Raw genomic sequence first — 55,677 nt, forward strand, 5'->3', positions numbered from 1 at the left:
GGCCGACATCAGCCCCATGACAAGGCCGCGATTGGTCTTGAACCAGCGGTTGACGATGGTGGCACCCAGCACGCTGGCGACGGCGCCGGATCCGATGCCGGAAAAAACGCCCCAGGTGATGAACAGATGCCAGGGCTTGGTCATCAGCAGGCTGAGCCCGGTCGAAGCCGACATCACCACCAGCGACGCAAGCAGCGTGCGGCGCAGCCCGATGCGTTCCATCAGCGCCGCGGCGAACGGACCGGTCAGCCCATAGAGCAGGATGCCTACGCCTGCGGCCAATGAAATGACGTCGCGCCGCCAGCCGAAGCTGTTTTCCAGCGGCAGCATCATGACGGACGGCGCGGAGCGCAGGCCGGCCGCGATCAGCAGGCAGAGGAAGATGACGCCAACCACGACGAAAGCGTAGCGCTGGCCAAACGGACGGGATTGAGCTATCATGTTACTGACCGGTACGTTGCAAGGTGGGAGTATGTATACGTACCGATCGGTAACATTGTCAATCGAGTCCCATGATGCCAAGCGACAAAAATATTGAACTGACCATCAGCGACGGTCATGCGTCGGCGCCACCCAAGGCCGCCAAGAAGATCCTCGACGTGGCCTATGACCTGTTCTACCGGCGAGGTATCAGGGCGATCGGTGTCGACGAGATCGTCAAGCGCGCCGGCGTCACCAAGCCGAGCCTCTATCGCAGCTTTCCCTCCAAGGACGAACTGGCCGCCTCCTACCTCAGGCAATACGATCTTGAATACTGGGAGCGTTTCGATGAGGCGGTTGCCGCCAATCCCGGGGACCCTCGTGCGCAGATCAAGGCTTTCCTGACCCGCATCGGCAAGCGAACGCAGGTGGCGGACTATCGCGGCTGCGGCATGACCAATGCGGCGGTCGAATATCCCGACCACAGCCATCCGGCCCGCGTCGTCAGCGAGGCCAACAAGCAGGAATTGCGCCGCCGCCTGCGCGCCATGGCGGCTGCGATGGGCGCGCATGATCCTGACACGCTGGGCGACGGGCTGCTGCTGCTCATCGAAGGCGCCTATATCAGCGGCCAGCTGTTCGGCCTCGGCGGACCGGCACAGTCGGTCGCCCGCAACGCCGACCTGCTGATCGAGGCGAGCTTGAAGAAATAGCGATTGGCGATACGCTGGGACGACCGCCAACGGAGATCCCCGCGATGCGCAGCCTGTTGATCCCGCTCATCCTCGCCGGCCTCTGCCAGGCGGCACAAGCCGGCGAGATATCCAGCGCCTACACCGACCTCGACTGGAAGAAGGACTGCGTGACCTATGCGCAGGCCGAGCAGGGCGACGGCGATTGGGCCGACCTCGCCTGCTCCGGCTATCGCGGCTATTCCGTGCTGATCGGATATGACGACGCCCGCGAATCGCTGTTCTACGGTTTTCCGCCCGGCGGCGACATGACGTCCGCCTGGGAAAGTTTTTCGGCCTTCAATTCGTCCGGGGCCAAGGTCGAGTGGCGCATCGAAACCAATGGCGACAAGGCGGTGCCATTCGCGGTCATCCACCGCCGCTCGATCAGCAATCCCGAGGACGAGACCAGGAAGACCGAGGTGCTGCTCGTCGCCAAGGTCGCCCAGATGGACGCCCGTGACGGCTGCACCGTCGGCCTGGTGCTGGCCACCGGCAACCCTACCGCCAACGACCAGGCGCGCAAGATCGCCGACGAGAAGGCGAAAGGCTTCGCCTGCGGCAAGGACAAGCGCGTGGTGATCGGCGACGTGCCGGCTTTCGGCCGGGTTGATAACTGACCGCTCGAGCTACTTGCTCGCCTTTGCCCGTGCAACCGCGTCGATGATCATCCTCTTGGCGTATTTGGAATCGTGCCAGCCTTCGATCTTGACCCATTTGCCGGGCTCGAGATCCTTGTAGTGCTCGAAGAAGTGTTGCACCTGCTGGCGCGTGATGTCGGGCAGCTGCGTGTATTCGGTGATGTTCTCGTAGCGCAGTGTGAGCTTCGGTGACGGCACCGCGATGATCTTCTCGTCCTGGCCGGCATTGTCTTCCATGATCAGCACGCCGATCGGCCGCACATTGATGACGCAGCCCGGCACCAGCGCACGCGTGTTGCAAACCAGCACGTCGATCGGGTCGCCGTCGCCCGACAGCGTGTGCGGCACGAAGCCGTAATTGCCGGGGTAGCGCATCGAGGTGTGCAGGAAGCGGTCGACGAACAGCGTGCCGGCCTCCTTGTCCATCTCGTACTTGATCGGCTCGCCGCCGATCGGCACCTCGATGATGACGTTGACGTCCTCAGGCGGATTCTTTCCAGTGGCTATGGCTTCGATGCGCATGGCTTTTGTCCCTCTCTCGATTGGCAGGAGATAGCGGGCGGCGCAAAATGGTGCAATGCGGCGAATGGTGCTTACATGCATCCGGCGGGACGCGATGGCGTTCGGCGCGTTCAATCATCGGCACAAGATGTTTCAGCGTCGTGATTTACGTGAGCCCGGGACTTCGCCTTCCGCGATCGTGCCCGGCAGTCACTCCCAGACGAAGGCGACCTTCTTCAGCGCCTTCTGCTCGAAAATCTCGACCCCTTCGGCGATGTCGCGTCCGCCGGCACCTGCGTAGAAGGCGAGTGCGTTCTGGTTGTCTTCCAGCGCCCACACCACCATGCCCTTCAGCCCATGGTCGGCAAGCCGCGCCCTGGCCGCTGAAAACAGCCGCCTGCCCAGCCCGATGCCCTGATATTCCGGGCGCAGGTACAATTCGTAGATCTCGCCTTGCTGCTTGAGCTCCTTGGCGCGGTTCTTGCCGATCGTCGCATAGCCGGCAATCGTGCCGCCGATCTCGACGACCAGCACGGTCGCCGCGCGGCGGATGGCATTCGCCCACCAGTCGGTTCCCCGGCGGTTGATCATCGACGTCAGCGTGCGGTGCGGGATGATGCCGCTATAGGCGCCGCGCCAGGCTTCCAGGTGCACCTCGGCAATGGCGCCGGCATCGCGCGGGTCTGCCTTCCGAATATCGATCGTCAGCGTATTCATGATTTGTTAACCATAAACCCGCATCGGCCGATTGCAAGAGTCCGGGGCGGCCCGCCAACCGCTTTCTACATCCGATCCTGACATTGCCGAAATTGGATAAGCCCCGTCCCGAAATGGGCCGGATCGGCAGGGTGGCGTCTGCCGGCAGACTCAGATTTCGACCAGATGGTCGTCCAGTTCGTTGGTATCGCCCGGCGTAACAGGGAAATGCTCGGCCAGCACCGCCCCCACCTGCTCGATCGCCTTGACGAAGCCGTCGGCGAGCCGGTCGTCCCCGGCATGGGCGGTCAGGTCACGCACCACTCCGTCCCAGACTTGTTGGCCGACCTTGGCGTCGATGCCTGAATCGGCCACCACCTCGGCGTAGCGCTCGGCGATCGAGACGAAGATCAGCACGCCGGTGCGCGCCGTGGTGCGGTGAACGTTGCGGGCGAGAAACTGTTTGACCGCATTGGCGTGCGCTGCCTGATAGCGCAGCCGGCGTGGCACCATGTGGATGCGCAGGCCGGGCAGCGTCCACAGCAGGGCCAGCACGCAGGCCAGCGCCAGCAACTCGGCAATGACGAAATGCGGCAGGCGGATGGTGAGCCACCAGGCTTCCAGCCCATAGGCGACGGCAAGGCTGACGATCAGCATGCCGAGGGTCGCCATCAGCGCGGCGGGGGCGAAATAACCGTCGCTGGCATGCGCCACGACGCAATAGATCTCGCCATCGGTTTGCGCTTCGGCGGCACGGATCGCAGCGGCGATGCGCTCATGATCCTGCGGGCTGATCGGTCGTGTTGCCATGATCTTGTCTCACCAGCTTCCTGAAGAACCGCCACCGCCGGACGAGCCGCCGCCGCCCGAAAACCCGCCGCCGCCGCTGCTTGACCCCGAGGACCACCCGCCGCCGGAACTGCCCGAGGACCAGCCGCCGCCCGACGACCCCGTCGTCCAGCCGCTGCTGCCCGTGGATCCGCCCGCTCCCTGGCCATAGCGAAACGTCATCCCCAGCCATCTATACACGCCCGGCGACAGCTTCGTGCCGAACATCGGCGGCAGGAATGCCATTGCCAGGCCACCGAAGAACATCGTCGCCCACAGGATCAGGAACACGGCGACGATCGGGTCCATGGAAGTGCTGCTGTCGGCGGGATTGCGGCGGCCGCGCGCCTCCAGTTCCTCGGGATTGCCTTCCAGCACCATGACCATGTCGTCGACGGCCTTGGAGATGCCGCCGGAGAAATCGCCGGCACGGAACGCCGGCACCATGTCGTTCTCGATGATCAGCCTGGTATGCAGATCGGTCAGCGTGCCTTCCAGCCCATAGCCGACCTCGATGCGCATCTTGCGGTCGTTTGGCGCGACCAGGAGCAGGACGCCGTTGTTCTCCTTGGCCTGGCCGAGCTTCCAGAAACGGAACAGCCGGTTGGCGTAGGGTTCGATCTCCTCGCCGTCGAGGCTGGGGATGGTGGCGACGACGATCTGATCCGAGCCCTTGGTTTCGAAGTCCGCGAGTTTTTGGGTCAGCGCCGCACGTGTGCCGGCATCGATGATGCCGGCATTGTCGACCACGCGGCCGGTGAGCGCCGGCAGATCGGCGGCGAAGGCGCTTAGGGGTAGGAGAAGGAACCCGAGAAGAAACCCAAGAAGAGTGAGGTACGCGCGAGGCGCCCCTCTCTGTCCTGCCGGACATCTCCCCCACGAGGGGGGAGATTGGCGGCTTGACCGCCGGCTCTCCCTTTTAGGCGTTGGAGATTGGCGAAAGCCAACGCGACATGTGATCTCCCCCCTCGTGGGGGAGATGTCCGGCAGGACAGAGGGGGGCGCCACGGAACGCAATGCTTTCAGGCCCCGCGAAACAATGGCCCGTTCACCCGCCCTGCTTCGTGCCGAAGTCGACCTTCGGCGGCTGCATCTTGTCTTCGTCGACGGTGAAGTTGGCGAACGGCTCGTTGCCACGGAACCAGAAGGTCGCCCACAGCACCGACGGGAAGGTCTTCAGCGTCAGATTGTAGTCCCTGACGGCCTGGATGTAGTCGCGCCGCGCCACCGCGATGCGGTTCTCGGTGCCTTCGAGCTGTGCCTGCAGCGCCAGGAAATTCTGGTTGGCCTTGAGGTCGGGATAGGCCTCCGACACCGCGATCAGCCGCGACAGCGCGCTGGTCAGCCCTGCCTGGGCATCCTGGAACTTCTTGAGCGCTTCCGGATCCTTCAGCGTTTCCGGCGTCACCGTGATCTGCGTCGCCTTGGCGCGCGCCTCGACCACCGCGTCGAGCGTGTCCTTTTCATGCGAAGCATAGCCTTTGACCGTCTCGACCAGATTGGGAATGAGATCGGCGCGGCGTTGATACTGATTCAACACCTCGCTCCATGCCGCCCTGGCGTTTTCTTCCGCTGTCGGGATGGTGTTGTAGCCACAGCCAGCAAGCAGCGGCAGCACGATTGCCATCATCAGGAAGGCGGGCAGCGTGCGGAATGTCGATGGTCGAGCAAGGCGCTGGGCAAGCATGATGGGGTTCCCTCGATAGAAGTTGCAGGCGAAGCATTACCACAATCGGCGCGCAAGAAAACGGCCTCGACCTCTGGAACAGGCTCTGCGTGAATCGGGCCCGCGCAAGGCCCTGTGATTGGGTCCGCGAACGCGATAAGGTCCGATCAGAACGGGACATCAACATGGCGCAACGCCAGAACAGCGACAGCGAATCGCGCCGTATCCTCCAGCGCGTCGCGCAGGAGACCGATCCGGCCGGCAACTCTTTCGTGGCACGGACGACGAAAGGCATGCGCGACCACGTCTCCGCGGCCGACGCCGATCGCACGGATCCGATCGAAGTCTGGGGCACGCGCGTTGGCCGGATACTCGGACTGCTTCTGGCGCTGGGCCTGATGGTCTGGCTCGTGCTTTTCCTCACCCGGGGCAGCTAGGAATCAAGAAACAATGAGCGCCGAAAAAGCCGACGCGCCGCGCGCGGTCATCGTCATTTCCAGCCATGTCGCCCGTGGCTCCGTCGGCAACCGCGCCGCCGTCTTCGCGCTGGAGACCTTGGGCTTTCCGGTGTGGGCGGTGCCGACAATCATCCTGCCCTGGCATCCCGGACATGGCCGCGCCACCCGCATCGTGCCGCCGCTCGACCAGTTCAAGGCGCTGATGGCCGATCTGGAGCGCGCGCCGTGGCTGGGTGAAGTCGGCGCCGTGCTCTCCGGTTACCTCGGCGAGGCCGGCCAGGCCGAGGCGGTCGCCTCGCTGGTCGCCGCGGTCAAGGCCAGGACGCCTGACGCCGTCTATATCTGCGATCCGGTGATGGGTGATTCCGGCGGCCTCTATGTGCCCGAGCCCACCGCCGCCGCCATGCGCGACCGCCTGATGCCGATCGCCGACATCGCCACCCCCAACCGCTATGAGCTGGAATGGATGGCCGGCGCGCCGCTACCCGACCTGAAATCGGTGATCTCGGCGGCGCTCCATGCCGGACCGCCGACCATGCTGGTCACCTCGGCACCGTCGATGATTTCAGGCGGCACCGGCAATTTGCTGCTCGACGGCACCCAGGCGCTGCTCGCCGAACACCGCCTGATCGACAAGCCGCCGAATGGGCTGGGCGACCTGACGGCCGCCGTCTACCTGGCGCGCATCCTGTCCGGCCAGCCGGCGATCAAGGCGCTGCAGTCGACCACGGCGGCGGTCTACGAGATCCTGGCGCGCACGGCCAAGCGCGGCGGCGACGAATTGCAGCTCGAAACCGATGCGCAGAGCCTGTCGCACCCGATGGCCATGGTCCAGCTTCGCCACCTGACGCATCCGGGGCGGGACCGCCGGGCGTGACCCCCGAAATCGTGCTCGTCGGCGCCGATGGCTGCAAGGCCGGCTGGATCGCCGTGCTGCACGAACCCGGTTCGACACCTCGTGACGCCAGCCCCGCGCCTTCGGTCGATGTCTTCCCCACCTTCGCCGCCCTGCTGGCGGCGATCCCCGATGACGCGATCGTCGCCGTCGACATGCCGATCGGCTTGCCGGAATTTTCGCAAAAGGGCGGGCGCGGACCGGAAGCGCTGGTGCGGCCGCTGCTCGGCGCGCGCCAGTCCAGCGTCTTCTCGATCCCGTCCCGCGCCGCGCTCTATGCCGACACCTGCGGCTTCACCACGATCGAAGCCTGGTACGCCGCGCATCGCAGCGCAAGCGAGGTGGCCAGGACCACATCCGATCCACCGCGCGGCGTTTCCATCCAGACCTTCGGCATCTTCTCCAAGATCCGTGAAATAGACGCGTTGCTGATCGCGCAGCCCGAACTGCGCGGCCGCGTCTTCGAATCGCATCCGGAAGTCGCCTTCTGCCGCCTGAATGGCGACCAGGCCATGCTGTTGCCGAAGAAGATCAAGGGCAGTGTCAACCCGGCCGGCATGGCGGAGCGCAAGGCACTGCTTTGCCGGCATGGCTATGAAATGGATTTCCTCGACCAGCCGCCGCCACGTGGTGCGGCCGCCGACGATTTCCTCGATGCGGCGGCGATGGCGCTGATCGCCGGCCGCATCGCCAGCGGCAAAGCAAAACCGTTTCCCGACCCGCCGCTCGCTGACGGTTTTGGCATACCGGTCGCCATCTGGGCATGACAATGTCGGCGGGCGTCACGCTTTTGGCGCATGGCATTTATGGCCAGCCCCTACAATTCTGCATTGCTCGTAGCGGGCTTTTGCCGTTAGAGCCTTTCCTCGACCGCAACGTATCGGCCCGAAAGCCGGAATCGGCTTTCGGAAAGCACGATGCGTAAACAAAATAGCAGAGCTGCCGCCTCCAACCCGGAAAGGCCTTAGCCGCCCATGCCTCATCTTCCCGAACACCTCCTCGCCGGCTACCGCAATTTCATGAACGGCCGCTACCTCACCGAGAGCGGCCGCTATCGCGAGCTCGCCCGCGAAGGCCAGGCGCCCGAGACCATGATCGTCGCCTGTTGTGACTCGCGATCCGCGCCCGAGGCGATCTTCGACGCCGGCCCCGGCGAGCTCTTCGTGCTGCGCAATGTCGGCAACCTGGTGCCGCCTTACGAGCCGGACGGCGAGTTCCATTCGACTTCGGCGGCGCTCGAATTCGCGGTGCAGAGTCTCAAGGTCAAGAACATCGTCGTCATGGGCCACGGCCGCTGCGGCGGTATCCGCGCCGCGCTCGACAGCAACGCCGCGCCGCTGTCTCCCGGCGACTTCATCGGCAAGTGGATGAGCCTGATCGCGCCCGCCGCCGAGACGGTGTCGGCCAGCACCTTCATGACGGCGACGGAGCGCCAGACGGCACTCGAGCGCATCTCGATTCGCTATTCCCTCGCCAACCTCAGGACCTTTCCCTGCGTCTCGATCCTCGAGGGCAAGGGGCGGCTGTCGCTGCACGGAGCCTGGTTCGACATTTCGACCGGCGAGCTCTGGGTGATGAACAAGGAAACCGGCGATTTCGAGCGCCCGGTGCTGGAATGACCGGTACGGCGCGGCAGGCGATGAGCGTCCGGCCGGTCGTTTTCGCGGCGGCCGCGCTGCTGATAGCGATCGTTGCCGCTCGCGCCGATGACCGCGCCATCATCAGCCGCTGGTATTCGGCGCTGCTGGTCGCCGATCGCACCGAGCTGTCAGACCTGCTCGCCGACGACGTCCGCATCAAGCTCGACGACCTCGGCGTCGTCCAGAGCAAGCAGGAATTCATCGCTTCGCTCGACGAATGGAAAGGCGCGGTTGCCGGTGCTGCTATCCGGCACCGCATCGAGAAGAGCGAGGGCGGGGTCACCACCGTGATCGCCTGCTACGATTTCCCCGACAATGACATGCTGATGCAGGAAACCTTCGCGGTGAACAACAACCGCATCACCGCCAGCTCGCAAGCCGCGATCGCCGAAAACTGCGAGGGCTACTGAGGCGGATCGGCCAACTGGCATATTGCGGGCCCGCGGGCCACGCCCTACATCGGTGACACCCTCCTTCTGATGCCAGCGAAAGACCCTCCATGCCCTCTCCGAAAGCCGTCGATCTCGCCGCCCATCCGTTGACCGCGTGGCGAGGACCGCTCGGCCTGCCCGATTTTGCCCATATTGGCGACGGTGATTTCTCCCCTGTCTTCGACGCCGCGCTGAAGGCGCATGAGGCCGAGATCGACGCGATCGCCACCAACAAGGATGCGCCGACCATCGACAACACGCTTGCCGCGCTGGAACTGGGCGGCGAGGCGCTCGATCACGTCTCGTCGATCTTCTGGTGCCGTGCCGGCGCCTACACCAACGAGACGATCCAGGCGCTGGAGCGCGACATTTCGCCGAAGATGTCGAGGCACTTCTCGGCGATCTCGATGAACGAAAAATTGTTTGCCCGCATCGACGACCTCTACCAACGCCGCGAGAGCCTGAAGCTCGATCCCGAGACGCTGCGCGTCCTGGAGAAGACCTGGAAAGGCTTCGTCCGTTCCGGCGCCAAGCTCGATGCCGACGGCAAGAAGCGGTTGGCGAAAATCAGCGAGGAGCTGTCGTCGCTCGGCACGACTTTCGGTCAGAACGTGCTTGCCGACGAGCGCGACTGGGCGCTGTTCCTCGACGAGGCCGACCTTGCCGGCCTGCCGAACTTCGTAAAAAGCTCGATGGCCGAGGCCGCCGAGATACGTGGTCAGAAGGGCCGCTACGCCGTCACACTGTCGCGCTCGATCTACGAGCCGTTCACCACCTTCTCCGAGCGCCGCGACCTGCGCGAGATCGTCTTTCGCGCCTTCACCATGCGCGGCCAGAACGGCGGTGCGTCCGACAACACGACCGTGGTGCGCGACATGCTGAAGCTGCGGGCCGAGAAGGCGAAGCTGCTCGGCTATGCCTCCTTCGCCGCGCTCAAGCTCGACGACACCATGGCCAAGACACCGAAGGCGGTGCATGCGCTGCTCGACCCGGTCTGGGAAAAGGCGGTGGAAAGGGCCGCCGCCGACCAGAAAGAACTGGAGCGGCTGGCGGCCGAAGCCGGCAGCAACGAAAAATTCGCCGCCTGGGACTGGCGCTTCTACCAGGAGAAGCTGCGCGCGGAAAAGTTCGCCTTCGATGAGGCCGAACTCAAACCCTACCTGCAGCTCGACCGCGTCATCGACGCCTGCTTCGACGTGGCGACGCGGCTGTTCGGCATCACTTTCGAGGAGAAGAAGGGTATTGCCGCCTGGCACCCGGACGCGCGTGTCTTCGTGGTGAAAAACGCCGACGGGAGCGAGCGCGGCCTGTTCCTGGCCGACTATTTCGCGCGGCCCTCGAAACGCTCCGGCGCCTGGATGAGCGCGCTGAAGTCCGGATATAAGCTCGGTCACGGCGCGAAGCCGGTGATCTACAACGTCATGAACTTCGCCAAGCCGCCCGCGGGCGAGCCGGCCCTGCTGTCGGTCGACGAGGCGAAGACCTTGTTCCACGAATTCGGCCATGCGCTGCATGGCATGCTGACCGACGTCACCTGGCCATCGGTTTCCGGAACTTCGGTCAGCCGCGACTTCGTCGAACTGCCCTCGCAGCTCTACGAGCACTGGTTGACGGTGCCGGCGGTGCTGGAAAAGCACGCGCTTCATGTCAAGACCGGCAAGCCGATGCCCAAGGCGCTGCTCGACAAGATGCTGGCCGCGCGCACTTTCGGCGCCGGCTTCGCCACGGTCGAGTTCACCGCCTCCGCCTTGATCGACATGGCCTACCATGCACGGCCCGACGCGCCGGAACAGCCGCTTCGTTTCGAGGGCGAAACATTGGAAAAGCTCGACATGCCCGACACGATCGCGATGCGCCATCGCACCCCGCATTTCGGCCATGTCTTCTCGGGCGACGGTTACTCGGCCGGCTATTATTCCTACATGTGGTCGGAGGTGCTCGACGCCGATGCCTTCGCCGCCTTCGAGGAGACCGGAGACCCCTTCAACCCGGCGCTTGCCGAGCGGCTGAGGAAGAACATCTACGCCGCCGGCGGCTCGAAGGATCCCGAAGAGCTCTACACGGCGTTTCGCGGCAAGATGCCTTCGGCAGACGCGATGATGGTGAAGCGGGGGTTGGTTTAGACAATCGCCGAGGTCGGCGCTGCCCCTCATCGCCCTGCCGGGCACTTCTCCCCGTATAGCGACGGGGAGAAGGAGGCTGGCCGCAACGTTGGCGCCTTTCTTGTAACGATGGAGATTAGCGAAGCGGTCGATAACAGCTCCCTCTCCCCGTCACTATACGGGGAGAGGATGCCGGCAGGCAGGTGAGGGGCGGCGCAGACGTCCCCTCGTTATCCCTTACTGCTGACCTTCCACGGATCCTTCACCCTCGGCCACACCGGCCGTGTCAGCTTCCTGTAATCGGTCACCGCAGGATTGCTCGGATACGAACTCGGCGCCGAGACATAGATGATCTCGGCGCCGATCGGTTCGAAGCCGGCATAAAAGTGGTTGGTCGACTTGATCAGCAGCATGTCCTTGGCCAGCGGATCGACGCCGATGTTGGAGAAAATGTCCGGCTCGAAAGTCTGCGTGCGATTGGTGTTGAGGATGATGTCGACCTCGGTGCCTTCGATGCGGACCAACGCGGCCGGCCCGAGCGTCACCCGGCTTGGCCCGAAACTTTGCCACCCCTCGTTAACGGCCTTCAGCACCTTGACGCGCGCGTCGATCGGCTCACCCGCTTGAGGCCCGGCCTTGCCGCCGAAACGCAGGTCTATGACAGCGCCCTCGCCGGCCGCCAGGCAGAAGGTCACCGCTATCGGATCCCAGATCGTCGCCACGCCAAGCTTGTCCAGGCCGCGCGCCAGCATCTGGCGCAGCACGAAGGTGCCGTCGCCGGGAACGCCGCCGCCGGGATTGTCCCAGACGTCGGCGATGACCACGGGCTTGCCGGGATTCCCGGCACGTACGGCCAGCGCCCGGTCGATGCCGTCGGCGGCATCAAGCATCGTCATCGCTGTCTTTTCGCGCATGGAATAGAGCTCGCGTCCGAGTTGTTCCGCCAGCGCGTCGCCCCTGGCCTTGTCATTGTCGGTGACGACGAGGATGCGCGTGCCCATTTCCGGCACGTCGGCGGCCATGAAGCCGTGGATGACGGAGACCGACAGAACGCCGTCCTTGCCGTGCAGCGCCTTGATGCGGTCGACGAAGGAGCGCATCGGCTCGCGGCTGGTCGGCAGCACCTGGATCATGCGGCAGTCGAAGGTCGAGATGACAGGCTTGATCTCGCCACGCGCCGCGGCAAGCCCGAGTTCGACGACGTGTTCGCCGCGCTCGTAGAAATCGGTGTGCGGGAATTCGAGGAAATAGGCCATGATGTCGGACGCCGCCACGCGCTTGGGCGTCAGATGGCTGTGCGGATCGAACTCGCAGGCGATCACCACGCCAGGCCCGACGATGCCGCGCACGCGCTCCAGCAGATCGCCCTCGCAGTCGTCATAGCCTTGCGCCACCATGGCGCCATGCAGGCCCAGCATGACGGCATCGACCGGCAAGGCGGCCTTGAGCTGGCCAAGTATTTCGTCGCGCAGCGCCTCATAGGTCTGCCGCTGCACGAGACCGCCGGGCTCGGCCCAGGTCGCGGTGCCTTCGATCACGGTGAGACCTTCCGCGGCCGCGCGGCGGCGCAGCGCCACGATCGGCGAAGAGCACAGCGTCGGCGTTTCCGGATGCTTGCCCGGACCGGCATAGAAAGCCATCTCGAACGAGGCCCGGTCTGTCGGCACCGGCGAGAAGGTGTTGGTTTCCGTCGCCAGCGAGGCGGTGAAGATACGCATGAAAGCTCCGTGGACTTCTTGTTTTTTCGCAATTCCGCGCGGAAAACCGCTGGGAACTTTTCCTGAATTGCTGGAATGCTATTTGACCGCCCCGAGCGCCAGCCCCCGGACGAGATAACGCTGCAGCCAAATGAACAGAATCGCCACCGGCAAGGTGGCCAACAGCGTCGCCGCCATGACGTGATGCCATTCGATCGTGTAGCGGCCAGCGACCAGCGAGAACACCTGGATCGGCAGCGTGTAGCTCTCCTGGCTGCGCAGCATGGTCAGCGCCACGACGAACTCGTTCCAGGCGTTGATGAAGGTGAAGATCGCCGTCACCGCGATCGCCGGCAGGCAAAGCGGCAGGAACACTTTTCGCAAGGTCAGCCAGCGCCCGGCCCCTTCCATCCAGGCCGCCTCCTCGAGGTCACGCGGAATGGTGTCGAAATAGCTCTGCAGCATCCACACGGTGAAGGCGACGTTGAAGGCCATGTAGATGAAGCCGAGCGCCGTGGTGCTCTCGACCAGCCCCCAGGCGGCCATCAGCCGGAACAGGCCGAGCACCAGCACGATCGGTGAGATCATCTGCGAGATCAGCAGGAACTGGCGGAAGGCGCCGTAGCCGGCGAAGCGGAAGCGCGACATCGCGTAAGCCGCGGGCACCGAGATCAAGATGGCGCCGACGGTAGCGATCACCGAGACGTAGAGCGAATTGGCCAGCGCCTGGCCGAAGCCGGTCGCCACCCACATGTCGGAAAAATTCGACCAGCGGAACTCGCTCGGCCACCAGGTGGGTGTCAGCACTTCGGTCCGTGGCTTCACCGCGGTCAGGAACATCACCGCGAAGGGGAAGATCGTCACCACGATCAAAGGCGCCAGCAGCAGCCACGCGATGGCGGTACGCTTCAGTTTGCTGCTCATGCGCGCTGCTCCCGCATGGCGAGGCGCACATAGATCATGGTGAAGACCAGCAATATGGCGAACATCACCAGCGACACCGCCGACGCCTCGCCCAGCTTGCCGATGCGGAAGGCGAGCTTGTAGAGGTGGGTCACCAGGATGTCGGTCGAATTGGCCGGCCCGCCCTGCGTCATCACCCAGATGATCGGGAAGGAATTGAAGACGTAGATCGTGTTGAGCACGATGGCGATGTTGATGAACGGTTTCAGCAGCGGAAAGGTGATCTCGCGGAACTGCTGCAGCGGCGTTGCCCCCTCCAAGGCGGCCGCCTCGTAGAGATCATCCGGGATCGACGACAGGCCGCCGAGGAAGATCGTCGTGGTGAACGGCACCGTCACCAATATGCCGATCAGCACCTGCATCGGAAAGGCCGTGCCGGCCTGTGCCAGCCATTGGATGTTGTGGTCGATCAGGCCGAGCCCGATCAGCGCCGAATTCAGCATGCCGCTTTCGCCGCTCAGCGCCCAGCGCCAGACCACCGCCGTCATGGTCAACGACACCGCCCAGGGCAGCATGATGATGACGCGCGCAAGGCCACGGCCATAGAAATCGGTGTTGAGGATCATCGCCACCGGGATCGAGACCAGCAGCGCGCCGCCGACCACCAGCACCGTCCACAGCCCGGTACGCCAGAGGGCCGCGATGAAATCGGGATCGGCGGTGAGCGCGGCGAAATTGGTCAGGCCGCTGAACTCCCGCAACTGGCCAAACCGATTGACGTCGTGCGTCGCGATCTGGATCAGGTCCCAGACCGGCCAGAAAATGACCACCGCAGCCAGGAACAGGCTGGGCAGGGTCAGGAGATAGGGCAGGAAGCGATTTTGCATCGGCTGGTTTGTACCGCTTTGCGAGGCATCAGTAGCGCTGGTTGGCCAACAGACCTGTTCTTCCCAGGCGCCCGGTTTCGAACTCTTTCCCGCCGTCGGCGCCGCCCCTCACCTGCCTGCCGGCATCCTCTCCCCGTATAGTGACGGGGAGAGGGGGTGCTTTCGTCACCGCTTTCGCCAGTCACCAGCGTCCAAGAAGGGCGCCGAGATTGCGACCAGCCCTTTCTCCCCGTCACTATACGGGGAGAAATGCCCGGCAGGGCAATGAGGGGCGGCGCTGACATTGGAGAGCAGCCGAACACTTCTAGAAGTGTGGCGCGCCCCGCCTGAGTCGGGGGCGCGCCACGGGCGCAGGGAGATACGCCCTATTTCTTGAACACGGCCCTATTTCTTCAGCACCGCATTGGCCTTGACTGCCGCCTCCTTCAAGCCTGCCTCGGGGTCGCCGCCGAGATAGATCTTCTGCATGGCGTCCGAGGTGATCTGGGCGACTTCTTCCCAGCCCGGGATGATCGGCGCGAAACGGGCATCCGGCAGCAGCGCGGTAAAGGCGGCGAGATCGGCGTTGTTGACGTAATAGTCCATCTTGGCCTCTTCCTTGTTCACCGGGAGGAAGCCTTCGCCTTGCGTGAACTTGGCGCGCTGCTCCGTGGTGAACAGGAAGTCCATCAGCTTCCAGGCCTCATCCTTGTTCTTGGAGTTCTTGAACATGATCATGGAATCGGTGACGCCATAGGTGCCGCGCGCGCCGGTCGGCCCGGCCGGAATGGCGGCCACGCCGTATTTGAGGCTCGGCGCCTCATCCTTGATCTGGTTGGACAGGAAGGGCGCGGTGATCATCATGCCGACCTTGCCCTGCTTGAACAGGTTCTGCACGTCCTCACGGTTGTTGGAGGTGACGCCGGGCTCCGTCAGCCCCTCGTCGATCATCGACTTGTAGAGCTTGGCGGCTTCGAGCGCGCCCGGCGTGCCGAGGCCCGACGTGCCGTCCTTGTTGAGGATCTCGGTGCCCTGCGACCACATGGCGTAGTAGTAGTAGACGTCGGTCTCGATCTCCTTGCCCTGCAGGCCGAAACCGAAGGCACCCTGCGCCTTGATCTTGCGGGCATCCTCCTGCAGTTCGGTCCAGGTTGCCGGCGGCTTGGCGATGCCGGCCTTCTCGAACAGCTCCTTGTTGTAATACATGGCGCGCGCCGAAGCGGCGATCGGCAACCCATAGGTCTTGCCGCCCATGATCGAGGGCGACAGGAAGGTGTCGATGAAGCGGCCCTTGAATTCGGGCGTGATATAGCTGTCGAGCGGCTCGGCGACATCCTGCTGGACGAAGTCGATCAGCCAGCGCGTGCCGATGATGGAGAGATCAGCATTGGTGCCGGCGGTGATGTCGGTGGTCAGCTTCTGCAGGAGCACATCCCAGGGCACCACCTCGAACTTGACGGTGATCCCGGGATTCTTCGCCTCGAACTCTTTCTTGACCTCTTCGAAGTAGGGGCCGGTCTTGGCGCTGTATTCGGCGACGGTAACCCGCACTTCGCCAGCTTCTGCCTGCGCCGCGAAGGCCAGAATGCCCATTCCGGCCATCAGGCCGGCAGTCCATTTCGCAAGGTTCATCTGATCTCTCCCATTTGGTCCACGCTTTTGCGCTCCCTGTGCCGGTGCTGACACAAGATTTATGTGACTTTCCTACATTATCGATGAATTTGCCGCATGCAAGCGGATTATGATGTTGCTTAATTACATTCCATTCTTTAGCCTGCCGGCATCTGCCTGACCTGCCGGAGGAGCAAGCGCCGTGGTTTCGAGAGCCGAATTCGAAGGCAGGACGGTCGTCATCACCGGCGCCGGTGGCGGCCTTGGCTCCGCGATCGCCGCACTGCTGGCCGGCAGTGGCGCACGGGTGGTCGGCTGCGACCAGTCCGAGGAGGCGCTGGCGAGCCCGCACCTTGCCTCGCGTCATGTCTTCGATCTTCTCGACCGGGCCTCGGTCGAAGCCGCGGTCGCCGCAGTGCTCGAAAAGGACGGCGTCCCCGACATTGTGATCAACAATGCCGGCTGGACGCGCGCCGAGACGCTCGATGCGCTGACGGCGGACAGGATCGAGCATGAACTCGACCTCAACCTGACCGGCGTGATGATTTTCGCCGATCCCATTGCCAAGGCGATGGCCGCGCGCGGTTCGGGCAGCGTCGTCTTCATTTCGTCCGTCAACGCCATCGCGCATTTCGGCAACCCCGCCTATGCCGCTGCCAAGGCCGGCATCAACGCCTATGCCAAATCGATCGCCGTCGAGCTCGGCCGCAGCGGCGTGCGCGCCAATGTGGTCTGCCCCGGATCGATCCGCACCGCCGCCTGGGACCATCGCCTCGCCAAGAACCCCGACATAATCGGCAAGCTGCAGCGGCTCTATCCGCTCGGCCGCATCGTCAACGCCTCGGAAGTGGCCGAAGCGGTGGCTTTCCTTGCCTCCGACCGGGCCTCGGGCGTAACAGGCGTGGTGATGCCCGTGGACGCGGGATTGACCGCCGGCTGCCTGCCGTTCATCGACGACATATTGGGAGCGTGACCATGACCGACGTCGAGTTTCGCAACCTGTCGAAATCCTTCGGCCAGCACAAGATACTCGAGAACATCAGCCTCGACATCACGAGCGGCGAATTCGTGGTGCTGGTCGGTCCGTCCGGCTGCGGCAAGTCGACCTTGCTGCGCATGCTGGCGGGCCTGGAGACCATCAGTTCCGGCGACCTCTTGATCGGCGGCACACGCGCCAACGACCTGCCGCCACAGCAGCGCAACATCGCCATGGTGTTCCAGTCCTATGCGCTATTTCCTCACCTCAAGGCCTCGGACAATATCGGCTTCGGTCCGAAGATCCGGGGCGAGGACCGCACCGCCATCGACCAGAAGGTCAAGAAGGCGTCCGGCGTCCTCAACCTGTTCTCCTACCTCGACCGTTATCCCCGCCAGCTCTCCGGCGGCCAGCGCCAGCGCGTCGCCATGGGCCGCGCCATCGTGCGTGAACCCTCCGTCTTCCTGTTCGATGAGCCGCTCAGCAATCTCGACGCGCAGCTGCGCGTGCAGATGCGCACCGAGATCAAGGCACTGCACCAGCGGCTGAAATCGACCATCGTCTACGTCACCCACGACCAGATCGAGGCCATGACCATGGCCGACCGCATCGTGGTGATGGATCGCGGCAGGATCCAGCAGGTCGGAGCGCCGCTGGAGCTCTATGACAGGCCGTCCAACAAGTTCGTCGCCGGCTTCCTCGGCTCGCCGTCGATGAGCTTTGTTTCCGGGGCGCTCAAGACGACGCCCGAGAGAACCTGGTTCGAGTCGACCGGCGGCGGACGGCTTGCGCTCGCCGGCAAACCGGTGCCGGCAGGCAGTGCCGTGGAGGCCGGCATCCGGCCCGAACATTTCATCGTCGGCGAGGCCACTGATGCCATGGCGCTCAAGGTTGATGTCGTCGAGCCGACCGGTTCCGAAACCCATGTCTACGGCACCATTGGCGCCGACACTGTGCGCGCCGTGTTCCGCGACCGGGTGCCGGTCCGGCCTGGCGACCTGCTGCCGGTCTCGGTCGCCCCCGGCAACATCCATCTGTTCGACACGGCGACGGGCCTGCCGCTGAGATGACGACGGAAACTCGAATATGAAGACGCCGGCCGACATCATCACGCGGCTGCAACTGATGTCGCAGGACGGCACCAAGTCGGATCGCCGGCTGGCAAGCCTCGTTCTGTCCGATCTCGACTTCGCCTCCAAGGCAGCAATCTCGGAAATTGCCGCGCGCGTCGGCGTCAGTGAGCCGACAGTCACCCGTTTCTGCCGCAACCTCGGCTGCGAGGGCCTGCGCGACTTCAAGTTCTATCTGGCGCAGGCCATTGCCATCGGCGGCCAGTATCTGTCGCCGGAGCCGCTGAGCCGCGATGCCCGCGAACAGCGCATCGCATCGGCCATCACCGAAGCCGCGATCGCCTCCATCCAGCGCGTCAGCGAAAACCTCGACATGACGACACTGGTCGACGTCGCCGCGCGCCTCGCGGCGTCAGGCAATGTTCTGTGCATCGGTTCGGGTGGCATTTCCTCGATGATGGCGACCGAGATGCAGAACCGGCTGTTCAGGCTGGGTCTGCCGGTCCTGGCGCAGATCGACGGCCAGTTGCAGCGCATGTACGCCGCCGTTGCCACGCCGGACACCACCGTCGTCGCCTTCTCGGTCTCCGGCTATGCGCGCTCGGTCATCGAGGCGGTGCAGGTCGCCCAGCAATATGGCGCCGCCACGGTGGCCGTCACTGCGCCCGACTCCGCGCTGGCCAAGGTCGCCGACACGGTCATCCACCTGCAGCCGCTCGAGGACGGCAACATCTACAAGCCGACATCGTCGCGCTACGCGCTGCTGGCGATCGTCGACATGATCGTCACATCGGTCGCCGAGACCCGCGGCCCGAAGGTGCTGGAGAACCTGCGCCGCATCAAGCAGAGCGTGAACACGCTGAAGGTCGACGATCCGCGTTTGCCGCTGGGGGATTGAACTTCAGGTAGAGGATAGACGGCAGAGCGCATCGACACTTCTTGCCAGCGCCGCCGGTTCGCCTGAAATGCGCAGCGTCTTGAGACGGGCCGTGCCGCCGGCAACGACCGAAACCGAAGATGCCGGCACGCCCAGCGCCTTGGCGACCAGCCTCTCCAGCGCTTGATTGGCGGCGCCATTTTCCGGCACGGCGCGGACCCGCGCCTTCAAATGGCTTCGTCCGTCCGCCGATGTTTCGACGCCTTCCAGCCGGTCCACGGAAGACTTCGGCGTCAGCCGGACGAACAGATCAACGCCGTTCTCGCGAATGCGGTACGGCGCGCTCATGCGATCGTCAGGCCAGCAACAGCGGCGCCACCGTGGTGAGAATGAACTGCCTGAGGAAGAACAGGATCAAAAGCAGGATGATCGGCGAGATGTCGATGCCGCCAAGGTCGGGCATGAAGCGGCGGATCGGCCGCAGCGCCGGCTCGGTCAACCTGTAGAGCATGTTGCCGATGCTGCCGACGAACTGATTGCGCGAGTTGACGACGTTGAAGGCATAGAGCCAGGAAAAGATCGCCGAAGCGATGATGACCCACCAATAGAGGTCGAGCGCCATGACGATGGTTTGAATGAGGGCGAGCATGCCGGTCTCCAATTGTTGCCGACATGTAGCCACTACGCGCCGAACCGGCAAGGGCAGGGTTCAGCCACGCGACCGGCGGGCGGGTTTTTGGTGAAGCGCCGCCTTGACAGGAAACCGCGTCGCCCGATAAATGCGCCATCCGCTGGACGGGGCTGTAGCTCAGCTGGGAGAGCGCGTCGTTCGCAATGACGAGGTCAGGAGTTCGATCCTCCTCAGCTCCACCAGCGGAATAATCGATTGTCCGCCTTTCCGGCGCGGTAACGCCCAAGCATCATCCTATACATCGCGATGCATCACCCGGCGTCAATGCCCCCAAAAATGGCCAGAAGCGACTTCGCCTTTCCAAGGTGAAATGGTTGTCAATTGGACTTATGGCGATGGCCGGTTTCCGATCGGCGCTATTTTTTTTGGAAGCCGCCCCATTAGACTGGCGTTCTCAAATCAGTTTTTCTGTGTGTTGTGACAAGGCGTTTCGGCGGGGGCGACCGAAGGCGCTATACGGATTCCGAGTCGAAATGAAGAAGCCGCCCGCGGAAGCAAAAAAGTGTCCATTCGCGACAATCTCGCTGCAAATCTCAGGCGGCTCTGCAAGGACCATGCTTCCGTCAGCGCGGTGTGCCGCGAACTGGGCATCAACCGCACGCAGTTCGAGCGTTACCTGCAGGGGCAGACCGTCCCCAACAAGGCCACCGCCAAGCTGATCTGCGACTACTTCCGAATCGACGAGGCCGAACTGTACCGGGACCCCGGCACCCCCGAGCCCACGGCTCCCGGCCTGCCGCCGATCTCCGAAAGCCTGTTCACCCAGATGATCCGCCCGCCCGCCCCGTCGATCGCGGGCGGCACCTATTTCACCTATTTTTCGATCCCGACCCGCGCCGACCTCCTGATGCGGTCGGTGACCTTCGTGCGTCGCGAGGCTGAACTGGTCACATTCCGCTGGGTCACCGGATGGTCGGAGCGCCGCGGCTCGACATGGGCGCGGGCGCGCGGCAACCATTATGGCGTGGCGATCTCGCGCCTCAACTGGATCTATTTCAGCGGCGTCAACCGCCGCCAGACAGGCGAGCCATCGCTGATCTCGGTGCAATGGGCGCCTATCTCCGAACCGGTGCTGAGAGGCAAGGCCATGCTTCTGACCGAAACCGGGCCGGCATTCGTGTCGGTCATCATGCGGCAGGACATGTCCAATATCCCGCCCAGGCATGCGATCCGCATGGCGCATGTCGTCAGGCTCGATGATCCCGGCGTCGATCAGCTCGTCGTCAGCCTTGCCCGGGACGGGCTGGATTAGCAACTTGCTTACGCTAAATAAGAACAAGAATATCCCGAAAAAGCGTATGCTAGCGATTGCCTACTCCATATCTGAGTAAAATCGATTTTTTTAGACTTTACAGCCAGGAAAGATATTTTAGATCATATTTGATTTACTACAATTTTAACAAATCATTAACTCTCCGGACCTTACCTTTCTACTCGCGGGTACGAACTTGGCCCGCATTCGGCGGGCTCGACCATCAATTGGCCGACTCGACATGTCCAGTGTAGCCCATACGCATTCCTAGAGTTCCATCCGATGACAGGAGCAGCAGGTGTCAAATCAGTCACTACGTCAGTCAGAGCTCGATAGTCTGCAATATATCGCGACGATGACCAACGAACTGGTGCAGATGGCCGAAGCAAGCCGTTTTCCCATGATCTCCTATCTGCTCGGCATGGCCTATGCCGAGGCCTTCGATGTCTTGCGCGGCGCACGCCCGGCCAGACATGCGCAGCTCAGCGGCAACCCGATGCATCCCAAGGCACACGCGAAAGACAACCACGCTCAACCAAGAACAGCGTAGCGCGACGGGGCGGCGCTAGTCCTGTAGACTGAACACGAATGGCGCCGTACGGATGACGCGCGAGCCGAGTTCCGGCGGCGGCGCCGGCACGGTGGCGCCCTGCAGCACCGCGAGCGCTGCGCGGTCGAGCTCGGCATCACCGGACGAACGCACGACCCGCGCCGACAGCACCCGGCCGGACGGGTCCATGGTGAAAGTCACATTCACATTGCCTTGCGCGCGACGGGATTTCGCGGCACTCGGGTAGCGCTTATGGCGATTGATCCACGCCGTCAGCCGCGATTCCCATTTGGCCGGGCTGACACCCGAAAACCCGGCCGCCGAACTCGGCGCCGCTGCCTTGGCGGCGGGCCTGGCTTCGGCGCTCGCGGCACTTGCCGTCTTCAGTGGTTCGGCCTTTTCCTTCTTCGGCCTTGGCTTGAGCTTGTCGGCAGGCCTTTTGACCTTGGCTTCGGCAGGCTTCTTGTCCTTGCGTCTTTCGGCCGGCTTTGACCGCGGCATCGGGACGACAACCTCCGGCGCGACCGCCTCGACAATATCGGGGACGACCTCGTCCAAGGGCGGCTGGACGACCGGTTCGACCTCTATCATCTCCATGGGTTCGTCCGGCGGCACCGTCTCCAGCTCGGCAGCAGGTTCGGCTTGCTCGACTACCTTGTCGGGCTCGGCGGTCTTCTCCGTCTCCTCGACCGGCTCGGTCTGGTCGGGAATCGCTACATCGAGCATCGCCGCCTGTTCGGGTGCCGCCGGCGTCATCATCATCGGCGCCATTTCGATCACCGGCGCCGGCGGCGGCCCGCTATCCGACGGTTCGACTGGACTGAAATTCTGCACAGCATAAGCGACGGCGACATGCGCCCCAAGCATCAGCACGGCCGCACATGCCCATAGGGCAAGGTCGCGCCAGCCGAAGCGCGACAGCCCCATCGTGGGCGAGGCGGCCGATCGTGTCATGGGGCAGCCGTTCCGCCTGGCACCGGTGCGGCGGCATCACCGGCGGGCGCCGCCTCCAGGCCGACCAGGGCGACCTTCAGATAGCCGGCGGCACGCAGCAGGTTCATCGTCTCCATCAGGTCGCCATAGGCCACCGCCTTGTCGGCGCGCAGGAAGATTCGCGTCTGCTTGTCGCCCTTGGTGCGGCTGTCGAGCGTGGCGGCAAAAGCCGGGCGCGGCACGGTGTCGTTGCCGATCGCGAGCGTGAGATCATCCTTCAATGTCAGGAAAATCGGCGTTTCTGGCCGCGGCGCCGGCATCGCGGTCGAGCCGGGCAGGTCGACATTGACATCCACCGTCGCCAGCGGCGCTGCGACCATGAAGATGATCAACAGCACCAGGATGACATCGATGAACGGCGTGACATTGATCTCGTGGCTCTCCTCGAGATCGTCGTCCATGGTCTGTCGAAGCCTGCTTCCCACGGCACCGCCCCCTCTACTCTGCCGCCAGCACCGCCGCGGGTGCTATCGCGCGGAAATCGAGGTCGCGGCTGACCAGCCGTTCGACGCCCGCCGAGGCGTCGGCCAGTGTCTGCCGGTAGCCGGCTATCGAGCGGGCAAAGACGTTGTAAATCACAACCGCCGGAATTGCCGCGACCAGCCCCATCGCGGTGGCCAGCAACGCCTCGGCGATGCTCGGCGCCACCACGGCGAGATTGGTGGTCTGCGCCTGCGAAATGCCGATGAAGGCGTTCATGATGCCCCAGACTGTGCCGAACAGGCCGACGAAAGGCGCCGTGGACCCGATCGTCGCCAGCAGGCCGGCGCCGCGCGACATGCGCCGCGACGCTGCCGCCTCGATGCGCGACAGGCGCGAGGCGACCCGTTCCTTCAGTCCCTCCCCGCCGACATGGTCGAGCGCGCCGGCCGAAAGCGCGGTCTCTTCCTCGGCGGCCCGCACCAGGAGCGCGCCGGGACCGCCACTGCGGTCGAGCGCCCGGCTCGCCTGCTTCAACGTCGCGGCATCGCCGATCGCGCGGACGGCATGGCGGACACGCAGCTTGCCGGCGAAAATTTCCAGCGACTTGGCCAGCCATATCGTCCAGGTGACGAGCGACGCGAACGCCAATCCGATCATCACCGCCTTCACGATGATGTCGGCGGCCATGAACATGCCCCATGGCGACAGGTCGTGCGGCAGGTTCAGCTCCATCGTCCCCGCAAGGCCCGTCCCCGCCGGCTGCGGCTGCGCAGGCATCGCTGGTACTTCAGCCGCCGGTGGGGCGGGTGCCGGTACAGCTGGAGCAGCTTGTGCCGCTTCTGCCGGCGCGGCAGGGGCCCCGACTACTGCTGCAGCGACGGCCGGTTGCTCCTGGGCCACCGCGCCGGTCGCCGCCAGGATCACCGATGCGACCAACGCCGCCAACAAACCATGTCTCGACACGAGCTTCTTCCTTGCTCTCACGGCGGCCAGAATGCGGTCTGGGTATCGGCTTCGGCCCCGGCCATGGCATTTCTCCAGCGCGGCCGCCGTTTTCCAATCCTGGTTACGGCAGGCAGGTGCCCGGGTTGACTATAAAACATGAACTTACTAGTCAACATTGAAGATGACAACGGCACTCAACAACTCTTGGGAATGTGCCGGTCAAAACCCTGAAGCGCCGTGACGGCTTGTTACCGATTATGGGCGATCCGCGCCGGCGATATCCACCGCACGATACCGGACTTCCGGTGTCGCGGCATCGATGCGAAGTCGCTAGAATGATCCGGCGGCAAGGAGCTCGGGATGATCAAGGCAATACCCTTCGACTACCCTTATGATGGCAGGCTGGTGGCCCAAAACACTGCGTTGATCGTCATCGACCTGCAACAGGATTTCCTGTCGACAACGGGCTATTTCGCCAGGAAGGGATATGACCCCTCGCCGCTGCGGGCGATCCTGCCCACGGTGAACCGCCTGATCGCGGCCGCGCGCAGGGCCGGGCTCACCATCGTCCACACCAGGCAGGGTTACCGCGCCGACATGGCCGACATGACGCCCTATGAGAAATGGCGCCGCAAGCGCGCCGGTCTCGACGGCACCGACGTCCTGCTGCGCTCGGGCGCGGGGTTCCAGATCGTTCCGGAGATCGATGTCGCACCGCACGACATCATCGTAGACAAGACCTGCAACAGCGCCTTCACCTATACGGATTTCGAGCTCGTGCTGCGCGCGCGAGGCATCACGCATCTGATGTTTTCCGGATGCACGACGGATGTCTGCGTTCACACCACGCTGCGCGAGGCCTGTGACCGCAATTTGCAGTGCCTGACCATTTCGGACGCCTGCGCCAGCGGTGATCAAAAGGCGCATGAAGCGGCGTTGCACATGGTGACGGTCGAGGACGGCGTCTTCGGCGTGCTGGCCGATTCGGACGCCGTCATCGATGGCCTGTCGCGGCTTGCCGGCAGACATCATGCAACAGAAGATTGACGGGCCTCAGCCCACTGCTCGCGTCTCCAGCCCAGCGCCAGGCGCATAAGCTCCGTGGTGGAATTCGTTAGCCTCCCGGCGCGCCAGGGAGTTGCGCAGCAACGCAATGGTTTCCCGGCCAGCCGTCGCGATCTCGTGTGGCGTGTCGACGCCGATGACCATGAACTCATCGATGCCGAGAGCCGCATAGGCAAGCAGCGACAGCGCGACCTGGGCCGGAGGCCCGGAGAGGTCGACCGTCTTTTGGCCGGCGACGGAAACACCTTGGTGGATCCTGACCGGAAGCGCGAAGCGCAGTTTGCCGGCGCGGCCATGTTCGGCCGCGGCGCGACGCGCCCGCTCCATCAATTGCCTGATATCGTCGATCGGACCCGGCGCCAGTTCGAAGACATCGGCATGCCGGCCTGCCACCTTCAGCGCAGTTCCGGATTGCCCGCCCATACGGATCACGAGGTCGGCGCCATGCGGACCCTTGCGCTCGATATAACCACCCTTGATGCTGTAGAACGCACCTTCGTGGTCGAAGGGCCGGTCGTTCGACCACAGCCGCTTCAACAGCACCAGATATTCGTCGATCCGCTGCCAGACGACGCCATGTCCGACCGGCCGTGTCTCGGCATCGTCGTCGTTCAACGGCTCGCTGATCATCCTGAGGGCCAGCCGTCCGCCGCTGCCCCTGTCGATGGACGCCAACTGGCGGGCAGCCACCGTCGGTTCGATCACGCCGGCCCAATGGGTGAGCACCACTTCCAGCGAAGCAGTGCGGTTGAGCACCTGGGCGGCAAGATCCATGTTGGTCAGCAGTCCGGCCGAATCGTCGACGACGATCTTCTGGAAACCGCCGTCCTCGATCAGCCCGAGTTTGGTCGCGGTCTCTGCGAAGTCATAGAAAAAGGGAACCGTCGCGTCGGCGGTCTTGCCGGGAACATGCGTGAATTCGATCGGCATTGTCATCTCCTCCATCACTGGAATCACTGATGCTGTGAAATGCGAATCCACAGGCGCGAAAGCGCTCCGGGATCCGGTTCATTCAACTCCGATTGCCTGACAACTGTGGGCAGCTACCCCTGCCGATCTGGTGCCTTAGGGAATAAGGCCCAGCACGACTGCCCCGGTGAACACGAACGCAAGGGCAAAGACGAGATAGGCGAAAGCGCCGGCATAGGCCGGGCGAAAGCCCTGGGCATTGGCCAGCCTCTGGCCGCTGCTGTCCGTCTGGGCGTTCTGGATACAGGACATATCGACCTCCGTCTCGCCGGTTAATCTATAAAACTTGTAGACTTTGTCGATTGCTATTTTCCGGTCATTGGCAGAATTATTTTCTCAGTGATCGCCAAAAATTGGTGTGAAATTGCTGTGGGGATCGATCTGAGCGATCGACTGACGCAGCATGGCGGCATCCCTAGCGATGCAGGAAGGTTCTTGCCTACCGCTCCTCTCGTCGAAACGGCTTCAGCAGCGCCGAGGGTGCCACCGCGTTGCGCGACATCACCGCCATGGCGACAATCGTAAAGATGAAGGGCAGCATCAGGAACGCCTCGTAAGGGATGTGCCCGAGCCCGCTCGCTTGCATGCGCAGCTGGAGCGCATCGACGAAGGCAAACAGCAGCGCCGCACCCGCCGAGCGCCACGGATCCCAGCGGCCGAACACGACCAGCGCGATTGCCACCCAGCCGCGTCCGGACACCACGCCGAAGGTGAAGGCGTTGAACTGCGCCATCGACAGGAAGGCGCCGGCGAGCCCCATCAGTGCACCGCCAAGGATGACGGCCTGGAAGCGCGTGGCAATGACGCTGACGCCGGCGGAATCGGCGGCACGCGGGTTCTCGCCGACCATGCGCACCGACAGGCCCCATGGCGTGCGGTAGAGCACGAAGGCAGCGAGCGGGATGGCCAGGATCGCCATGTAGACCAGCGCGAACTGGTTGAACACCGCCGGCCCGAGCACCGGAATATCGGACAGAACCGGGATCGGCAGCGTCTGAAAACCCTTGATGCTTGGCGGCACCGATTGCTGGCCGAAGATCAGCCGGTAGAGGAAATAGGCAAGCCCCGATGAGAACAGCGTCACGCCGATGCCGCAGACATGCTGGCTGAGGCCGAGCGCCACCGTGAACAGCGCATGCAGCGCGCCCATCAGCATGCCGGTCAGCACCGCCACCAGCACGCCAAGCCACAGGCTGCCACTGAGGCTGGTGGCGGTGAAGCCGGTCATGGCGCATAGCAGCATGATGCCTTCGATGCCGAGATTGAGCACGCCGGCCCGTTCGGAGAACATTTCGCCGAGCGTGGCAAAGGCCAGCGGCGTGGCGATGCGGATGATGGCGGCGAGAAAGCCGACCTGAAAAATCTGTTCCAGCACGGCGCTCATCGGGCGACCCCGACGCGGCGGATGCGATAGGCGGTGAACAGCAGCGCGACCAGCATGGCGAGCAGAGCCGTGCCCTGGATGACGTCGCTGAGGAACGCCGGCACGCCGGTCGCGCGCGACATGGCTTCCGCACCGGTCATCACGGCGGCAAGGAAGATCGCCGCCGGCACCACGCCGAGCGGGTTGAGCCGCGCCAGCATGGCGACGACGATGCCGGAATAGCCGTAGCCCGGCGAAATATCGCTCATCACCTGGAAATGCACGCCGCCGACCTCGCCGACACCGGCAAGGCCGGCCAGCGCGCCGGAAAGCAATGCTGTCGAGATCAGCACCCGCTCGACATGGATGCCGCCATATCTGGCGGCTTCCGGGTTTTCACCGGTGACGCGGATGCGGAAACCGAGCGTCGTGCGCACGATCAGGAACCAGATCAGCGGCGCCGCGACCAGCGCCACGATGAGGCCGAGATGCAGCCGCGTGCCTTCGATCAGCACCGGAAAATTGGCCGAATCCTCGATCGGGGGCGAGATCGGGTAGCCGCTGAAGCTATCCTTCCACGGCCCTTCGATCAGCGCCATCAACGCGTAGTAGATGACCGAGTTGAGGAGCAGCGAACTGACGACGTCGTCGACCTTGAATTTGACCCGTAGCGCCGCGGGGACAAGCGCCACCGCCGCACCGGCAGCAGCACCGGCGATTGTCATCAGCAGCATGGCGAGTGGCCCCGGCATCGGGATCGCGCCGACGAAGCAACTGGCCACCGCGCCGGCCAGCAATTGCCCCTCGGCGCCGATGTTCCAGAACTTGGCCCGGAAGGCGACGGCGACCGCCAGCCCGGTGAAGATCATCGGTGCGGCGCGCACCAGCGTTTCGGTGATGGCATAGCTGTCGCCGAGCGAAGCGGTGAACATGACGCCATAGGATTCGAACACACCAGCCCCGGCCAGCGCGATCAGGCCGCTGCACAAGACGAGCGTGGCAGCGATCGCCAGCAACGGCAGTGCCAGGTTGAACCAGGCTGGCGTGGAGGTCCGGACTTCGAGGCGAAACATCAGCCTTGGCCCTCCGCTCTTGGGCTAGCCGCGGAACGTTGGCGCCGCCCCTCATCCGCCTGCCGGCACCTTCTCCCTGTATAGTGACGGGAAGAAGGGGACTGGCGGCAACGTCGGCGACTGTTTTCGCGACGTTGATGGTTGGCGAAACCATCGACGAGAGCGCCCCTCTCCCCGTCACAATACGGGGAGAGGATGCCGGCAGGCAGGTGAGGGGCGGCGGCGACCTCCCAAGCGAAACGTCGAGGCAAACCCATGCTACGCCTTCCCCTCCGCTCCGGTCATCAGCAGGCCAAGTCGCGCAACACTCGCATCGGCGCTGTCGAGCGTGCCGGCGATGCGGCCCTCATACATCACCGCGATGCGGTCGCAGAGCACCATCAGTTCCTCCAGATCCTCGCCGATGACGATGATGCCGCAGCCCTTGGCGCGCATGTCGAGGAATTTCTCGTGGATGAAACGGGCCGCGCCAATGTCGAGGCCGCGCGTCGGCTGTGAGACGATCAGAACCTTTGGGTCAAAGGCAAGCTCGCGCGCCAGCAGCGCCTTCTGCAGATTGCCGCCGGACAGCGCGCCGGCCCGCGTCATCGGCCCGGGACATCTGATATCATAGGCCTTGATCTGCGCCTCGGCGAAAGCGCGGATCGCATCCGGCTTGAGCAGCCCCCTGGCGGAGAAGGCTGATGTGCCGATGCGCGGCAGCACCATCGAATCGGCGAGTGGCAGATTGGTGACCAGCCCCGTCGTCATGCGATCTTCCGGGATGCGGCCAAGGCCCAGCGCCTGCACCTCGCGCGGCGAGAAGTGCACGACCTGTTTGCCGGCTATCGTCATTTGGCCGTTGTCGGGCGCGCGCACGCCCGAGATCACCTCCGCCAGCGCTCGCTGGCCATTGCCCGAGACTCCGGCAATGCCGAGAATCTCGCCAGCACGCACCACAAGCGACACATCGCGCAACGCGGTGCCCGAATGCCGTGAGGTCGAAATGCGGTCGAGGATCAGCACATCGGCGCCCGGTGTCGATGGCCCACGCGCCGGCGGCACGATTTCATGGCCGCACATCAATTGCGCCATTGCAGCCGACGTCGTGTTTGCCGGATCATCGACACGGCCGGCGACGCGGCCATGCCGCAGCACGGTGCAGCGATGCGTCAGCGCCCGCACCTCGTTGAGCTTGTGCGAGATGAAGATGATGCCGAGCCCCTGCGCCGCCATCGACCGCAACGCCGAAAACAGCCCGTCGACCTCGCTCGGCGCCAACACGGCGGTCGGCTCGTCGAGGATCAGGAGCCTTGCGCCGCGAAACAGCGCCTTGACGATTTCGAGCCGCTGCTGCTCGCCCACCGACAGCGCGGAGACCGGCAGGTTGGGGTCGAGTGTCAGCCCATGCTGGCTGCTGATTTCGGCGAGCCGCACCAGCCCGCCGGCGCGATCGATCCGCCCCGCCTTGCCCGGAATGCCGATGAGCAGGTTTTCCAGCACGGTCAGCCGTGGCGCCAGATGAAAATGTTGATGCACCATGCCGATGCCGGCGGCCAGCGCATCCGCCGAACTGGTGATCCGCGCCGGCCGGCCCTGGATCAGGATCTCGCCGGCATCCGGCGCATAAGCACCGAACAGCACGTTCATCAATGTGGTCTTGCCGGCGCCGTTCTCGCCGAGCAAACCGAGGATTTCTCCTGGCGCCACGCTGAGATCGACAGCCTCGCTCGCTTTGACGGCGCCGAAGCTCTTGGTGATGCCGCGCATTTCGATGAGTGGGGCGGGCAAGGGTGCTCCTGACTTGCGATCCGGTGACTAACCGCAGAGGGCAACGCTGCACCCCCTCTGGCCTGCCGGCCATCTCCCCCTCAAGGGGGGAGATCAGATGTCATCGGCGCTTTCGCCAATCTTCCACGTCGGAGGAAAGGCGCAAAGACCGAAGCTGCCAATCTCCCCCCTTGAGGGGGAGATGTCCGGCAGGACAGAGGGGCGCCTAGCACCAACCCCTAAAGATCAGAACTCAATCCGAAACCGGCGTATTCTCGTCGACATCCACCCGGAAATTGCCTTCCAGGATCTCGGCCTTCTTCTTCTCGACCAGATCCTTGACCTCGGCGGGCAAGGTCTTGTCGAACTTGTGGAAGGGCGCGAGATAGGAGCCGCCCTTGGCCATGCGCGAGAAATCGCCGTAGTCCTGCGCCGTGTAGACGCCGGCCTTGACCAGCTTGATCGCTTGCTCGACCGTCGGGTACATGTCCCAGACCGGGCCGGTGATGACCGTATCGGGGCCGAGGCTCGACTGGTCGGACATGTTGGAGATGGCGAGGATCTTCTTCTCGACCGCCGCCTCGATGACGCCGAAGCGTTCCGCATAGATGACGTCGACGCCGGCGTCGATCTGCGCCACCGCCGCTTCCTTGGCCTTGGGCGGATCGAAGAAGGAACCGATGAAGGCGACCTTCTTCTTGACGTTCGGATTGACCTCCTTGGCGCCAGCGAAGAAGGCATTGACCAGCCGGTTCACTTCCGGAATGCCCATCGCCGCCACCGCGCCGACCGTACCCGACTTCGACATCTTGCCGGCGATCATGCCGGAGAGATAAGCAGGCTCGTGGATCCAGTTGTCGAAGACGCCGAAATTGGGTTCGGCCGGCCCCGCGCCTGAGCCGAACAGAAATGCGGTCTTGGGGAACTGCTTGGCCGTGCGGCGCGATTCACGCTCGGCGGCGAAGGCGTCGCCCAGCACCAGCTGGTACCCGCCCTGCGCATATTCGCGCATGACGCGGCTGAAGTCGGCGGTCTGCACCTTCTCGGACCATTTGTATTCGATGCCGAGTTCCTTTTCGGCCTTCTGCAGTGCGACGTGGATCTGGTTGTCCCAGGGTTCCTCGATCGGCGTGGCGAAGATAGCCGCCACCTTCAGTTTCTTGCCCGCCGCGAAGGCCGCACCCGGCAGCATCGCCGCAGCGAAACCCAGCGCGCCCAGTTCGAGCACGTTGCGCCGCGAGAGCCCTTCGCGGATCAAATGAGATTTGTTCTTCCGGTTTTCCATTGAAGTGCCCCTCTGTTCGACAGCCGTGTCGAGCCGGCCGTTCCCTAAGAATGTCAGACGAGGAACTATGGAACGGGTCTAGACTTTTGTCCACATGGTCAAATTTGAGAGCGGCCAATCGCTTCAGGTTGGCGCCGCCCCTCACCTGCCTGCCGGCATCCTCTCCCCGTATAGTGACGGGGAGAGGGGCCTGTCATTGCCGGTTTCGCCAATCACCGGCGTTCAAAGGAGGGCGCCGGCATTGCCGCCAGCTTCCTTCTCCCCGTCACTATACGGGGAGAAGTGCCCGGCAGGGCGATGAGGGGCGGCGCCAACCCTGGCAATTTGCAGTCTCCGATCAGGCCCGTTCGAGCGCGATGGCGATGCCCTGGCCGACGCCGATGCACATGGTGGCCAGCGCATAGCGGCCGCCGCGTTCCCGCAGCTCCAGCGCAGCCGTGCCGGAGATGCGGGCGCCCGACATGCCCAGGGGATGGCCGAGCGCGATGGCGCCGCCATTCGGATTGACGTGTTCGGCATCTTCCGCGATGCCGAGCTGGCGCAGCACGGCGATGCCTTGCGAGGCAAAGGCTTCGTTGAGTTCGATGACATCGAATTGTTTCGGCGTCAGGCCGAGCCGCGCGCAGAGCTTTTGCGTTGCCGGCGCCGGACCGATGCCCATGATGCGCGGCGCGACCCCGGCGGCGGCACCGCCAAGGATGCGCGCGATCGGCGTCAGCCCGTATTTCCTCACCGCTGCCTCGGAAGCAACGACCAGCGCCGCCGCGCCGTCATTGACGCCGGAGGCATTGCCCGCCGTCACCGTGCCGCCTTGCCGGAACGGCGTCGGCAGTTTGGCCAGCGCTTCGACCGTGGTGCCGGCGCGGGGATGCTCGTCCTTCGACACGACGACCGCATCGCCCTTGCGCTGCGGGATCGCCACCGGAGTGATCTCCTTCGCCAGCCGGCCATTGGCTTGTGCCGCGACCGCCTTGTCCTGGCTGCGTGCCGCGAAAGCGTCCTGGTCGGTGCGTGACACGGCGAAATCCTCGGCGACGTTCTCGCCGGTCTCCGGCATGGAATCGACGCCATACTGCTTCTTCATCAGCGGGTTGACGAAGCGCCAGCCGATGGTGGTGTCGTAAATCTCGGCATTGCGCGAAAAAGCAGCGTCGGCTTTCGGCATGACGAAGGGCGCCCGGCTCATCGATTCCACGCCGCCTGCAATCAGCAGTTCCGCCTCGCCGGCCTTGATGGCGCGCGCGGCGATGGTCAGCGCGTCCATGCCCGAGCCGCACAGCCGGTTGACGGTGGAGCCCGGAATCTCCTGCGGCAGGCCGGCCAGCAGCAGCGCCATGCGCGCCACGTTGCGGTTGTCCTCGCCGGCCTGGTTGGCGCAGCCATAGACGACGTCGTCCACCGCCTGCCAGTCGATCCCGGGATTGCGCTCAAGCAAAGCCTTCAACGGGATGGCGCCAAGGTCATCGGTACGTACCGAGGACAGCGAACCGCCGAAGCGGCCGATCGGCGTGCGGATATAGTCGCAAATATAGGCCTCGGCCATGTCAGGCTGCTTTCCCTTTTCCGGTCCCCTCATGCGCCGCCTTGGTGCGGGCCTGCAGGTCGCGCAATGTCTTGAGTTCGAGTTCGCTTGGCGCCGGCGTTTCGTCAAGCGCCTCGGCGAACTTAACCACCCAGCCACAGCTCTCCTGCACCTGCTGGCGGGTAACGCCGGGATGTAGGGACACGACCGTGAATTCCTTGCTCACCGGGTCCGGCTTCCAGATGGCCAGGTCGGTGATCAGCAAGGTCGGGCCAGCGGTATCGATGCCCAGCCGCCTGCGATGATCGCCGCCCTCGCCATGGCCGAACGAGGTGAAGAAGTCGATCTTTTCAACCATGCCGCGCTTGGTCTGCGCCATGGTGATGTAGATTTCCTTCGACGACGTCGCGATCTCCGGCGCGCCGCCGCCACCCGGCAGCCTGGTCTTGGGATGAAAATAGTCGCCGATGACCGTGGTGTTGATGTTGCCGAACTTGTCGAGTTGCGCCGCGCCGAGAAAGCCGATCGAAATGCGGCCGCCCTGCAACCAGTAGCGGAACATCTCCGGCACCGCGACGGTGGTGACCGCGGTTTCGCACAATTCGCCGTCGCCGATCGACAGCGGCAGCACGTCGGGCGCCGTGCCGATCGTGCCGCTCTCATAGATCAGCGTGATGTCGGGTGCATGCGTCAGCCGCGCCACATTGCAGGCAGCCGACGGCGCGCCGATGCCGACGAAGCAGACGTCGTCGTTCCCCAGGGCCCGGCTGGCCGCGATCGTCATCATCTCGTTTGATGTAAAGCCCAAGGGGTTCTGGTTGTCGCTCATCCCGCTTTCCTCAGATGTTCGACGCGGCCCGCGAAATCGTCGGCGGCTCTTTCGATAACGTTGGCCTGCATCCACTTTTGGAATTTCTCACGGTCGGCGGCAATCTCGTCCCATTCGAGATAGGCGGCATTGTCGCGCGCATAATAGCCGTGCGCATAGGACGGATGCGAACCGCCGGGCACCACCGAGATCGCCGCGATCGTCCAGCGCGGCAGGACGGTCAGGTTCGGATGCAAATCGTCGAAATTGTCGACCACCTCCTCGACCGTCACCACGGCGCGCCTGGCCGCCAGCACCGCCTCCTTCTGGATGCCGATAATGCCCTCGACCAGCACATTGCCTTTCTTGTCGGCCTTCTGCGCATGGATGAAAGTGACATCGGGCCGGATCGACGGCACCGCCGCCAGCACCTCGCCGGTAAACGGACAGGTGACCGATTTGATGTTCGGATTGACCGCGGCAAGGCCCGCGCCGCGATAGCCGCGGAACACCGCGCAAGGCAGGCCGGCCGCGCCCGCCTCATAGGCGTTGGCCATGCCGGCATGGCTGTGCTCCTCGACCTCGATCGACCGGGGAAAACCGTTCTCGATCGCATCGCGGGCGCGCCGCAGCAGGCCGACACCGGGATTGCCGACATAGGAGAAGACGATTTTCTTCGCCATGCCCATGCCGATCATCTGGTCGTAGATCAGATCGGGTGTCATGCGGATCAGGGTCAGGTCGCGAAACCCCTGGCGGATCGCCTCATGCGCGGCAGCTGTCGGGATCAGATGGGTGAAGCCTTCGAAGGCGACCGTGTCCCCATTTTTCAGGTTTTCCGCGACGGCCTGTTTAAGCGGCAGGAACTTCACCATCGCGGCACCCTCACAATTAGGCATTGCGAACAAAAGTATTATATGGGATACTTTCTAGCGCCTGCTCCGAGGCGGAGTCAATGCTGGCTAAATCGCTTTTGTCAGAGGATGAGATGGACGAAGAGACCGTTTCCCGTGATCACGTTGGCTCGCTCGGGCGCGGACTTGCCGTCATGGAAATCCTGGCCCGGCATCCCGCGGGCATGACCCTGACCGAAATGGCCGAGACAGCCGGCCTGACTCGCGCCGGCGCGCGCCGCTTCCTGCTGACCTTGGTCGCCACCGGCTACGCGACTCAATCCGGCCGTGTGTTCTCCCTGTCGCCACGCCTGCTGACCATCGCCCGCACCTGGCTCGGCGGCGGCTCGCTGTGGAGCTTCGCCGCGCCGATCATGCGCGCGGTGGCGGCGCAGCTGAACGAAGCTTGCTCGGCGGCGATCCTGTCGGGCGATGATGTCGTCTATGTCGCCCGCATTCCCGGGCGCCGTATCCTGAGCGTCTCGCTCGATGTCGGCACCAGGCTGCCCGCCTATTGCACCTCGATGGGCCGGATGCTGCTCGCCGGGCTGACGCCAGAGGAACTCGACGCATTTCTTAGCCACGCAGCCATCGAACGCCGGACGCCGAAGACGATTACCGACAGGTCATTGCTGGCGAACACCATCGGCAAGGCTGGAACGGATGGCTTCGCCATCGTCGACGAGGAGCTGGAACTCGGCCTGCGCTCCATCGCCGTGCCGATCCGCGACAGGTCCGGACGCACGGTCTCGGCGATCAATGTCTCTACACAGTCGGCACGGTTTTCGGTCGCGGAGATGGAACGGGAGATCCTGCCGGCGCTGCTGGATGCCAGGCAGCGTATCGAGGATTTTTTTGTGGTGTAAGAGGCCTTGCTAGCCTTCCGACGTCGGCGGGCCAGCGCCCCCCTCTGCCCTGCCGGGCATCTCCCCCACTTGGGGGGAGATCGGATGCTACGCCGGCTTTCGCCAAATTTAACATTTGCAAGGAAAAGGCGGGGCGCCAAAGCTGCCAATCTCCCCCCTCGTGGGGAGATCTCCGGCAGGACAGAGGGGGGCGCGGTCCCGCCAGCCACTGATCGTTAGCCCCTCAATGCTTCATCCGATCCCGCATCGCGTACCACAACATCCCCAGCACATAGAGTGGCCCGCGCAGCGCCGTGCCGCCCGGGAACGGCATCGGGGTCAGCGTCGAGAACAGGTCGAGCCGCGACGCATCGCCGGTGATCGCTTCGGCGAGCAGCTTGCCCGACAGTGTCGACAGGATGACGCCCTTGCCGGAATAGCCATGCGCGAAATAGACCTCGCCATAGTGCCCGACATGCGGCAGCCGCGACGTCGTCACCGACACCAGCCCGCCCCAGGCATGATCGATGCGGCATCCCTTGAGCTGCGGGAAGGTGCCTTCCATGTGCGGCCGCACGAAGCCGGCTATATCGGCCGGCGGTGACGGCGTGTAGCGCTCGCCGCCGCCGAACAACAGCCGCCCGTCCGCGGACATCCTGTAATAGTTGACGACGAAGCGCGTGTCGGACACCGCGACATTGGCCGGGATGACGTTGCGTTTGCCCTCCAGCGGCTCGGTGGCGACGATGTAGTTGCCGACCGGCATGATGCGGCTGTTGACGCGCGGCTCCAACCCGTTGAGCAGCGCGTCTCCCGCCAGCACGACATGTCTGGCTCGCACCGACCCCTTTGCCGTCGAGACGCGGATCGAGGGCTCGCGCTCCAGTTTCACCGCCACCGAATTCTCGTGGATGGTGACGCCGGCCGCGACAGCCGCGCGGGCAAGCCCGAGCGTATAGTTGAGTGGATGCATGTGGCCGCCGAGCGGCTCATACATCGCGCCCTGATAAGGCGTGTCGACCTTGGCCCGCGCGTCCGCCGCCGACAGGATCTCGACGTCGCGGAATTTCATCACGCTCTTGAGGCATTTGGCCTCTTCTTCCAGATCCCTGAGGTCGGAGCCGTTGACCGCGCCGACCAGATGGCCGGTCAGCCTGAGGTCGCAGTCGATGGCATGGCGCTCGATGATGCCGAGCACCAGGCCGCGTGCCTCGAAGGCGAGGTCGAACAGCACCTTCGCCCGCTCGGGTCCGTAGAGCTTGACCAGACCCTTGGCGCCCTTGCGCAGGCCGGGGATCATCTGGCCGCCATTGCGGCCCGACGCGCCCCAGCCGATCTTGCCGCCTTCGAGCAGCACCACCTTCAGCCCGCGCTCGGCCGCGTGAAGGGCGGCCGACAGGCCGGTGCAGCCGCCGCCGACGACGACCAGATCCGCCTCGACATCGCCCGCAAGGGCCGCGTGTTCCGGCGCCGGATTGGCGGTCGCGACATAATAGGATTTGCCGATATCGAGACCGGAATTGAAACCCGTCGAAGATGCCATGATCACACCTTCAGCAAGAGGTGGTCGCGTTCCCAGCTCGTCACCACGCTCTGGAACAGGTCGAGCTCGACGCTCTTGACGCGCAGATAGGTCTGGAAGAAGTCCTCCCCCAGCAATGCCCGCACCGGGTCACAGGCGGTGAAGCGGTCGAGCGCCTCCTCCATGGTCTTCGGCAGCGTGCTCTTGATCTTGTAGGCATTGCCCGACGCCTCGGCCGAGCGCGCCAGCTTCTGCTCGACACCGAGATAGCCGGCAAGCAGCGAACCGGCGATCGCCAGATAGGGATTGGAATCCGCACCCGGCAGCCGGTTCTCAACCCGCCGCGCCATGCGCCCGCCGGCCGGCACGCGCAGGCCGCAGGAGCGGTTGTCATGCGACCACTCGATGTTGGCCGGCGCGCTGTGGTTCGGCCTTATGCGGCGGAACGAGTTCACGTTGGGCGCGAACAGCGGCATGATTTCGGGAATGTACTTCTGCAGGCCGCCGATGAAATGGCCGAACATCCCGGTGTCGGCATCGTCGCTGCCGGCGAAAAGCGCGTTGCCGGCCTCGTCGACGACGGACATGTGCAGATGCATGGAGCTGCCCGCCTGGGCCGCGATCGGCTTGGCCATGAAGGTCGCATGCATGCCGCATTGCTGCGCGGCCTGCCGCGTAAACCGCTTGAACAAAAGCACCTGGTCGGCGAGCGGCAGGGCGTCGCCATGCAGCAGATTGATTTCGAGCTGCGCCGTGCCCGATTCATGGATCAGCGTGTCGAGGGGCAGTCCGGCTGCCGCTGAATAGTCATAGATACGCCGGATCACCGGCTCGAATTCTTCGAGTGCGGCCATGTCATAGGGATGCTGCACGCCCTCGGCGCGGCCATTGGCACCGACCGGCGCGGTCAGCGGCTTGTCCGGATCGGGATTGGGCGCGGTAAGGTAGAATTCGAGCTCGGGTGCGACCACCGCGCGCCAGCCGCGCTGGCGATAGAGATCGAGCACGGCGCGCAGCACATGGCGCGGCGAAGCCATCCACGGCCTGCCGTCCATATGGAAGGCATCGGCAAAAACATAGGCCTTGCCCGCGCCGGCGCCCGGCGCCAGGCACAGCGTCGAGACATCGGGCACCATGCGCATGTCGGGGTCCGAATAGGCAAAACCCTCGTCGATCGAGCCGGAATAACGGCCGTCGATGCTGACCAGGAAGGCGCTGCTCGGCAGGTAGAGCGCGCGGTCTTCCAGCGCCTTGAGGAATTTGGCGGTCGGCAGCGCCTTGCCGCGCAGGACGCCGTTCATGTCGGGCACCAGGCACTCGATCTCGGTGATGCCGTGCTGCGTGAGCCAGGCCTTGGGGTCGTTGCCATTGAAGAGGTTTGCGGTATTCGTGTTCTTATCGAGCATTTCGTTCAAGTCCGTATCAGGGAGAGAATGGCTTGCGCGGCCACGTCCGTTCCGGGTTTCAGCGCCATCTCGGCTGCATTGTCCCTGAGGCGGGCGCGCATGGCGTCATCGGCCAGCAGGCCGAGAATGGCTCTCTCCAATCCCCCTTCGGTCCAGCCGTCACGGCCGATATGGTCGCCGACGCCGGTTTCGCCGGCGCGTTGCGCATTGTCGTGTCCGTCCCAGCAATAGGGCATGATCAGCGACGGCACGCCGAAGCGCAGCGCTTCGCAAAAGCTGTTGTTGCCGCCGTGGTGGATGAACAAGTCCGACTTCGCCACCACGGAGGGCTGCGGAAACCAGGCGTCGAGGTAGACATTGTCGGGCACCGCGCGGTAGGCATCGCGCAGGCCACCGACATTGACGATGAAGCGGGCCGGCAGCCGGTCGAATACGGCAAGCATGCGCTCGATCAGGCCGACATCCATTGCGCCGAGACTGCCGAAGCTGACATAGACCAGCGGCCCGCCATTGCGCGGGAAAACCGGCACCTCGAATGGCCCTTCCGACCGCACGCAGCCTTCGAGATAGACGAAGCGCTCGGGGTCGAGCGGCTCGGCGCGTTCGCGGCGCACGATCGCCGGCGTCAAGAGCAGATTGAGATCGGGTGAGGTTTCAAGAAACAGGCCCTTCGGCAGCGGCGCTAGGCCGCAATCGGCGCGAAAGCGGTTGAAGCGGTCATGCGCCGGCGCCGAGGCTGCGAGATATCGCGCCTCGAACGCCGCGCGTTGCGGATCGCCAGCGCCGAGGCCCGAGAGATAGGGCGGCACTTCGGCGTCAGGCAGCTCCGTCTCGGCGCAGGAAACGACGCGCACCCACGGGCAGCCGGCTGCCGCTATCGCCGGGAACATGATGACGTTGTCGAGCACCACCGCGTCGGGCTTCAGCCGCGCCAGCAATTGGCGCAGCGGCGCCTCGGCATTGACCGCCGTGTCGACGATCGCCTGCCAGGTCGGCGCGACATAGGTTTCGAGCTGGTCGATCGGGCTCAGCCTGAAATGCGGCAGATGCCGGCGCACGAACGCCTGCCAGTAGCTCTGGCGCTCGCTGTCGCTCAGCGGCTCCTCGGTCGGCAGCTGGTATTCCTGGAAACCATAGTCGGCAAAGACGCCGGAGAAGCCGGCATGGCAGATGAACACCGGCCGCGCGCCCTTCGCGCGCAGCGCCTGCGCGATGCCGACGCAATTCAACGCCGCCCCGAAACTGGCCTCGGGAAACAGCGCGATGGTCGGGCTCGCTCTACGCGTCAATTAAATCCTCTTCATTCCGGCCGGCTGATCATGCCGAACAGCGCGGGAGCGCCGCGGCTGGCCGCCTGCGGCCGCTGGCTGCGGGAGAGCCGCAGGTGAATGCGCAGCAGATCGGCAGCAACCTCATACTGCCGGCTTTCAAGATGGTCGAGTATGTTCAGGTGTTCGCGCAACGATTGCTTCAGCCTGAAGACGTTGACGCCGGCATAGATGCCCGGAAGCCGCCGCAGCCTGAGGTGATCGGCCAGCGCGTCGGCGACGAAGCGGTTGGCGCTGCCTTCGGCGATCATGCCGTGGAAATCGATGTCGAGCCGCTGGAACTCGCGTGTATCGAACGCGGCGTCGGGCAGCGCCGATAGCGCCTCCATGCCCTGGCGCAACATCGCGGCGCGCGCGCCGTCGAGCCGGAAGCCGGGCGTCAGGATGGCGGCGGGCTCCAAAAGCAGCCGGAACTCGTAGCTCTCGCCTTGCGCCTCCGGGTCATCAGGGGCGCGCCGGAACAACCAGGACTGACCTGGTGCGCGATCGAGAAGATTCTCCTCCGTCAGTCTGTTCAGAGATTTTAGTACCGTTTTCCGTTCGGCACTGTACCGCCGCATCAGCCCTGCGACGGTCACTGTCTGGTCGAGGCGCCGCGCCGAACGGTCGCGCAGGATGGCCTCGGCAAGCTCGTCTTCCTCGGCGGCGGGCAATTCGGCTAATATCGCCGGCTGCGCGGCGAGGTCGATCGCCAAGTGATATCCGGTGTCCGCCTCCCAGCGCACGACACCCTGCTCCGCGAGCAGGCTGAGCGCCGCCCGGACCGGAGTGCGCGAGACGTTGCACAGCGAGGCGATCTGCTGCTCTGGCAGGCGTGTGCCGGGCGCGAAGCCACGTTGCCGCGCCACATCCAGGATGCGCTGGGCCAGATCGAGGTGGTTGGTGCGAGGTCGTCGGGTTGCGGCTTGCATGACATTCTCGTGGAACGGACGTGACCTCGTTGATTTGACCGATCGCCGGCACGGACGCAATCGGCCAGATTCCGAGGCCGGTTGTCAAATTATGGATTGACGTACTTTTTTCTGCAATAGTACTGTCGGTGCAATCGGCGACAAAAGACCGAGGGAACAGGATCGATGCAGCGGCGCATGTCGCGCGGGTCCAGCACGAATTCGACGAACCAACCGGAATGGGAGCCTGCCATGACTGCTACCAGCCTGCGGCGCCGTGCGCTGAGAATGCCTTCGATCGCCCTCGGGCTTGTCGTGGCGCTGTCCGCGCCGGCGATGGCCGCCGACCTCGTCATTTCCAATTGGGACGGCTACATGGCGCCCGACGCCATGGCCGCCTTCAAGACCGCGACGGGCGTTTCCGGCGAAGTCGTGGTGCACGCCACCAATGAAGAGATCATGGGCAAGCTGATTGCCGCCGGCGGCAAGGGCTATGACGTGGTTTTCGTCTCCTCGCCCTTCGCCGAGGTTCTGAACAAGCTCGGCCTGACCGAGCCGATGGACCACGCCAAGATCCCCAATCTCGCCAACCTCTATCCCGAAGCGACCAAGCTGCCGCACGATGTCGGCAACACTTTCTCCGTGCCCTACACCTGGGGCACGACCGGCCTCTGCTACCGCTCGGACCTGGTCAAGACGGCGCCCACGAGCTGGAGCGACCTGCTGGCGCCGTCGGATGAGCTGAAGGGCAAGACCACCATGCTGGCGACTGATCGCTGGCTGCTCGCCGCCGGGCAGCTCGACAAGGGTTTCTCCGTCAACGAGACAGATCCGGCCAAGATGGCCGAGGTCAAGAACCTCTTGATCTCGGCCAAGAAAACCCTGCTCGCCTATGACGACACCACCTTCTATTCGAAACTGGTCTCCGGAGAGGCGCTGATGGTCCAGGCCTGGGACGGCTGGTGCAATTACGGCATCGCCGACAAGCCGGAGATCAAATACATCATTCCCAAGGAAGGTTCGGATCTCTGGGTCGACACGATGGTGGTGATGAAGGCCTCCGAGCACAAGGATGCCGCGTTCCAGTTCATCAACTTCATGCTCGATGCCAAGAACCACGCCTGGGCGGCCCAGAATATCGACTACAAGGTTCCGAACAAGCCGGCGATGGAAAGCCTGCCGGCCGATTTCCTGGCAAAGTTCCCCAACATGGCGATGCCGGTGGCCGACCTCGTCAAGTTCGAGCAGCTGCGTGACGTCGGCGAAGCCCAGCGCGACTATTCCAAGATCGTCAGCGAGATCAAGGCCGCGCAGTAAGATCGATTGCTGGAATCACGCTTGCGTTCCTTCACGCCTCCCTTTGACCTGCCGGCCATCTCCCCCTCGAGCGGGGAGACCGGCTGGCTCGCGGGCCTTCGCCAATCTCCAGCGCAGCGCCCCCTCATCCGGCCGCTTCGCGGCCACCTTCTCCCCGGCGGGGAGAAGAGGAAAGCATCGGTGGGCGCGACCTCCTCTCCCCTCGGGGAGAGGTCGGATTGCCCCGAATTGCCCTTCGCAATTCGGTTGGCAATCCGGGTGAGGGGGCAACTGCCGAGACGCCATTTCGAGACCCTCGGCGGCGCCTCGTGAGATACGTCCCCTCCCGCTCCTCCCTGCTGATGGCGCCTGCGTTGGCCTGGCTCGCGGCCTTGATGGTTGTGCCGTGCGCGCTGGTGCTGGCACTCGCCTTCTTCCGGCGCGGCATCTATGGCGGCATCGACTACACCTTCACGCTGGAGAATTTCGGGCAGGTCTTCGACCCGCTCTATGCCGGCATTTTCCTGAACTCGGCGCGCATTGCCGGCACCGCCACGCTGATCGCGGTGGTGATCGGCTATGCCGCAGCCTATGCGATCGCGGCCGCCCCGCGCCGCTGGCAGCCGGTGTTCCTGTTCTTCGCCGTGCTGCCGTTCTGGTCCAACTACCTGATCCGCACCTATGCCTGGATCGTGCTGCTCAACCGCGAAGGGCTTATCACCCAGCTCCTGCGCTGGGTGGGCTACACCGGTGAACCGCCCTCGATGCTCTACACCGAAGGCGCGGTCATCGCCGGCCTGGTCTACAACTATCTGCCCTTCGTCATCCTCGCCTGCTACGCGCCTTTGTCGCGGCTCAACCCGGAACTGGCCGAAGCCTCGCGCGATCTCGGCGCTTCGGCGATGACGACGTTTCGCCGTGTCATCCTGCCGCTGACCGTGCCCGGCATCGCCGCCGGCGCCGTCTTCGTCTTCGTGCTGTCGATCGGCAATTTCGTCACCCCGGCGCTGCTCGGCGGCGGCCGCTTCCAGATGATCGGCAACCTTGTCTACGACCAGTTCCTGACCGCCAATGACTGGCCGTTCGGCGCGGCCCTGGCGATGGCGCTGATCGCCATCATGCTGCTGGTGCTGATGGCGCAAGCGATCGCCGCCAATCGCGCCTCTGGCCGCATCGCGGAAGCCGAGGGCAACGCGAATGGCTGAACGCTCACCAGCCACACGGCGCATGCTTTGGCTCGTGTTGAGTCTCGTCTTCGCCTTCCTCTACATCCCGATCGCCGTGCTGGTGGCGCTGTCCTTCAACGAAGGCGGGCTGCCTACGGCATGGTCCGGCTTTTCGCTGAAATGGTACGTCTCGCTGGCCGGCAATTCCGCCATCCTCTCCGCCGCCCTCAACACGCTGATCGTGGCGCTGGTCTCGACAGCGATCGCCACCTTGCTCGGCACGCTGCTGGCGATCGGCGTCGAGATGCGCCGGCAATATGGCAAGGGGCTCGAGGCGCTGATCTTCGCGCCGATGATCATTCCCGACATCGTGCTGGCAATCGCGCTCCTGTCGTTCTTTTCGATGCTCAACCTCACCATGGGCCTGCACACCATCATCCTCGCCCATGTCGTATTCAACCTCGCCTTCGTCTGCTCGGTGGTGCGTGCCCGGCTGAAGAGTTTCGACTGGTCGATCGTCGAGGCTTCCACCGATCTCGGCGCCTCCGCCATCACCACCTTCCGGCGGATCACCTTGCCGGTCATCGCGCCGGCCGTGATTGCCGGCGCACTGCTCGCCTTCACGCTCTCGGTCGACGAGTTCATCATCGCCTTCTTCACCGCGGGCGCGGGCCGCGCCTCGACCACGCTGCCGATGCAGATCTACGCCATGATCCGCTTCGGCATCACACCCGAGATCAACGCCCTGGCCACCATCGTCATGGCGGTCTCGGTCACCGCGCTGACCCTGTCGCAGCGGCTCAACCGGGGAATAACAGGCCAATGAGCGAACCGCGCACGCTGCTGGCCATCGATCGTGTGTCGAAGAATTTCGGCCGCGTCACCGCCGTCGACGGCATCTCGCTGGATATCAGGGAGAACGAGTTCTTCGCGCTGCTCGGTCCATCGGGCTGCGGCAAGACCACGCTCTTGCGCATGCTGGCCGGCTTCGAGACGCCGAGCGATGGGCGCATCCTGCTCGACGGCAAGGACATAGCCAGGATGCCGCCCAACAAGCGGCCGGTCAATCTGATGTTTCAGTCCTACGCGCTGTTCCCGCATATGAGCGTTCGCGCCAATGTCTCCTACGGGCTGGAGATGGAGCGCTTGCCGGCTAAAGAAATCCGCGCGCGCGTCGACGCCATCCTGGCGACCACCGAACTCGTGCCATTCGCCGACCGCAAGCCGGAGCAACTATCGGGCGGTCAGAAGCAGCGCGTGGCGCTCGCTCGCGCCCTGGTCAAGCGCCCGCGCTTGCTGCTGCTCGACGAGCCGCTCGGCGCGCTCGACAAGAAGCTGCGCGGCGCCATGCAGCTGGAATTGAAGCGCCTGCAGCACGAGGTCGGCATCACCTTCGTCATCGTCACCCATGATCAGGAGGAATCGCTGGTCATGGCCGACCGCATGGCGGTGCTGAAAGACGGCAAGCTGCTGCAATGCGACACGCCGCATGCGGTCTATGAGCATCCGGCTGAGCGTTTCGTCGCCGACTTCATCGGCGTGATGAATTTTATCCCGGGCAAGGTGTCAGCCGATGGCGTCGTGGCCGCGAATGGCGCGCGCATCGCCGGCAAGGTCCCCGCAGCGCTTTCGTCCGGGGCGGCTGCCGTCGCGTCGGTGCGGCCCGAACGCGTCCGGCTGTTCCCGTCAGCGGATACCGCGAACCGGACGACCGGAACGGTCGAGGTGCTGGCCTATCAGGGGCTCGACCTGCAGCTGCATGTCCGCACGCCGCTGTCGCCAAAACCGTTCCTAGTGCGTGTAACCGCCGACGCAGCCGACCGGCGGCCGGTCGCATCGGGCGACCAGGTCGAACTCGGCTGGGATGCCGCCGACGTCAGAATTTTCGCAGAGTGAAGGAGAAGCCTGATGGCGCAGAAGACGATCGCGTTTTTTCCCGAAGCCGCCTACGGCCCGGCGCTCAATTCCGTCGGCATCGCGCAAGCCGTGGAGGCGCGCGGACACAAAGCGGTGTTCCTGTCCGATCCGGGATTCGTCGATGTCTACAAGGGCTATGGCTTCGAGGCGCATCCGGTGAACCTTTCCGAACCGATGCCGCCCGAGCAGATGGCCAAGTTCTGGGAGGACTTCATCAACGGCCACATCCCCAACTTCCGCAAGTCGCCCTACGACCAGGTCGACAATTACGTCAAGGATTGCTGGACGGCGATCGTCGACAGCGCCAAATGGGCGCAGAAGGACCTGCCGCGCGTGCTTTCCGCCATCAAACCTGATGTGATCTGCGTCGACAACGTCATCCTGTTCCCGGCGATCAAGCAGTTCGGAAAGCCGTGGGTGCGCGTCATCTCCTGTTCCGAAAACGAGATCGAGGACGAGGGCATCCCACCGCATCTCTCCGGCTGCGGCGAAAACGACCATGCCGGACACCAGCGCTACCGCGATCACTTCAATGCCGTGATCAAGCCGATCCATGATGACTTCAACGCGTTCCTCGGCGCCAATGATGAGGCGCCCTATCCGATCGGCCAGTTCTTCGAGGCTTCGCCCTATTTGAACCTGCTGCTTTATCCCGAAGCCGCGAAATTCAAGCGCCGCCATCCGCTCGATCCGGCAAAATTCCAGTATTTGGAAGGCTGCGTGCGGCAGGAAAAGCCCTATCCCGTCCCGGCCTTCGCCAAAAACAACGACGGGCCGCTGCTCTACGTCTCCTTCGGCAGCCTGGGGGCCGGCGATGTCGACTTGCTGAAGCGGATCATCGCGACGCTGGGCAAGACCCGCTACCGCGCGCTGGTCAATGTCGGCGGCTACAGGGATCAGTACACCGACGTGCCCGGCAACGTCATCGTCGACAGCTGGTTCCCGCAGCCTTCGGTGATCCTGCAGGTCGATGCCGTGATCCACCATGGCGGCAACAACTCCTTCACCGAGTGCCTCTATTTCGGCAAGCCCGCGATCATCATGCCCTATGTCTGGGACGGCCACGACAACGCCACCCGGGTCCAGGAAACCGGCCATGGCTTTGGCATGCCGCGCTACGATTGGACGGACGCGGAGTTGATCGCGAAGATCGAAGCCTGCCTGACCGATCCGAAAATGAAGGCGAAGCTGGCGCAGACATCGGCACAGATGCACGTGCAGAATGGACCTGAGAAGGCTGCGGGTTTGCTGGAGGCGTTGCTGTGATTGAGTTGGCCAGCATGGTGTTCCTTCGCGCCCCCCTCTGTCCTGCCGGACATCTCCCCCACGAGGGGGGAGATTGGATGTCGCGACTGCCTTCGCCAATTTTCGACGTCGATGACGAAACGCCGAGGCCGAAGTTGCCGATCTCCCCCCTCGTGGGGGAGATGTCCGGCAGGACAGAGGGGGGCGCCGTAGAGCACGAGCTTCTCAGGCGGCGCGCAGGAGCATCAGCATGACTTCCTCCGCCCCGCACCTCCACCAGGCCTCGACCCGCACCGACCTCGTCGACTGGGGCGTCCAGCCCGATGCCCTGTCGGGCGTCTCCCACTCCACCGGCAAGCTCGTGCACAAAGGGCCGAACAATCAGCCGGAATCCGGAATATGGGTCTGCACACCGGGCCGCTGGCGGCTCTCGATTCCGCGCGACGAACTGTGCCACTTCGTCGCCGGCCGCGCGACCTACCGGTCGGATGTCGGCGAGGTGATAGAAATCTCCAGGGGAAGCGTGGTCATGTTTCCCGCCGGCTGGACGGGCGAATGCACCGTGCATGAGACCATGCGCAACGTCTACATGCTGGCGTGAGCAAGAATAAGCCGCAGAGGAGCAAGACATGCCGACACCGCATTGGCCTGAGGCCTCGACCGTGGAGCTGGAAGATTGGGGCGCGGGCGCCAACACGCTCGCCGGCGCGCCGCGGGCCTCAGGCAAGATCCTCTCCAGGAATCCGGACGGATCGAGCGAGTGCGGCCTGTGGTCGTGCACGCCGGGCACCCGCAAGGTGACCTTTGCCGCCGACGAGTTCTGTCATTTCCTGTCGGGGCGCGGCAGCTATGTCAGGGACGATGGCGAGGACATCCCGGTCGGAGCCGGCACGCTCATCTTCTTTCCCGCCGGCTGGACCGGCATCTCCATCATCACGCAAACGCTGACCAAGGCCTTCATGTGCCGGTGAGCACTTACCAGGAAAATCCTATGACCACGCCGATCATGCAATCGCCGCTTGCCATCACGGACCTCGTCGACTCGGGCGTCATCCCGACAATGATCGAGGGGCAATCCCATACGTCGGGCAAGCTGCTCCACAAGGGGCCGGAAGGCCGTTCGGAATGCGGCCTCTGGGTCTGCACGCCAGGCAAGTGGCACTGCCACGTCACCCGCGACGAGTTCTGCCACTTCCTGGAGGGTCGCTGCACCTACGTGCATGAGTCCGGCGAGGTCATCGAGATCGAGCCGGACACGGCGGCCTTCTTCCCGCAGGACTGGAAAGGCGTCTGCACCGTCCATGAGACGATCAAGAAGGTCTACATGATCCGTTGAGCGGATCCGAGAGGATGTCCATGCATTTCTCCCCCGGCCGGCCGATTTTCTTCGTCAATCCGGACTACCGGCCAATGACCGGCGCGAACAGGCCGGTAATCGATCCGGCGACGCTGGAAACCGTCGGCGCGATCGCGGCGGCCAGCGACGGCGAGGTCGACACCGTGCTCACCGCCGCGACCAAGGCGCAGCTTGCCTGGAAAAAGCTCGACGCCAAGAGCCGGGCAAAGCATCTGCACGCCGTCGCCAACGCCATCGAGGCGGCGGACTTCACGCGCTGCGCCGAACTGATGGTGCGCGAGATGGGCAAGCCCTATCCCGAAGCCATCGGCGAGATCGCCAATTGCGCGCCGATCTTCCGCTACTATGCCGAGATGGCGCGCGACGATGCCGGCAAGATCGCCGGCACGACGCAGGCCGGCTCGTTCCAGTATGCGCGCTACGAGCCCTATGGTGTCTCCGTCCACATCATGCCCTACAACTTTCCGATCCTGCTGATGTGCTGGACCGTCGCGGCCTCGCTCGCCGCCGGCAACGCCTGCGTCATCAAGCCGGCGGAAGCGACGACGCTCTCGACGCTGGACTACATGACCGTATTCCGGTCGCTGCCCGAGGGCCTCGTCTCCTGCTTGCCTGGTGGCGCGGCCACCGCGCAGGCACTGATCAGTGCCGATCGCACCGATGCGGTCGCTTTCACCGGCTCGGTCGCGGCCGGCAAGGCGGTGGCCGTGGCCTGCGCGGAACGCATGAAGCCTTGCGTCATCGAGGCCGGCGGCAGCGATCCGCTGATCATCAGCCAGCACGCGCCGCTCGACGTGGCGGCGGCTGGCTCCGTCACAGCCGCCTTCCACCTCACAGGCCAGGTCTGCACGTCGGCCGAGCGATTCTTCGTCGTCGATTCGGTCCACGATCGCTTTGTCGAACTGTTTGCCGAGAAGACACGGGCGCTGCGCATCGGCAACGGCATGGACAGAACCGAGATCGGCCCGCTGGTCAGCGAGGCAGCACGGGCCAAGGTCATGCGGCTGGTCGACGATGCCATCTGCAACGGCGCCACGGCCATTACCGGCGGCCGCATCCCGCCGGAGCACAACACCGGCTGGTTCTACGAGCCGACCATCCTGACTGGCGTCACCCCAGACATGGCGATCGTGCGCGAGGAGTGTTTCGGCCCGGTCGCCGCCATCTGCCGGGTTAGGGATTTCGACGAGGCGATCCGGCTTGCCAATGACAGCCCGTTCGGGCTCGGCGCTTCGGTGTTCACGACGGATCTGGCCGAAGCGCATGAGGCGGCCGAACGGCTCGAGGCCGGCATGGTCTGGGTCAACAACCCGCTGATCGACAATGACGCCCTGCCCTTCGGCGGCTGGAAGGCTTCCGGCCTTGGCCGCGAACTCGGGCGCCAGGGGCTCGACGCCTTCCGCCGCTCGAAGATGGTCATCATCGATCACAGACCGGCCATCCAGGACTGGTGGTATCCCTATCCCGACAGCTGGTTTCGCGAGACCGGCGGCCGCAAACACGTATGAAGAATGGCGCGCGGCAACACCGCGCGCCCTATCCTTATGCCTCGATCGCTACGACCAGGACGTGCGAGCAGGAAAAGCAATGCCGCCGGGCAAAGCCCAGCGGCATCTTCTTCGACTGGCTACCGCCTTTTTCAGGGACGATCCGCTACGGCGTCGTTCCCGCCTGAAGCTTGGCCGCCATCTGATCGATCTTGTCGGCAAGGACGCCTTGGGCCCAGGCCGTGACATCGGCGTCGACGGGCTTGTTGGCCATATCCGCCAGTGCCGCGTCGAGCGCCGCCGGATCCGTGCCGACCGCTGCCGCGGCAGCGTCGGCCTCGGCCTGGTCGGCCGCCGCATTGTCGGCGGCCACCACGGCCTCCTGTGCGGTGACATCTGCCTGCAGGGCCGCTATCTGGCCAGGCAAGGCCGCCTGTTCTTCGGGCGTCATGGCGGCGATCTGATCCGGCGTCAGCGACGTCAGCGCGCTCAGCTGCGAATTCAGGTCATCTAGCTGGGCTTGGGCGGCGGCGGCCGTGGCGGCGGCGGCAGCGGCCGCTGCTTGCGCATTCTTGGCCGTCGCCGATTGCGTCACGAAGGCCTGAATGCCGGCAAACTTCTTGCTCTTGGAGTTCATGTAGGCGTTGATGTTGCGCTGCAGCGAGTTCAGCCGGCCGAGTTTGGCGTGAATGTTCTTGTCCTTCGGTACGGACGAGACTGTTGTGGTCGTATCGACCGTGGTGTCGGTGGTTGTGTCGGTTTCCGTCTTGGCTGCATGTCCCGGTGCCGACGACGACTTGCCATGCGAAGCACCGCTGTTGCCGCTGCCATTACCGTGGGTGCCGCCGTTGCCATTGCCACCGCCATTCCCGTTGCCGCCGCCGTTACCTCCGCCATTGCCGCCATTGCCATGTCCATTGCCGGCGAGCGCCGGAGACGCCAGAAGCGCCAAAGCGGCCAGCGCCGCGAACAGAGTTTTCCGGTTTGTCATGTTAATCTCCTCGGGAATCGCCTACTCGCCCACCGCTGAACCATCTGGGTATGAGAAATCGCTAATTATACCCGGTAAACTTTAGACAAACTCGGTCGCAATCCGAGAGCGGACGCCGTTACCAAGCTGTAACAAGTTGAAAAGTCACAGAAATTGCCGCTCTGGTCCTGCCATGGCACTGAAGTCCCATGACAACCAGACCATAGTCCTGTGCCGTCCGACGCCACGCAAACCGCAGCAAAAAGGGGGCTGAAATGGGAAGGTCGATAGATGAAAGCGTCGGTGTCAGCCGATACTTTCGCCGCCATCGATCACCAGCGCCTGCCCGGTCATGAAGGACGAGCGGTCCGAGACGAGGAACAGGATCGCCTCGGCGATCTCTTCGGCCACGGCCCAGCGCCCCATCGGGATCTTGGTGCGGACATAGGTTTCGATCGCCTCGCGTCCGCCCATCTGGGCGATGAACGGTTCGTTGAAGGGCGTGTCGACCCAGCCCGGGCAGAGCGCGTTGACACGCACATTGTGCCGGGCATAGTCGAGCGACATCTGCCTGGTCATCGCCACCACGGCATGTTTCGATGTCGCGTAGGCGATCATCTCGCGGTCATAGAAGACACCCGAATTCGAAGCCGTGTTGAGGATGACGCCGCCGCCTTGCGCAATCATCGACGGCATGACGATCCTTGCCGCGAGAAACTGCGCCCGCACATTGACCCGCCACGAGGCGTCCATGCCGGCGGTCTCGACCTCGGTCAGCGTGCCGCCGACCTGGATGCCGGCATGATTGTGCAGGATGTCGATGCGCCCATGCTTCTCGAGCGTGCCGGTTATCAGGTGCTCGACAGCCACGTCCTCCCCGACATCGGTGGCGATGGCCTCGGCCCGGCCGCCCACTGCGCGGATGCCTGAGGCTGTTGCCTCGCCGGCGGCCGCATCCCGGTCGGCGATGACGACCACCGCACCTTCCCTGCCCATGATCATGGCGCCGGCACGCCCGATGCCGGATCCGGCGCCTGTCACCACGGCGATGCGGTCTTTGAGGATCATGGAGCAGCAGCTTTCAGTTGGATGGCTTGCGCTGGCGCAGCTGCCATTGGGCAAGCACCACGAGCAGGACGGAAGCGACGAGCACGATCGTCGCGATGGCGTTGATCTCCGGCGTCACCCCGCGCCGGATCGACGCGAACACATAGATCGGCAGCGTCGTCTGCGCGCCGGCGACGAAGAAGGCGACGATGAAATCGTCGAAGGAGAAGGTGAAGGCCAGCAGGAAGCCGGCGACCACCGCCGGCATGATCTGCGGCAGGACGATCGAGCGGAACGTCGTCAGCGGCGTCGCGTAGAGATCGCTCGAAGCCTCGACCAGATTGCGGTCGAGGCTGCCCAGACGCGTGCCGACGATCATCGTCACCAGCGCCATCGAGAACAGGCCATGCGCGGCGATGATCGAGCCGTAGCCGAGCGACAGGCGCGGTGGCTGGTCACCGGGCCAGACCGAGGCGAGGAACGGGTTGACGACGGCGAACAGCTGGACGAGCGCGACCAGCGTCGAGATGCCGATGACGACGCCGGGAACGACGATCGCCGCGCCAAGCAGCCCATCGAAGACGGCGCGGGTTCTGACGCCGACACGCGCCAGGCCAAGGGCTGCCGCGGTGCCGAACACCGCCGCCAGCAGGGCGCTGGTGGTGGCAATGAACAGGCTGTTCTTCAGCGCCTCGACCAGGAACGGGTTGGACAGCGCCTTGCCGTACCATTGCACCGAGAAGCCGGTGAACTCGCTGGCATGGTGGCCGGCGTTGAAGGAAAACAGCACGACCAGCACGATAGGCAGATAGAGGAACGCGAAGACGGCAATGACGAAGGCGCGCATCAGATGAGGTCCACCCGGCGGGCGCCCGCAACCCGGTTCGAAATGCGGTTGGCGACAATCAGCACCACCACCGAGACCAGCACCAGCGTGATTGCGATGGCCGATCCGAACGGCCAGTTGCGCGACTGCAGGAACAGGTCGACCAGCGCGTTGCCGATGAAGAACACCTTGCCGCCGCCGAGCAGCGTCGGGATCAGGTACTCGCCAAGCAGCAGGATCATGACCAGCGAAAAGCCGGTCATCACGCCCGGCAGCGACAGCTTCAGGGTCACACCAAGGAAGGTGGAGAGCGGGGTCGCGCCGAGATCGGCCGAAGCTTCCAGCAGCCTTCGGTCGAGCCGCTCGAGGCTGACATAGATCGGCAGGATCATCAGCGGCAGATAGCCGTAGACGATGCCGAGCAGGACGGCACCCGGCGTGTTGATCAGCCTGACATCCTCGATGCCTACGAAGGCGAGCAGCGCGGGGATGCCGCGTCCGCCCAGAATGTACATCCAGGCATAGGTGCGCATCAGCAGGCTCGTCCAGAACGGAATGACGACCAGCGCAAGCAGGATCAGCCGCCAGCGCTGCGGCGCCTGCAAGGCAAGATAATAGGCGACCGGATAGGCAACGAGCAGGCAGGCAAGCGCGCCCACCGGCGCCAGCACCATGGTGTTCCAGAACGCGGTCGCCCGCGCCGGAAGATTGGCGTATTGCGCCAGCGTGAAGGCCGCCTGGTATCCGCCCTCGGGGGCCCGCTCGCCGACGCTGAACACGGCTATGGCGATGAACGGCAGCACCAGGAACACCACCAGCCATACTGTCGCCGGCGCGAGCAGCAAGGCGGTCAGGAAATTATGCCGAAATCTGTTGCCGTGCATCGAAACCGTCCCGGTACCGGCGGACATGGGCCCGCCGGTCGTTTGTCTTTGTCCAGGCCAGTCTCAAGCCGATTTGAAGCGCGCCATCAGTTCGGCACGGCCCGGATCGGTCAGCGTTGCCGCCGCGCCGAATTCGAGCGGCGTCAGCAAGTCCGCCGCCGGATAGAGGATCGGATTGTCGAGCACTTCCTTGGGCAGCAGCTTGTTGACGCGCGCATCGGTGGAAGGAGCGCCGTTGGCGAGGTGCTCCTTCACCGCGACCTGCGGGTTCATCAGATAGTTGAGCAGCGCGTAGCCGGCGGGCTTGTTCGGCGCGTCCTTCGGGATGGCATAAAAATCGGTCCAGATCTCGCCGCCTTCCTTGCCAAGCACATAGGCGATCTCGGGAATGTCGCGATGCAGCTGCGCGCCGTCATTGGTCCAGCACATCGTCATCCACGCGTCGCCCGCGCGCATGCCCGGCTGGTAGTCGGACGAGACGGCGAACAGATGCGGCTTGACCTTGAGCAGCAGTTCCTCCGCCTTGGCGAGCTCGTCCTGCTTCAGCGAATTGAACGAATAGCCGTAATATTTCAGCGCGTTGCCGATGGTGGTGAGCTGATAGTCATGCACCATGGTGCGGCCATCGCCCTCGGCCATGGCGGTGTCCCAGAACTCCTTCCAGCTCGTCATCGGCTTGGCGAGCTTCTTGGTGTTGACGGCAAAACCCGTCGTGCCCCAGTTCTTCGGCACGGCGTAAATAGTGCCATCGATGGTACCCTCGGAGGTGAAACGCGCATCTTCCTGGGTGCCATCGAAGTTCGGCAGCTTCGCCATCTCCAGCGGCTCGATGATGCCGAGCTTCTTGTAGGTCGAGATCGTATAATTGGTCGGCACGAACAGGCTCCAGCCCGAGGCGCCGGCCTGCAGCTTGGCCAGCATCTCCTCATTCGAGCCGAACACGTTGACCTCGACGGCGACGCCCGTGTCCTTCTTGAAGTTCTCGAAGGTCTGCGGGTCATGATAGTTCGGCCAGGTGGCGATCGACATGCGGTCGCCAAGGCTTTCGGCGGCGAAGGCCGGCGTCGGCATGATGCCGATCTCGCGCGCCATCACCGCCGTTGCGATGCCGAGGCCGGTGAGGCCAAGGAAGTCGCGGCGGCCGATCGAGCCGCGCTTCAAGCGCATCAGCTGGTCGACGAAATTCTCGGGGCTTATCGGCAGTCCGTCACGATATGATTTCGACATGTTTGTTTACCCTCTGGTTGGTCCCGTTGTTCTTGGTCTCCGGAAACGCGAGCGGCGTCCCGGTGGCAAAGCCGATGGCGACGGGTTCACCCGGCTTGAAGAGATTGCCTTGGCCGATCAAATGGTCGGCCTTGGCGAGTAATGTTCCGATGCCCTGGACCTCGATCGCGTATTCCGCCGTCGATCCCAGGAAAATCCGGTTGCGGACGACACCCTTGAGCGGGCCGCTTGCCGGAGCGCCGAGGCTGAGTGATTCAGGACGCAGGCTGACCGAGACGGTCTCGCCCTGTTGCAAGGCGGTGCGTTTGCGCGCCGCGATGATGGTGCCGTCCGCCAGCGCAACGTCCACCAGCTCGCCCGTATGCCCCGCGACCTTGCCGGCAAGCAGATTGGTCTTGCCGACGAAATCGGCCACGAACAGATCGGCAGGCTCGTCGTAGATCTCATTGGGCTGTCCAAGCTGGACGATGCGGCCGCCATTCATGACGCAGACGAAATCGCTCATCGACAGCGCTTCCTCCTGGTCGTGCGTCACCAGCACGAAGGTGATGCCGATCTCGCGCTGCAGGTTCTGCAGCTCGATCTGCATGTCGGTGCGCAGCTTCTTGTCGAGCGCCGCCAGTGGCTCGTCGAGCAACAGCACCGCTGGCTTGTTGACCAGCGCGCGCGCCAGCGCGACACGCTGCTGCTGGCCGCCGGACAGTTCGTGGATCTTGCGGCCGCCATAGCCGGCGAGCCGCACCATTTCGAGCGCTTCGCCGGCCCGCTGGCCGATCTCGCGCGACGACAGCCGTGGCCTTGCCTGGCGCAGGCCATAGGAAACATTGGCTTCGACGTCGAGATGCGGGAACAGCGCGTATTGCTGGAACACCATGTTGACCGGCCGCCGGTAGGGTGGCGTGCCGGCCATGTCCTGGCCGCGGATGAACACCTGGCCTTCGCTCGGCTGTTCGAAGCCGCCGATCATGCGCAGGCAGGTCGTCTTGCCGCAGCCAGACGGTCCAAGCAGCGCAACGAAGGCGGAGGGCGGCACGGCAAGGTCGATACCGCTGACCGCAGTCACCGCGCCATAGCGCTTGGCCACGCCGCGAAATTCGATGTCGGGCACTGCGGTCAAGGCTGCGGCTCCAGGACGATGCGATTTCAAGACGCTACCAGAGCCAATGGCAGCTAGTATATACCTCGCGGGTGGTATATCTGATCTATTTTCTCGTTTAAGGGGGTATTGATTGAGCACTTCCCGCAGCGACGAATACAGCCGGCTCGCCGCCCTTGTCGCGGCGACGCGGGAGACGAGCGGCGACCTGTTCGGCCACGCGATGGTCGATTGGCTGCGCCAGCATGTCGGCTTCGACCACTGCGTGATCTTCGGCTATCGTGGCGCCTCACGACCGCCATTGCTGTTCGAGACGTTCACACCGGCCGAAAGCCACGTCTTCGTCGCGCTCTACCAGGAGGGGCCTTACCTGCTCGACCCGTTCCATCACGCGGCGGTCGAGCGCAAGGAAGGGTTCTGGCGCATGCGGGAACTCGCGCCCGATCGTTTCTACGCCAGCGAATATTTTCGCTCCTACTACAGCCAGACCCGGTTGGCCGAGGAAGTCGGCTTCTTCGTGCCGCTGCCGGGCAAGGACGCGCTGGTGCTGTCGTTGATGCGGCTCAGTGCTTCCGGCC

58 protein-coding genes, 1 tRNA gene and 1 pseudogene (2 of these 60 running past the window's edge) are annotated in these 55,677 nt (G+C 64.2%); 26 read left to right on the forward strand and 34 right to left on the reverse strand.

The features are described 5' to 3' along the window. A protein-coding gene (locus tag EN861_RS09945; RefSeq protein ID WP_189343593.1) for an MFS transporter crosses the window boundary here: on the reverse strand, nt 1–441 show its beginning. The gene continues 843 nt to the left of window position 1, outside the view; 441 of the gene's 1,284 nt are visible here — the first part of the coding sequence; it begins with the start codon at nt 439–441; the stop codon falls past the left edge of the window. A gap of 74 nt (nt 442–515) precedes the next feature. Here EN861_RS09945 and EN861_RS09950 point away from each other — a divergent pair, with 74 nt between their 5' ends. Both EN861_RS09950 and EN861_RS09955 read left to right on the forward strand, forming a co-directional pair. Further along, a complete protein-coding gene (locus EN861_RS09950) occupies nt 516–1,133 on the forward strand; it encodes a TetR/AcrR family transcriptional regulator (protein WP_127278722.1) in 618 nt (205 codons plus the stop codon). Between the two features lie 44 nt (nt 1,134–1,177). Then, nucleotides 1,178–1,771: a hypothetical protein gene (locus tag EN861_RS09955; RefSeq protein ID WP_127278723.1), complete on the forward strand. Its 594-nt coding sequence runs from the start codon at nt 1,178–1,180 to the stop codon at nt 1,769–1,771. Between the two features lie 9 nt (nt 1,772–1,780). Here the strand turns inward: EN861_RS09955 and ppa are convergent, their stop codons facing one another. The 5 genes and pseudogenes from ppa to EN861_RS09985 form a co-directional block, all read right to left on the reverse strand. Then, a complete protein-coding gene (ppa, locus tag EN861_RS09960; RefSeq protein ID WP_127278724.1) occupies nt 1,781–2,314 on the reverse strand; it encodes an inorganic diphosphatase in 534 nt (177 codons plus the stop codon). 189 nt (nt 2,315–2,503) lie between these two features. After that, nucleotides 2,504–3,010 carry a GNAT family N-acetyltransferase gene (locus tag EN861_RS09965; protein ID WP_127278725.1) on the reverse strand — a complete coding sequence of 169 codons (507 nt, stop codon included), beginning with the start codon at nt 3,008–3,010 and terminating at the stop codon, nt 2,504–2,506. A 150-nt stretch (nt 3,011–3,160) separates the two neighbouring features. Next, a complete protein-coding gene (locus tag EN861_RS09970) occupies nt 3,161–3,799 on the reverse strand; it encodes a TPM domain-containing protein (protein ID WP_127278726.1) in 639 nt (212 codons plus the stop codon). 9 nt (nt 3,800–3,808) lie between these two features. Beyond that, nucleotides 3,809–4,606, reverse strand: a pseudogene (locus EN861_RS09975) (YgcG family protein); the annotation flags it as partial. Between the two features lie 259 nt (nt 4,607–4,865). Then, nucleotides 4,866–5,504 carry a LemA family protein gene (locus tag EN861_RS09985; RefSeq protein WP_127280912.1) on the reverse strand — a complete coding sequence of 213 codons (639 nt, stop codon included), beginning with the start codon at nt 5,502–5,504 and terminating at the stop codon, nt 4,866–4,868. A 164-nt stretch (nt 5,505–5,668) separates the two neighbouring features. Between EN861_RS09985 and EN861_RS09990 the strand changes: the two genes are divergently transcribed. The 6 genes from EN861_RS09990 to EN861_RS10015 all read left to right on the forward strand — a co-directional run bounded on the left by EN861_RS09990 (nt 5,669) and on the right by EN861_RS10015 (nt 11,030). Further along, nucleotides 5,669–5,920 (forward strand): hypothetical protein, encoded by a 252-nt coding sequence (locus tag EN861_RS09990; RefSeq protein ID WP_127280911.1) that lies wholly within the window; start codon nt 5,669–5,671, stop codon nt 5,918–5,920. A gap of 13 nt (nt 5,921–5,933) precedes the next feature. Continuing rightward, nucleotides 5,934–6,818 (forward strand): pyridoxal kinase PdxY, encoded by an 885-nt coding sequence (gene pdxY, locus EN861_RS09995; RefSeq protein WP_127872893.1) that lies wholly within the window; start codon nt 5,934–5,936, stop codon nt 6,816–6,818. Beyond that, a complete protein-coding gene (locus EN861_RS10000) occupies nt 6,815–7,603 on the forward strand; it encodes a DUF429 domain-containing protein (RefSeq protein WP_127281197.1) in 789 nt (262 codons plus the stop codon). The genes pdxY and EN861_RS10000 overlap by 4 nt, the downstream gene beginning before the upstream one ends. Nucleotides 7,604–7,810: 207 nt before the next feature. Further along, entirely contained in the window at nt 7,811–8,455 is a 645-nt protein-coding gene (locus EN861_RS10005; protein ID WP_127872892.1) for a carbonic anhydrase, read from the forward strand. Next, entirely contained in the window at nt 8,452–8,886 is a 435-nt protein-coding gene (locus EN861_RS10010) for a nuclear transport factor 2 family protein (protein ID WP_127872891.1), read from the forward strand. Before EN861_RS10005 ends, EN861_RS10010 begins: the two co-directional genes overlap by 4 nt. Nucleotides 8,887–8,975: 89 nt before the next feature. Next, on the forward strand, nt 8,976–11,030 hold the full coding sequence (locus EN861_RS10015; protein ID WP_135863327.1) for a M3 family metallopeptidase: 2,055 nt from the start codon (nt 8,976–8,978) through the stop codon (nt 11,028–11,030). A gap of 209 nt (nt 11,031–11,239) precedes the next feature. Here EN861_RS10015 and EN861_RS10020 read toward each other — a convergent pair whose 3' ends face one another. From EN861_RS10020 to EN861_RS10040, 4 genes are all read right to left on the reverse strand, one after another. Next, entirely contained in the window at nt 11,240–12,727 is a 1,488-nt protein-coding gene (locus tag EN861_RS10020) for a M81 family metallopeptidase (RefSeq protein ID WP_135863329.1), read from the reverse strand. A gap of 78 nt (nt 12,728–12,805) precedes the next feature. Beyond that, a complete protein-coding gene (locus EN861_RS10025) occupies nt 12,806–13,630 on the reverse strand; it encodes a carbohydrate ABC transporter permease (RefSeq protein ID WP_127277072.1) in 825 nt (274 codons plus the stop codon). Continuing rightward, nucleotides 13,627–14,496 carry a sugar ABC transporter permease gene (locus EN861_RS10030; protein ID WP_127277074.1) on the reverse strand — a complete coding sequence of 290 codons (870 nt, stop codon included), beginning with the start codon at nt 14,494–14,496 and terminating at the stop codon, nt 13,627–13,629. The genes EN861_RS10025 and EN861_RS10030 overlap by 4 nt, the downstream gene beginning before the upstream one ends. Before the next feature lie 384 nt (nt 14,497–14,880). Further along, nucleotides 14,881–16,107 (reverse strand): sugar ABC transporter substrate-binding protein, encoded by a 1,227-nt coding sequence (locus tag EN861_RS10040; protein ID WP_127277076.1) that lies wholly within the window; start codon nt 16,105–16,107, stop codon nt 14,881–14,883. A 181-nt stretch (nt 16,108–16,288) separates the two neighbouring features. Between EN861_RS10040 and EN861_RS10045 the strand changes: the two genes are divergently transcribed. Genes EN861_RS10045 through EN861_RS10055 form a run of 3 tightly spaced genes read left to right on the forward strand, consistent with a single transcriptional unit; the run spans nt 16,289 to nt 19,030 of the window. Next, nucleotides 16,289–17,059 carry an SDR family oxidoreductase gene (locus EN861_RS10045; protein WP_135863331.1) on the forward strand — a complete coding sequence of 257 codons (771 nt, stop codon included), beginning with the start codon at nt 16,289–16,291 and terminating at the stop codon, nt 17,057–17,059. A 2-nt stretch (nt 17,060–17,061) separates the two neighbouring features. After that, on the forward strand, nt 17,062–18,132 hold the full coding sequence (locus tag EN861_RS10050) for an ABC transporter ATP-binding protein (RefSeq protein ID WP_135863333.1): 1,071 nt from the start codon (nt 17,062–17,064) through the stop codon (nt 18,130–18,132). Between the two features lie 16 nt (nt 18,133–18,148). Then, the gene (locus EN861_RS10055; protein ID WP_127277082.1) at nt 18,149–19,030 is read left to right on the forward strand and encodes a MurR/RpiR family transcriptional regulator; all 882 of its coding nucleotides are present in this window, start codon (nt 18,149–18,151) and stop codon (nt 19,028–19,030) included. Nucleotides 19,031–19,033: 3 nt separating this feature from the next. Here the strand turns inward: EN861_RS10055 and EN861_RS10060 are convergent, their stop codons facing one another. Beyond that, nucleotides 19,034–19,357 carry a DUF167 domain-containing protein gene (locus EN861_RS10060; RefSeq protein WP_127872887.1) on the reverse strand — a complete coding sequence of 108 codons (324 nt, stop codon included), beginning with the start codon at nt 19,355–19,357 and terminating at the stop codon, nt 19,034–19,036. 7 nt (nt 19,358–19,364) lie between these two features. Then, on the reverse strand, nt 19,365–19,658 hold the full coding sequence (locus EN861_RS10065; RefSeq protein WP_015315112.1) for a YggT family protein: 294 nt from the start codon (nt 19,656–19,658) through the stop codon (nt 19,365–19,367). 148 nt (nt 19,659–19,806) lie between these two features. Here EN861_RS10065 and EN861_RS10070 point away from each other — a divergent pair. The 3 genes from EN861_RS10070 (at nt 19,807) to EN861_RS10080 (ending at nt 21,502) form a co-directional block, all read left to right on the forward strand. Beyond that, nucleotides 19,807–19,882, forward strand: a tRNA-Ala gene (locus EN861_RS10070). A gap of 320 nt (nt 19,883–20,202) precedes the next feature. Then, complete coding sequence (locus EN861_RS10075) at nt 20,203–20,952, forward strand: helix-turn-helix transcriptional regulator (protein WP_127277086.1); 750 nt, start codon at nt 20,203–20,205, stop codon at nt 20,950–20,952. A 298-nt stretch (nt 20,953–21,250) separates the two neighbouring features. Beyond that, entirely contained in the window at nt 21,251–21,502 is a 252-nt protein-coding gene (locus EN861_RS10080; RefSeq protein ID WP_127277088.1) for a hypothetical protein, read from the forward strand. Between the two features lie 15 nt (nt 21,503–21,517). Here EN861_RS10080 and EN861_RS10085 read toward each other — a convergent pair whose 3' ends face one another. From EN861_RS10085 to exbB, 3 genes are read right to left on the reverse strand one after another with little or no spacing between them, the layout of a single operon-like run. After that, a complete protein-coding gene (locus tag EN861_RS10085) occupies nt 21,518–22,456 on the reverse strand; it encodes an energy transducer TonB (protein WP_127872885.1) in 939 nt (312 codons plus the stop codon). Beyond that, nucleotides 22,453–22,920, reverse strand: a complete 468-nt coding sequence (exbD, locus tag EN861_RS10090; protein ID WP_127872884.1) for a TonB system transport protein ExbD — start codon at nt 22,918–22,920, stop codon at nt 22,453–22,455. The genes EN861_RS10085 and exbD overlap by 4 nt, the downstream gene beginning before the upstream one ends. Before the next feature lie 13 nt (nt 22,921–22,933). Beyond that, nucleotides 22,934–23,881: a tonB-system energizer ExbB gene (gene exbB, locus EN861_RS10095; protein ID WP_127872883.1), complete on the reverse strand. Its 948-nt coding sequence runs from the start codon at nt 23,879–23,881 to the stop codon at nt 22,934–22,936. Nucleotides 23,882–24,223: 342 nt separating this feature from the next. On the opposite strand from exbB, the gene EN861_RS10100 reads away from it, so the two are divergent. Then, the gene (locus EN861_RS10100; protein WP_127872882.1) at nt 24,224–24,910 is read left to right on the forward strand and encodes an isochorismatase family cysteine hydrolase; all 687 of its coding nucleotides are present in this window, start codon (nt 24,224–24,226) and stop codon (nt 24,908–24,910) included. A gap of 6 nt (nt 24,911–24,916) precedes the next feature. Here EN861_RS10100 and EN861_RS10105 read toward each other — a convergent pair whose 3' ends face one another. From EN861_RS10105 to EN861_RS10160, 9 genes are all read right to left on the reverse strand, one after another. After that, nucleotides 24,917–25,858: an LLM class flavin-dependent oxidoreductase gene (locus EN861_RS10105; RefSeq protein WP_127279724.1), complete on the reverse strand. Its 942-nt coding sequence runs from the start codon at nt 25,856–25,858 to the stop codon at nt 24,917–24,919. 135 nt (nt 25,859–25,993) lie between these two features. Beyond that, nucleotides 25,994–26,149, reverse strand: coding sequence for a hypothetical protein (locus EN861_RS10110; protein WP_135863335.1), 156 nt, complete (start codon nt 26,147–26,149; stop codon nt 25,994–25,996). 187 nt (nt 26,150–26,336) lie between these two features. Then, nucleotides 26,337–27,281: an ABC transporter permease gene (locus EN861_RS10115; protein WP_135863337.1), complete on the reverse strand. Its 945-nt coding sequence runs from the start codon at nt 27,279–27,281 to the stop codon at nt 26,337–26,339. Continuing rightward, nucleotides 27,278–28,333 carry an ABC transporter permease gene (locus EN861_RS10120; RefSeq protein WP_135863339.1) on the reverse strand — a complete coding sequence of 352 codons (1,056 nt, stop codon included), beginning with the start codon at nt 28,331–28,333 and terminating at the stop codon, nt 27,278–27,280. Before EN861_RS10120 ends, EN861_RS10115 begins: the two co-directional genes overlap by 4 nt. Nucleotides 28,334–28,591: 258 nt before the next feature. After that, nucleotides 28,592–30,103, reverse strand: coding sequence for an ABC transporter ATP-binding protein (locus EN861_RS10130; RefSeq protein WP_135863341.1), 1,512 nt, complete (start codon nt 30,101–30,103; stop codon nt 28,592–28,594). 232 nt (nt 30,104–30,335) lie between these two features. Beyond that, nucleotides 30,336–31,367: a BMP family protein gene (locus EN861_RS10140; protein ID WP_135863343.1), complete on the reverse strand. Its 1,032-nt coding sequence runs from the start codon at nt 31,365–31,367 to the stop codon at nt 30,336–30,338. A gap of 337 nt (nt 31,368–31,704) precedes the next feature. Further along, nucleotides 31,705–32,910 (reverse strand): 3-oxoadipyl-CoA thiolase, encoded by a 1,206-nt coding sequence (gene pcaF, locus EN861_RS10150; RefSeq protein WP_135863345.1) that lies wholly within the window; start codon nt 32,908–32,910, stop codon nt 31,705–31,707. Between the two features lies 1 nt (nt 32,911). Beyond that, the gene (locus tag EN861_RS10155; protein WP_135863348.1) at nt 32,912–33,718 is read right to left on the reverse strand and encodes a CoA-transferase subunit beta; all 807 of its coding nucleotides are present in this window, start codon (nt 33,716–33,718) and stop codon (nt 32,912–32,914) included. Then, the gene (locus tag EN861_RS10160) at nt 33,715–34,572 is read right to left on the reverse strand and encodes a CoA transferase subunit A (protein WP_135863350.1); all 858 of its coding nucleotides are present in this window, start codon (nt 34,570–34,572) and stop codon (nt 33,715–33,717) included. The genes EN861_RS10155 and EN861_RS10160 overlap by 4 nt, the downstream gene beginning before the upstream one ends. A 113-nt stretch (nt 34,573–34,685) precedes the next feature. Here EN861_RS10160 and EN861_RS10165 point away from each other — a divergent pair, with 113 nt between their 5' ends. Further along, nucleotides 34,686–35,456: an IclR family transcriptional regulator C-terminal domain-containing protein gene (locus EN861_RS10165; protein WP_135863352.1), complete on the forward strand. Its 771-nt coding sequence runs from the start codon at nt 34,686–34,688 to the stop codon at nt 35,454–35,456. A 223-nt stretch (nt 35,457–35,679) separates the two neighbouring features. Here EN861_RS10165 and EN861_RS10175 read toward each other — a convergent pair whose 3' ends face one another. From EN861_RS10175 to EN861_RS10190, 4 genes are read right to left on the reverse strand one after another with little or no spacing between them, the layout of a single operon-like run. After that, a complete protein-coding gene (locus tag EN861_RS10175; RefSeq protein ID WP_189343594.1) occupies nt 35,680–36,978 on the reverse strand; it encodes an FAD-binding oxidoreductase in 1,299 nt (432 codons plus the stop codon). Nucleotides 36,979–36,980: 2 nt separating this feature from the next. Next, on the reverse strand, nt 36,981–38,363 hold the full coding sequence (locus EN861_RS10180; protein WP_135863356.1) for a glutamine synthetase family protein: 1,383 nt from the start codon (nt 38,361–38,363) through the stop codon (nt 36,981–36,983). Between the two features lie 5 nt (nt 38,364–38,368). Next, nucleotides 38,369–39,652: a glycosyltransferase gene (locus tag EN861_RS10185; protein ID WP_135863358.1), complete on the reverse strand. Its 1,284-nt coding sequence runs from the start codon at nt 39,650–39,652 to the stop codon at nt 38,369–38,371. A gap of 11 nt (nt 39,653–39,663) precedes the next feature. Next, nucleotides 39,664–40,602, reverse strand: a complete 939-nt coding sequence (locus EN861_RS10190) for a GntR family transcriptional regulator (RefSeq protein ID WP_135863360.1) — start codon at nt 40,600–40,602, stop codon at nt 39,664–39,666. 231 nt (nt 40,603–40,833) lie between these two features. Here EN861_RS10190 and EN861_RS10195 point away from each other — a divergent pair, with 231 nt between their 5' ends. The 9 genes from EN861_RS10195 to EN861_RS10240 all read left to right on the forward strand — a co-directional run bounded on the left by EN861_RS10195 (nt 40,834) and on the right by EN861_RS10240 (nt 49,070). Then, on the forward strand, nt 40,834–41,898 hold the full coding sequence (locus EN861_RS10195; RefSeq protein WP_135863363.1) for a spermidine/putrescine ABC transporter substrate-binding protein: 1,065 nt from the start codon (nt 40,834–40,836) through the stop codon (nt 41,896–41,898). Between the two features lie 341 nt (nt 41,899–42,239). After that, nucleotides 42,240–43,082 carry an ABC transporter permease gene (locus EN861_RS10200; protein WP_135863533.1) on the forward strand — a complete coding sequence of 281 codons (843 nt, stop codon included), beginning with the start codon at nt 42,240–42,242 and terminating at the stop codon, nt 43,080–43,082. Then, nucleotides 43,075–43,869: an ABC transporter permease gene (locus tag EN861_RS10205; RefSeq protein ID WP_127872870.1), complete on the forward strand. Its 795-nt coding sequence runs from the start codon at nt 43,075–43,077 to the stop codon at nt 43,867–43,869. The genes EN861_RS10200 and EN861_RS10205 overlap by 8 nt, the downstream gene beginning before the upstream one ends. After that, the gene (locus tag EN861_RS10210) at nt 43,866–44,939 is read left to right on the forward strand and encodes an ABC transporter ATP-binding protein (RefSeq protein WP_135863365.1); all 1,074 of its coding nucleotides are present in this window, start codon (nt 43,866–43,868) and stop codon (nt 44,937–44,939) included. Before EN861_RS10205 ends, EN861_RS10210 begins: the two co-directional genes overlap by 4 nt. A gap of 12 nt (nt 44,940–44,951) precedes the next feature. Then, complete coding sequence (locus EN861_RS10215) at nt 44,952–46,226, forward strand: glycosyltransferase (RefSeq protein WP_135863366.1); 1,275 nt, start codon at nt 44,952–44,954, stop codon at nt 46,224–46,226. A 229-nt stretch (nt 46,227–46,455) separates the two neighbouring features. After that, on the forward strand, nt 46,456–46,806 hold the full coding sequence (locus EN861_RS10225; protein ID WP_127872867.1) for a cupin domain-containing protein: 351 nt from the start codon (nt 46,456–46,458) through the stop codon (nt 46,804–46,806). A 28-nt stretch (nt 46,807–46,834) separates the two neighbouring features. Further along, nucleotides 46,835–47,176, forward strand: a complete 342-nt coding sequence (locus EN861_RS10230) for a cupin domain-containing protein (protein ID WP_135863368.1) — start codon at nt 46,835–46,837, stop codon at nt 47,174–47,176. Nucleotides 47,177–47,196: 20 nt separating this feature from the next. Beyond that, the gene (locus EN861_RS10235; protein WP_135863370.1) at nt 47,197–47,541 is read left to right on the forward strand and encodes a cupin domain-containing protein; all 345 of its coding nucleotides are present in this window, start codon (nt 47,197–47,199) and stop codon (nt 47,539–47,541) included. A gap of 20 nt (nt 47,542–47,561) precedes the next feature. Next, nucleotides 47,562–49,070 (forward strand): aldehyde dehydrogenase family protein, encoded by a 1,509-nt coding sequence (locus EN861_RS10240; RefSeq protein WP_135863372.1) that lies wholly within the window; start codon nt 47,562–47,564, stop codon nt 49,068–49,070. Nucleotides 49,071–49,215: 145 nt separating this feature from the next. On the opposite strand, the gene EN861_RS10245 is transcribed toward EN861_RS10240, so the two are convergent. From EN861_RS10245 to EN861_RS10270, 6 genes are all read right to left on the reverse strand, one after another. Next, nucleotides 49,216–50,040 (reverse strand): hypothetical protein, encoded by an 825-nt coding sequence (locus EN861_RS10245; RefSeq protein ID WP_135863374.1) that lies wholly within the window; start codon nt 50,038–50,040, stop codon nt 49,216–49,218. Nucleotides 50,041–50,325: 285 nt separating this feature from the next. Beyond that, nucleotides 50,326–51,087: a glucose 1-dehydrogenase gene (locus tag EN861_RS10250; RefSeq protein ID WP_127278200.1), complete on the reverse strand. Its 762-nt coding sequence runs from the start codon at nt 51,085–51,087 to the stop codon at nt 50,326–50,328. 13 nt (nt 51,088–51,100) lie between these two features. After that, entirely contained in the window at nt 51,101–51,913 is an 813-nt protein-coding gene (locus tag EN861_RS10255) for an ABC transporter permease (protein ID WP_135863378.1), read from the reverse strand. Beyond that, nucleotides 51,913–52,776, reverse strand: a complete 864-nt coding sequence (locus tag EN861_RS10260; RefSeq protein ID WP_135863380.1) for an ABC transporter permease — start codon at nt 52,774–52,776, stop codon at nt 51,913–51,915. Before EN861_RS10260 ends, EN861_RS10255 begins: the two co-directional genes overlap by 1 nt. Nucleotides 52,777–52,839: 63 nt before the next feature. Then, nucleotides 52,840–54,003 carry a spermidine/putrescine ABC transporter substrate-binding protein gene (locus EN861_RS10265; protein WP_127280014.1) on the reverse strand — a complete coding sequence of 388 codons (1,164 nt, stop codon included), beginning with the start codon at nt 54,001–54,003 and terminating at the stop codon, nt 52,840–52,842. After that, on the reverse strand, nt 53,984–55,120 hold the full coding sequence (locus tag EN861_RS10270) for an ABC transporter ATP-binding protein (protein ID WP_127280015.1): 1,137 nt from the start codon (nt 55,118–55,120) through the stop codon (nt 53,984–53,986). Before EN861_RS10270 ends, EN861_RS10265 begins: the two co-directional genes overlap by 20 nt. A gap of 112 nt (nt 55,121–55,232) precedes the next feature. On the opposite strand from EN861_RS10270, the gene EN861_RS10275 reads away from it, so the two are divergent. Then, nucleotides 55,233–55,677 carry the 5' portion of a LuxR C-terminal-related transcriptional regulator gene (locus EN861_RS10275; RefSeq protein WP_127280016.1) on the forward strand. Its footprint extends 368 nt past the window's final position, so only the first 445 of its 813 coding nucleotides appear in the window; its start codon is at nt 55,233–55,235; its stop codon lies off the right edge, out of view.

The organism is Mesorhizobium sp. M8A.F.Ca.ET.218.01.1.1, from assembly GCF_004791165.1.
Classification (GTDB): Bacteria; Pseudomonadota; Alphaproteobacteria; order Rhizobiales; family Rhizobiaceae; genus Mesorhizobium.

Bases quoted from the DNA above. Each gene is read 5' to 3' on its own strand.
- EN861_RS09950 (WP_127278722.1), top strand. From the start codon at position 516: ATGCCAAGCGACAAAAATATTGAACTGACCATCAGCGACGGTCATGCG.
- EN861_RS09955 (WP_127278723.1), top strand. From the start codon at position 1,178: ATGCGCAGCCTGTTGATCCCGCTCATCCTCGCCGGCCTCTGCCAGGCG.
- ppa (WP_127278724.1), bottom strand. From the start codon at position 2,314: ATGCGCATCGAAGCCATAGCCACTGGAAAGAATCCGCCTGAGGACGTC.
- EN861_RS09965 (WP_127278725.1), bottom strand. From the start codon at position 3,010: ATGAATACGCTGACGATCGATATTCGGAAGGCAGACCCGCGCGATGCC.
- EN861_RS09970 (WP_127278726.1), bottom strand. From the start codon at position 3,799: ATGGCAACACGACCGATCAGCCCGCAGGATCATGAGCGCATCGCCGCT.
- EN861_RS09985 (WP_127280912.1), bottom strand. From the start codon at position 5,504: ATGCTTGCCCAGCGCCTTGCTCGACCATCGACATTCCGCACGCTGCCC.
- EN861_RS09990 (WP_127280911.1), top strand. From the start codon at position 5,669: ATGGCGCAACGCCAGAACAGCGACAGCGAATCGCGCCGTATCCTCCAG.
- pdxY (WP_127872893.1), top strand. From the start codon at position 5,934: ATGAGCGCCGAAAAAGCCGACGCGCCGCGCGCGGTCATCGTCATTTCC.
- EN861_RS10005 (WP_127872892.1), top strand. From the start codon at position 7,811: ATGCCTCATCTTCCCGAACACCTCCTCGCCGGCTACCGCAATTTCATG.
- EN861_RS10010 (WP_127872891.1), top strand. From the start codon at position 8,452: ATGACCGGTACGGCGCGGCAGGCGATGAGCGTCCGGCCGGTCGTTTTC.
- EN861_RS10015 (WP_135863327.1), top strand. From the start codon at position 8,976: ATGCCCTCTCCGAAAGCCGTCGATCTCGCCGCCCATCCGTTGACCGCG.
- EN861_RS10020 (WP_135863329.1), bottom strand. From the start codon at position 12,727: ATGCGTATCTTCACCGCCTCGCTGGCGACGGAAACCAACACCTTCTCG.
- EN861_RS10025 (WP_127277072.1), bottom strand. From the start codon at position 13,630: ATGAGCAGCAAACTGAAGCGTACCGCCATCGCGTGGCTGCTGCTGGCG.
- EN861_RS10030 (WP_127277074.1), bottom strand. From the start codon at position 14,496: ATGCAAAATCGCTTCCTGCCCTATCTCCTGACCCTGCCCAGCCTGTTC.
- EN861_RS10040 (WP_127277076.1), bottom strand. From the start codon at position 16,107: ATGAACCTTGCGAAATGGACTGCCGGCCTGATGGCCGGAATGGGCATT.
- EN861_RS10050 (WP_135863333.1), top strand. From the start codon at position 17,062: ATGACCGACGTCGAGTTTCGCAACCTGTCGAAATCCTTCGGCCAGCAC.
- EN861_RS10055 (WP_127277082.1), top strand. From the start codon at position 18,149: ATGAAGACGCCGGCCGACATCATCACGCGGCTGCAACTGATGTCGCAG.
- EN861_RS10060 (WP_127872887.1), bottom strand. From the start codon at position 19,357: ATGAGCGCGCCGTACCGCATTCGCGAGAACGGCGTTGATCTGTTCGTC.
- EN861_RS10065 (WP_015315112.1), bottom strand. From the start codon at position 19,658: ATGCTCGCCCTCATTCAAACCATCGTCATGGCGCTCGACCTCTATTGG.
- EN861_RS10085 (WP_127872885.1), bottom strand. From the start codon at position 22,456: ATGACACGATCGGCCGCCTCGCCCACGATGGGGCTGTCGCGCTTCGGC.
- EN861_RS10100 (WP_127872882.1), top strand. From the start codon at position 24,224: ATGATCAAGGCAATACCCTTCGACTACCCTTATGATGGCAGGCTGGTG.
- EN861_RS10105 (WP_127279724.1), bottom strand. From the start codon at position 25,858: ATGCCGATCGAATTCACGCATGTTCCCGGCAAGACCGCCGACGCGACG.
- EN861_RS10110 (WP_135863335.1), bottom strand. From the start codon at position 26,149: ATGTCCTGTATCCAGAACGCCCAGACGGACAGCAGCGGCCAGAGGCTG.
- EN861_RS10115 (WP_135863337.1), bottom strand. From the start codon at position 27,281: ATGAGCGCCGTGCTGGAACAGATTTTTCAGGTCGGCTTTCTCGCCGCC.
- EN861_RS10120 (WP_135863339.1), bottom strand. From the start codon at position 28,333: ATGTTTCGCCTCGAAGTCCGGACCTCCACGCCAGCCTGGTTCAACCTG.
- EN861_RS10140 (WP_135863343.1), bottom strand. From the start codon at position 31,367: ATGGAAAACCGGAAGAACAAATCTCATTTGATCCGCGAAGGGCTCTCG.
- pcaF (WP_135863345.1), bottom strand. From the start codon at position 32,910: ATGGCCGAGGCCTATATTTGCGACTATATCCGCACGCCGATCGGCCGC.
- EN861_RS10155 (WP_135863348.1), bottom strand. From the start codon at position 33,718: ATGAGCGACAACCAGAACCCCTTGGGCTTTACATCAAACGAGATGATG.
- EN861_RS10160 (WP_135863350.1), bottom strand. From the start codon at position 34,572: ATGGTGAAGTTCCTGCCGCTTAAACAGGCCGTCGCGGAAAACCTGAAA.
- EN861_RS10165 (WP_135863352.1), top strand. From the start codon at position 34,686: ATGGACGAAGAGACCGTTTCCCGTGATCACGTTGGCTCGCTCGGGCGC.
- EN861_RS10175 (WP_189343594.1), bottom strand. From the start codon at position 36,978: ATGGCATCTTCGACGGGTTTCAATTCCGGTCTCGATATCGGCAAATCC.
- EN861_RS10180 (WP_135863356.1), bottom strand. From the start codon at position 38,363: ATGCTCGATAAGAACACGAATACCGCAAACCTCTTCAATGGCAACGAC.
- EN861_RS10190 (WP_135863360.1), bottom strand. From the start codon at position 40,602: ATGCAAGCCGCAACCCGACGACCTCGCACCAACCACCTCGATCTGGCC.
- EN861_RS10195 (WP_135863363.1), top strand. From the start codon at position 40,834: ATGACTGCTACCAGCCTGCGGCGCCGTGCGCTGAGAATGCCTTCGATC.
- EN861_RS10200 (WP_135863533.1), top strand. From the start codon at position 42,240: ATGGCGCCTGCGTTGGCCTGGCTCGCGGCCTTGATGGTTGTGCCGTGC.
- EN861_RS10205 (WP_127872870.1), top strand. From the start codon at position 43,075: ATGGCTGAACGCTCACCAGCCACACGGCGCATGCTTTGGCTCGTGTTG.
- EN861_RS10210 (WP_135863365.1), top strand. From the start codon at position 43,866: ATGAGCGAACCGCGCACGCTGCTGGCCATCGATCGTGTGTCGAAGAAT.
- EN861_RS10215 (WP_135863366.1), top strand. From the start codon at position 44,952: ATGGCGCAGAAGACGATCGCGTTTTTTCCCGAAGCCGCCTACGGCCCG.
- EN861_RS10225 (WP_127872867.1), top strand. From the start codon at position 46,456: ATGACTTCCTCCGCCCCGCACCTCCACCAGGCCTCGACCCGCACCGAC.
- EN861_RS10230 (WP_135863368.1), top strand. From the start codon at position 46,835: ATGCCGACACCGCATTGGCCTGAGGCCTCGACCGTGGAGCTGGAAGAT.
- EN861_RS10235 (WP_135863370.1), top strand. From the start codon at position 47,197: ATGACCACGCCGATCATGCAATCGCCGCTTGCCATCACGGACCTCGTC.
- EN861_RS10240 (WP_135863372.1), top strand. From the start codon at position 47,562: ATGCATTTCTCCCCCGGCCGGCCGATTTTCTTCGTCAATCCGGACTAC.
- EN861_RS10245 (WP_135863374.1), bottom strand. From the start codon at position 50,040: ATGACAAACCGGAAAACTCTGTTCGCGGCGCTGGCCGCTTTGGCGCTT.
- EN861_RS10250 (WP_127278200.1), bottom strand. From the start codon at position 51,087: ATGATCCTCAAAGACCGCATCGCCGTGGTGACAGGCGCCGGATCCGGC.
- EN861_RS10255 (WP_135863378.1), bottom strand. From the start codon at position 51,913: ATGCGCGCCTTCGTCATTGCCGTCTTCGCGTTCCTCTATCTGCCTATC.
- EN861_RS10260 (WP_135863380.1), bottom strand. From the start codon at position 52,776: ATGCACGGCAACAGATTTCGGCATAATTTCCTGACCGCCTTGCTGCTC.
- EN861_RS10265 (WP_127280014.1), bottom strand. From the start codon at position 54,003: ATGTCGAAATCATATCGTGACGGACTGCCGATAAGCCCCGAGAATTTC.